We start from the raw sequence: 57,671 nt of genomic DNA on the forward strand, positions 1-57,671 counted from the left end.
TGGAAAAAACATCCTTTCCCGGTGATCTTTTAGCAACCTCTTATCTTTTGACTGGCCCCTTTTGCAGCGGAATCACTGGTCCCTTTTGTAGCGGAATCACTGGTATACTATGGAGCGGAATATCCAGTATATGTTCCTTTTTTGAAATAGTCTTTCCAGGTAGCTAATCTTATGGTCACGATAATCGTAAATAATAGGTGATACTTCTGATCGTTGTACCCTGCCAATATATTGAATGAGTTTACCCTCAAAAGCAAATGGGTAAACCAAAAATAAACACGCTATATTTTGAATATCTGTTCCTTCGCCAAAATACTGGCCTGTTGTGATCAATACCTGAAAATCACCTTTATTTATAGCTACCCATTTAGATTTTTTACTTAAGTCGGAATCCTCACCACTTAACGCAATGGTGTCATAATGTTGTTTTAAATATTGTTGTAGCGAGATGATATGCTCTTTCCGCTCTGTGATGATAACAGCTTTCTTACCAGTATTTAGCTGTGAAACTACATCATTTAAAATGAGTTGATTCCGGGCTGAATCGTGGATTAAAATCTTAAAAAGTGTTTCGAACTTATCCGTTTTGGTATTGAAAGGAACAAATAGGTCGGTATCCCTAATAATGATTTGTGTACCTGTTTGAGTTTGTACGTCTGGTGCTTTAACCTCATGGATGATTTCGCCCAAGTGAATAAATATCAATTTGCCATCGTTGTATTTCCTAAATGGCGTTGCAGTAAGTCCATACATGTAGAAACTATTCAGTTTACCAATAACCCGCTGATAGGTTTCTGCCGGTATATGATGGCACTCGTCAATTATAACAGTACCAAAAGCATTAATTAGTTCCGGGGATTCTGTTGCTTCCAATGCTTTTTCCATGCTTTGGATCATGGCAACGGTAATGTGCTTACCAGATTTGTTCTTTCCCTGACCAATACGTCCAATATCTTTTTTCGGAATACCCAGAAACGATTCTATACGTTCAATCCATTGATCGGCCAACTGTTTACGATGAACTAAAATGAGTGCCGGTTGTTGCTTATCTTTTATGATAGCTAAACTCAAAACTGTTTTACCAGAGCCAGGAGGTGCAACTATAACACCAAAATCCTTTTTAGTGGCTGCTTGTTGTGCCGGTAATTGATACTCCCTTAATGCTATACAGCCTTTGAAACTGACAGGCTCTCCCTTTTTTCTTTGATCTTCAAGTATATACTCAATTTTTTGTTCTTTACAAAAACGTAACAACCTGCCAATAAAACCTCTTGGAACTGAAATCGATTCTGATGTTTCGTTAAGCAGTTTAAAATAACGCTTTACACCGAATGTGTTTTTGTTGATGTTCTTTTTTACCTGGTACTCATTGTTGGCAAAGTTTAACTCTTCTTTTAGAAAAGCAACAAGCGAAACAGGTAAACCTATACGACTGAGATGAATTTCGTTACGTAACACAATTGCCAACTTTCCTGTAATGGGCTGTTCCTTTTGAAATAAGCCTGTAGAAAGTTCGTTCTGATTGGTTTGCTCTTTATAGATGTAATTGAGTTGGCTTATAGTGATCCTGTTGATTGTTTTTAAAAATGCCCACTGGTCATCAATGGGCTGTAAGGTTTCAGGGTCAATAAAGCAACTATTGCCATTACTCAAACTCGTTTTGTTTAAAGGCAAAGCAATGAGGTTACCTAAGCCTTTTTTTGAATGGTAATCCTGGTTGGGAAAAAGCCTGTCAAAACTTGAATTTTTATCGAAAACAGAAATCAAACCTGCTTTTTGTAGCAGGGACATCATTATCTTTCTGCTTCTGAATGCCTCATAGGGTGCTTCAAAAAATATCCATACGTGGCCGCCTTTGCCGGAACGGGAGCGTTCTAAATAGGCTGGTATATCATGCTCTTCACAGATTTTAATAAACCCTTTACATTCTTCAATCCAATTGGCCTCGTCAAAGTCAGCAGCAATGAACCATGAGGTGTTATTCTGTAGCAAAGGATAAAGCCCAACAACCTGTTCGCCCTTAAGATGCTTAATAAGCTGATCGTCTGTTAACGACAGAAAGGTTTTATCGGTAAAAGTTTGAAATGTTCCGCCCTTAATCTGATGTTGTCTATACCGATGTGGGTCAAAGCTATAAGCTGGCATATAGCTACTTTTCCCGCCTTTCTCCCATCTTAATGCAAATACATCCTCTCTACCTTTAAATAGGGATTTATACAGATTTAAGCGGTCATCTTTCATTTAAGGTAGAAACTTTAGCCTGTTTCAAATTTAGGAAACAAACTATCCCTTTTATAATTGATTTAATTTGCCATGACTTGGTTAGTATCCAGCTTTCTTTATTACAGCCTCTATTTTTGTACTTTTGCGATTGAACCATAATTCTTTCTACAATGCTCATTAACCAATCTGTCATAGCTGATATTCAAGCCATTATTCATGATGCTAAAGACAAGGCGATTAGGTTGGTTGACCATGAGCGTACATTAATGTATTGGCAAATAGGGCAACGCATTTTCGAGGAGGAACAACAAGGGAAAGACCGGGCGGATTATGGCAATTACCTCACTAAATTTATTGCTGATCAATTAGAGCCGGAGTATGGCAGTGGGTTTTCAAAACGTCAAATAGAATTATTTCGTCAGTTTTATCGCACATTCCCAATTGCGAACGCACTGCGTTCGCAATTGGGCTGGACACATTACAAGATATTACTGCGTGTTGATAGTCAAGATAAAATCGACTTCTATATAGCGGAGTCGATAAAAAACAACTGGACAACTCGCCAATTAGAACGTCAAATTCATAGTAGTTTATGGGAGAGGTTATTAATGAGCAATGACAAAGACAGCGTATTGGCTGTAGCTCGAAATGAAAAGCAACCGTCCGATGCGAAAGAGATTATTAAAGATCCTATGTACTTGGAGTTTTTAGGATTACACCGTGAAGCATCCTATTATGAAAAAGATTTTGAACAAGCAATCATTACACATTTGCATGATTTCTTGTTAGAAATGGGCAACGGTTTTGCTTTTGTGGCAAGGCAAAAGAGATTGCATATTGAAGGCGATGAGTTTTTTATTGATCTTGTTTTTTATAATAGGCTATTGCAGTGCTTTGTAATTATAGAGATAAAAACCACAAAGTTTACCCATCAGGATATTGGTCAACTACAGATGTACGTAAATTATTACGACAGGTACGAAAAGAAAGACTTTGAAAATCCAACCATTGGCATTTTGCTATGTGCGGAAAAGAACAATGCTGTTGTTAAAATATCTCTCCCAGAAGATAATAAAACCATTTTTGCAAGTGAGTATAAATTGTATTTGCCAACTGAGCAACAATTAATAGAAGAAGTTAAAAAGGAAATTGAAAAGAGAGATAACGAGCAAGATAAGATGCGATAAAGCATAAAAGAAATGGCCGAAATAAATGGATTTTTAGTGGAGAATAGATGAAAAAAATGGTTGAAAATTACTAAAAAGTCAGTATTTTTATAGAAGGCAATTTTGAAAAAAGTTTAAAAACCGCGTTTTCGGTATCTTAAATAAAGATTTCAGTAATAATTTCCGGTCAAAAACTCTGTCAAAACTCTGCCAAAAACACCCTAAAAGCTGCAAAATGAAAAATCAAAAACCGCTCTCAGAGCATCAAAAACGCAGTTTGAGTAATGCAATAACGGCGCTCTCTTCTCCGATATCTACCACATGTATTTATAAGTGCTTGTTTTACAGGCAATTATAAAATATAATTGGTGATTTTTTACAAACTCTGCCAGTAGATTGTATATTTTTCTTAACTATCTGAATATCATATTAATACGTCTGTAAAATTGCGAATCTGTATTCTCCACGATCTGTTAATTTTATGTCAATTCCTTAGAAATTTCCGTGGCAGAGTTTTGTTCAGTGATCTTGTAATGCATTACGTATCAGTGTGAAAATACAATGGGTATTGTTTTTAGTCTATCCTAAAAGGGATAATCAATTAAACAATTAAGGCTACAAACGATTGAAATGTTGGCCTTTTTAATTATTGGTAACAATAACAATGTGATGTTAGATTTAAAAACCAAGATCAATTAATTTGTTTTATTGGACGATGTTTCAACTTTTTGAAAACAGCCAGACCGCTGGCTTCTCAAAACTATCAGGTAACGCGGAAATAGGTAATTAGCAGTTATAGAAGAAGTTCAATGGTACTCATTCGGGATCATTGAAGTCTGATAGGAAGAATCCAGAGACCTACTAATGTTAATTTAAAAGATGATCCCGGAATTTATTTGGGGAAACGCCGGCTTCTTTTTTAAATAAACGCGAAAAGTATGTCGGATTTTCAAATCCGAGTGAAAACGATATTTCAGAAATGTTCAATTCTCCCTCCATGAGTAGATTCTTTGCTTCCGAAATTAAATACAAGTGAATAAGTTCTAATGCCGTTTTACCGGTTTCCTGTTTAAGCAGGTCGCTTAAATAGCGAGAAGAAATGTTTAATTTTTCAGCCATGTTCGTTACTGTAGGGAGCCCCGAATCTTTTGTTTTTCGCTCTTCAAAGTAGGAAGCGAGCATGGCATTGAACCTGGTAGTTATTGCTCCTGTTAACACTGTACGGTTAATGAACTGTCTTTTATAAAACCGCTGTGCATATTTAAATAGGGTTTCCAGGTGACTAAGCATGATGGCCTTGCTATAATCGTCCGTGTTATTATGATATTCCCTGTCCAATGTATAAACCAGGTTCCAAATTATTTCTTCTTCACTTGGCGAAAGGTGCAAGGCCTCGCTAACCTCATAATCAAAATAGCCGTACTTCTTTATTTCCTGGTGCAGGCTACTTCCTGATAAAAAGTCTTCATGCACAAGTAATATAAATCCCTTTTCCTGTAGCTGGACATTTTTAAAGGTAATGATCTGATGGGGTTTCGTAAACGACATTGACCCGAGGTCATGGTCATATTTTGTTTTACCGTAAAGCACACTTCCCGATCTCAGCTTTCTAAAACCAATGATAAAAAAGTCTGCGGTAAATTCGAGTTCGTTGCCACCACAGTTGTTTTGGTCGCCATGTAAAATGCTGAATAAGGGATGCTCAGGAGGCTTAACCCCAAGTGCCTCATGCAAGTCGCTTATCTTATCGAAATGATTCATCGTTGCGGTTTAATAGCAGAATCCGTTTAATCGGATCCTGCTAATTTAAGTTTTTATTTTCCGTGTGCTGCTACAGAAACATCCTGCCATTCTTCCCAGGTTTTCACGCGTTCGTCATAAGTGTGTTTGAACCACGGAAAACCAACTTTACCCAAAATTAGTCTTAAAGGAGGGTTTTCCGCATCAACCAGTTTAAGCACGGCATCGGCAGTAGCTTCCGGTACACCCGAGTCTTCGGGTTTGATTGACGCGTAAAGCGCATTTCTAACGTCATCATACGCTGCTATCGGCTTGCTCTGTGCAAGGGAAGCCGAGCTAAAATCAGTAGAAAAGCCATTGGGTTCCAGGATTGTTACTTTAATTCCAAATCCGCTCACTTCAGCAGCTAATGTTTCACCAATGCTCTCAACCGCAAATTTTGAGGCGCTGTAAATACCCATCGTTGGTATCGTAATTACCCCTAAAGCGCTTGAAAGCTGTATAATGTGACCGGACTTCTGTTCGCGCATAATTGGTAGTACAGCCTGGGTGACCCATAGTAAACCAAATACATTCGTTTCTATCTGCGCCCTGATCTCTTCTTCATTCAATTCTTCAATTGCACCCATGTGTCCGTAGCCCGCATTATTGATCAGTGCGTCAATTGCGCCGAAATGAGTTTTTGCCTTTGCTACTGCATCGAAACACGCGTTTCTATCGGTCACATCTAATTTTAAGACCAACATGCTTGCAGGGTATTCCTTTGCCAGTCGATCTAACGAATCCGGGTTCCTTACGGCAGTCACCACTTGATCACCACGTTTTAAAAAGGCTTCGGTCCAAATCCTGCCTAATCCGCGGGAGGCACCTGTTATAAAAATTGTCTTTGCCATTGTCATATATTTTTTGTTGTTATTACAATGCAAAGTTCAGCCAATTTTCAGTCGATGTTATGATACAAAAGTCGGTAATAATGAAACACTTTTACGGAAGTGGGTGCTTTTTATAACTAATAAACTCGTCTTGGATTGGTTAAGCAACAAATACGGTTGAGGATATGCTCTACAGGGGGCTGATTAAAAACTATCAAATATCCAAACGGCTGTAGTTAATGCGTCCTTCAATTACGGGTAACAATTATCAGTATGATGTCAGATTTTAAAATAAAGTTCAATGAATTTGTTTTATTGAACAGTGTTCAATACATTTGCAATGGAATAAAATTAATCAAACATAATCATGAAAAAAAGTATTGATCACAGGAGCAAGCGGAGGCATCGGGCTGGAAACAGCCAAACGGATGGCTTCTCAAAACTACCAGGTAACGCTGGTGGCCCGCAACGAGGAAAAATTAAATAAGGCTGTAAAAAATTTGAGTGGTGCAGGCCATACCGTTTTGGTTGCTGACCTGACCAATAAAGATGACCTGCAAAAACTGGTAAACCATTTAGAAACTGAGGAATATGATGTCCTGATCAACAATGCAGGTGCCGGTATTTACGGGAAATTTATAGAGATCCCATTAGCGGATCAATTGGCAGGCATGCAGCTCAACATGGATGCGTTGGTAACTCTATCTTACGGCTTTTTACAAAATGCCAAATCGGGAGATGCACTGATCAATATAGCGTCGCTGCTTGCTCATTCTTCCCTGCCGGGAGGATCTGTTTATGCAGCTACCAAAAGCTTTGTGGCCAATTTCTCAGAATCCTTGTGGTACGAGTTTAGGCAGAAAGGTATCTTTGTCATGGGTTTTAACCCCGGTGCTACAGCTTCAGACTTTCATGCAAACGCAGGTGGACATGTCAGTGATTTCCCCAAATTTGTGATGTCTTCCGTTGAAGATGTTGCTAAGGAACTAGTTAAAGCTTTGGAAAAGAGGCAAAAACCAAGAGTGGTGCAAGGCTGGAAGAACCGGTTCATGCTTTTCGGTTTTCGCTGGTTAAACAGAAAGTCGGCTGTGACTATTATGGGTCAAATCAGTCCTGGGATGGGTAAATAGGTTAACAAATAGCAACGCAAATTGGTATACAAGCAGCGCTTGCATATTTGTAACTTTGAATAATTAAAAAATGAGTATAGCAGAACGAAAATTGGAAGAGAAGCAGGAAATGCATGAACGTATCCTGAATGGTGCGCGTAAGATATTCCTGGAAAAAGGGTATGCACAAACCAGTATGCGTAATATTGCAAGCGAAATAAATTATAGTCCGGGCTCTCTCTATTTTTATTTTAAAGATAAAAGTGAGATCTTTCAGGAGTTGCATAAGGAAGGGTTCCGGCTGCTGCTGCGTCAGCTGAGGGTCTTGGAGAAAGTAGCTGATCCTTTTGAACGTTTAAAAGCCATGGGCCGCATCTTTATTCAATTTGCACAGGAGAACAAAGATTATTATAACCTGATGTTTCTTGTTGAAGAACCGGAAAAAATGCCTCAAGACGGTGGTTTTCAGATAGCACAGGAGGCGATCGATAGCCTGTCTTCTGTGATCAAAGAGTGTCAAGAGAAAGGTAAATTCAAAGATATGGATACGGAGGATTTCACCTTTATGGTACTTTCAATGGTTCACGGAATATGTGCGCTGTTCTGTAAAGACCGCACGGCAAGTTTTATCGGCAAAACGAATGAAGAATTGATGGAGCGTGGCTACGAGTGCTTTGTTGCGCTGCTCGAAAAGAGTTAGCCTTTTTTTTTGACTATATACTGAACAGTGTTTAAATTTATAACGATGATTAAAAATGAATTTTCAAATTAAAAAAAACAGCCATCTTTTATTGATCGCAACAGCCTTGTTGGCTGCCCCGTCAGTAAAAGCTCAAAGCAAGCTGGATGATTACATCCGCGAAGGGCTTACATCCAGCCAGAGTATCAAACAGCAGAATTTTGTGCTCGAAAAAAGTGTCTATGCGTTAAAGGAAGCGAAAAGCATGTTTGGGCCTGACGTAACCTTTTCAACCACCTACACCAAAGCCGACGGCGGGCGTACGATAGATTTCCCGACCGGCGACCTGTTTAACGGGGTTTACTCCACGCTGAACAAATTGACCGGCAGCAATGCGTTTCCGCAGTTGCAAAACCAACGCATCCAGCTTAACCCGGATAATTTTTATGATGCCAAGATCCGTACCAGCCTTCCTATTTTGAATGCAGAGCTGATCTATAATAAGCGGATCAAAATGCAACAGGTAGACCTGCAAAAAACAGAGGTGTTACTTTATAAACGCGAACTGGTTAAAGAAATCAAAACGGCCTATTACAATTATTCGAAAGCTGTTTATGCTACGGGGATCTATGAGTCTTCACTCAAACTGGTTGAAGAAGGCCAAAGAATTAATACCAAGCTATATGATAACAGCAAAGTAAACCGCACCGTTGTGCTGAGAAGCCAGAACGAAGTGTCCCGGATCAATGCTTCCCTCATCGGCGCAAAGAAAACGGCAGAATCGGCCCAATACTATTTTAACTTCCTGATCAATCGCCCGCTGACAGATAGCATCTTATTAGATGACATAAAGGAACTACCCGGCAGGGAACAATTGCTGGGAACTAATATCAGCGGCAGGGAAGAATTATCCAAGCTGCGGATCGCCAAAGACATTAACGGCAACCTGACGGGGATGGCCAAATCTTATCTTATCCCAAAGATAGGCACCTTTCTTGATCTGGGCTCGCAGGCGTTCGACTGGAAGGTTAATAACCAAAGCCGTTACTATTTATTTGGCGTATCGCTGGAATGGAACCTCTTCTCCTCCGGGAAAAACAATTACCGGGTAAAGCAGACGATCGCTGATCGCGAAGCCCTGGCATCACAAACCGATTATGTGCAGCAGCAACTGCTTACCGAACTGAAGGTTCGCCAGGCCGGTATGCAAAGCGCAATCGCGCAATATGAGGCTACACAATCCCAATTAAAAACCAGCCAGACTTATTACGGTGATATGCTGAAATTATACAAACAGGGATTGGCTATTTACATCGAACTGCTGGATGCCCAAAACCAGTGGATAAATGCACAGCTTAACACCAATATCGCCCTTTACGACACCTGGATCGCCTATACGGCCATCGAACGTGCTAACGCCAGTTTCACTATTCAATAACAAAAAAAATCATGAAAAAAATTCAATTACTCAGCATTGCCATAGCAACAATCACCGTAACGCTGCTGGCAGCCTGCAAAGGAAAACACAACGAGCAAAATGCCATGGGTGAGCCGGATATCATCCCCGTTAAAACAGCATCGGTTTCCGTATTAGGCGTACCCGACCAGATCAGTGCTACCGGCTTGGTAAGTACAGAAGATGAAGCCAAATATTCCTTCAAGATAGGCGGTGTGATCAGCCGCATCTTAGTACAGGAAGGCCAGTTCTTTAAAAAAGGCCAATTGCTGGCCACGCTCAACTCAACCGAAATTTCGGCCGGCCTGGCGCAATCAAGCCTGGCTGTCGAAAAAGCACAGCGCGATTACAGCCGTGCAATGAATCTCTACAAAGACAGTGTTTACACGTTAGAGCAATTGCAGAATACTAAAACCGCTTTAGATGTTGCTAAAAAATCTACGGAAGCGGTAGCTTTTAATGATCGCTATTCTAAAATATACGCCGCGTCTGATGGCTTTGTAAGTAAGAAGATCGCAAACGAAGGCGAAGTGATCGCCGAGGGCATGCCCGTGTTATTGATCAATTCTACCGAGCAGCATAACAGTTACCTATTGAAGGTTGGTGTAACGGACCGCCAATGGGCCATCATCAAGCCTGGGCAGACCGCCAAAGTAACGTTGGACGGTTATGCCGGTCAACAGTTTGATGCCACCGTATTTCGCAAGTCGCAGGCGGCAGACCGTGAACTTGGCTCTTTCCAGATAGAGTTAAAGCTGAATTTAAATGGCGTAAAACCCGCAGTAGGCATGTTTGGTAAAGCAGAAATAGCTACCCACCAGGACGAAAGCGTGATGGTGATCCCATACGGATCATTGGTAGAAGCGGACGGGAATAAAGGTTTTGTATTTACCACCATCAGTGCAACCAAAGTAAAAAGAGTACCGGTGACCATCCTGAAGTTCGATAACGAAAATGTATATCTCAAGGATAAACTGGAAGGCATAGATCAGATCGTGATCTCGAATAGCGCCTATCTCAACGAACAGTCCACTATTAAAATCATCAAGTAAGGCCATAGTCATGAAAATCACAAATTTTGCCGTTAAAAACTATCAGTTCACGCTGATCATATTCCTTCTGGTTGCCGTGGTTGGCGTATTGACGCTATTGACCATGCCCCGTTCGGAAGACCCGACAACCCATCCACCGCAGTATATCATTACGGTTATTTATCCGGGCACCAGTCCTAAGGATATGGAAGAGCAGGTGGTAAAGCCTATCGAAAACAAGATCTATGGACTGGAAAATATTGAAAAGATCCTCACCACGGTGGAGGATGGTGTAGCAGTTATCCAACCAAAGTTTAAATATGGGGTGGATGTAGACAACAAATACCAGGAAATATCCACGGAGATCAACGCTTTAAAGAACAGTGAGCTTCCCAAGGATATCTACCTGATCAAAACAGAAAAGGTTTCTTCTTCGGATGTAAAAGTATTGCAGGTTGCCCTTGTCTCGGACAACGCTTCCGGTAAATTACTCCGCGATCAGGCGGACATCCTGAAAACGCGCTTAGAAAAGATCACCAACCTGAAAGAGGTGAAATACTTCGGCATGCCCGAGCAGGAGATCCGTATTGATATGCAACTGGATAAACTGGCTCAGTTAAAAATACCACTTAACATAGTGATAGGCAGTTTGCAAAGCGAAGCCGCGGATATTCCCGGTGGCAGCATTAACCTGGACAGCAAGATCTTTAACGTAAAAACCAGCGGCAAGTTCAAGAACGTGGACGATGTGGCCAATACAGTTATCTATAATGCGAACGGCAAGATCGTCTATTTGAAAGATGTAGCTAATGTGAGCTATAAAGATGCTATAGTTAATCACATCACCCGACTTAATGGGCATCGCAGTGTTTTAGTTACTGCCGCCATGAAAGACAATGTGAACATTGCCAGCGTACAAAAAGAGTTTTTACCCGTATTGGAAGAATTTGGCAAAACCCTGCCGGAAAATATTCGCATGGTCAAAAACTTCGACCAAGCCAATATGGTATCTGAGCGTTTAGGCCACCTTGGTTTCGACTTTGGGTTAGCCATACTATTGGTGGTGGTTACCCTTTTACCATTGGGCTTCCGGGCCTCATTGATCGTGATGATTTCGATCCCGCTCTCTTTAGCGCTGGGTCTGATCGCTATGAATTTATTAGGCTACTCCTTAAATCAACTCAGCATTGTCGGACTGGTGGTAGCATTAGGGCTATTGGTGGATGATAGTATAGTTGTAGTAGAGAATATCGAGCGTTGGCTCAGGGAAGGCCATTCCCGTAAGGATGCGATCCTGAAGGGAACTAAACAGATCGGCGCGGCGGTTGTAGGTTGTACAGCAACATTAGTTATTGCCTTTTTGCCACTTGCCTTTTTACCTGATATGGCCGGTGAATTTATCCGCAGCCTGCCAATGGCCGTCATGACCAGTGTACTGGCTTCTATGGTCGTTGCTTTAACGCTTGTCCCTTTTCTGGGTAGCCGTATGCTTAAAACGCATACCCATGGCGAGGGCAATTTCTTCTTAAAGCACCTGCAACGGTTTCTGACCGTATCTTATGCCCGCGTGATGCCACTTGCCTTAAAATGGCCTAAAGCTACAATCGGGATATCATTAGCCCTAAGCGTACTGGCATTTTTCCTGTTTACATTAGCCGGATTCAAACTTTTCCCCACTTCTGAAAAGCCGATGTTCCTGATCAATATTAAACTACCACTACAGGCCGATATCCCGGAGAGTGACCGGGTGACCAAACTGGTAGAAGGTGAGTTGAAGAAACACAAAGAGATCGTTTACTATACCTCGAACGTAGGCAAAGGCAACCCGCAGATCTACTATAATGTGCACCAGCAGGATATAAAGCCGGATTTCGCACAGGTATTTGTACAGTTGCACGAGGATGCTAAACCCGCGGAAAAAACAGAGCTGATCAAAAAATTGAGAAAGAAGTTTAATGATATGCCCTATGCCAGGATCGAAGTGAAAGACTTTGAACAGGGAACGCCGATCGAAGCCAATATTGTCGTGAGGGTATTTGGAGATGACCAGGATAAGATCCGGGAGCTTTCCTTTAAAGTGGAAGAGATCCTGAAGAAGAATCCGGGAACGTTTTACGTCAATAACGAGCTGAATAGCTACAAATCGGATGTCAAGATAAAAATTGATAAAGAGAAGGCACGTACCCTGGGGGTGCTGACCAGCGACATCGATAAAGTGGTACGTATGGCCGTGGCAGGCTTAAACGTTGGCGATTATATTGACGACCGGGGCGATGCGCGTAATGTGGTGATCACATTGCCGAGAGATAAGTTCTCCAACCTGGATGCTTTAAAAAACCTATATGTAAATAACGTAAAAGGCACCCCGGTACTGGTTGATCAGATCGCTACCATTTCTTTTGAAACCTCGCCTACAGCGATCAATCATTTTAATAAATCACGCTTCGCGAAAGTAACATCCCTTACTAAAGAAGGTGTGTTAGCCAATGATGTCTTGAAAGAGATCGTTCCCGAACTGAATAAATTGAAAATGCCGCCGGGCTATTATTACAAATTATCGGGCGAAGCAGAATCTGAAGGTGATGCATTAGGCGGTAACTTCCTGTCGGTGATCATACTGAGTACCTTCCTTTTCATCGGTGTTCTGCTGTTGCAATTCAAAACGTTTAAAGGGATCATTATCGTGCTATCCATCATACCCCTGGGTATATTGGGCGGTGTAGTATTGTTACTCATGACAGGCAACCCGATGTCACTCGTTTCTATCATCGGCTTCATTGGCTTGTCAGGAATTCAGGTAAAAAACTCGCTGCTACTGGTTGATTTTACTAACCAACTGCGAGCCGAGGGACATAGTATAGACGAAGCGATCAACATGGCTGGCGAAACCCGCTTTCTGCCTGTAGTATTGACCTCGATCACGGCGATCTGCGGTTTGCTCCCGATCGCATTGAACCCCAATCCACTGATCGCGCCATTAGCTATCGTATTGATCGGTGGACTGATCAGTTCAACCGTATTATCCAGGATCGTAACACCTGTTATGTACAAGCTAATTCCGCCAAGCATTGAAAATAACTAAGAACATGAAAAAATATAATGTCAAATAAAAACGAATATCAACATGACACAATATCTCGATAAATTAGAAGAAGAAAGAAAGTTGTTGCTGGAACGGACGAAAGATCTTACAGTGGATCAGTATAATATTATTTCGCCCGGCTTTAACAACAATATTATTTGGAATATGGGCCATATTCTCGTAGTAAGTGAAAGCCTGCTTTATGAAAATTCTCCTTATCAGCGCCCAGAGCATGAATTCTTGACATCGAACTTTCAAAGAGGTTCGAGACCTGATGACATCATAAAGGAAGATGAGATTTTACTTATCAGGCATTCGTTGCAGCAAACGGCTCAATTTTATAAAAAGTGTACCGGAATGAACAGACCAGAAGATGAAATCGCTTCAGTCAGTAATGAAGTTATGCAATTCCTGCTTTTTCACGAGAATATGCATTACCGCACAATTGCGAGATTGTCAGAGATAGTGCGGAAGATAAAAGATTAATAACACATTGTACTAAAAATCATGGAAAATCAATATGATATCATCGTGATCGGTTCCGGCCCTGGTGGGTATACCGGAGCCATCCGCGCAGCGCAACTTGGTTACAAGGTAGCCATCGTTGAAAAATATAACAGCTTAGGTGGCACGTGCACCAATGTTGGCTGTATTCCGGCAAAAGCGTTACTGGACAGCACGGAACACTTCCACAAAGCCAAAGAGGACTTTCAAATTCACGGTATTGAACTCAACAATGGCTTGAGCCTGAATTTTGAGCAATTCATCAAACGTAAAGAGGGTGTTGTCAAATCAAATACATCAGGATTGAGTTATCTGATGAAGAAAAACAAGATCGATGTGCACACGGGCCTTGGAAGTTTTGTTGATAAGAACCGTATAAAGGTTACCAATGAAGGCAAAGAGACCGTATTGACCGGTAAATATTTCATCATCGCTACTGGGTCTAAACCCTCATCTATTCCTGGTGTAACTATTGATAAAACAAGGATCATCACCTCGACCGAAGCGTTGACATTACCGGCACAACCCAAATCAATGGTCATTATTGGCGGTGGCGTGATCGGCGTGGAAATGGCTTCTGTTTTCGCACGGATCGGCACGGAGGTCACCATTATCGAATATACAGATACGTTGATCCCGACCATGGACCGCGAGCTTGGAAAGGCGCTGTTAAAAACGCTGTCAAAGCTGGGTATAAACTCTTTACTCAGCAGCAAGGTAAAGTCTGCCACTAATGCCGGGGACCATGCGACCATAAAGTTTGAAGATGCCCAGGGAAAAGAGCAGGAAATTGACGCCGAGTATTGTCTGGTCGCGGTAGGCAGGCGTGCTTACACAGATGGCTTAGATCTTCAGGCGGTCGGTATTGATACGGAAAAAAACGGCAAGGTGAAGGTCAATGAACGATTGCAGACGAATGTCGATCATATTTTCGCTATCGGAGATGTAATTGCAGGCCCTATGCTGGCTCATAAAGCTGAAGATGAGGGCGTATTTGTAGCCGAGATCATTAATGGACAAAAACCACATATAAATTATAAGCTCATCCCCAGCGTGGTTTACACCTGGCCTGAAGTTGCTTCAGTTGGTGCAACGGAAGAGGAACTTCAGGCAAAAGGCATTGAATTCAAGTCCGGAAGTTTTCCCTATTCGGCCAGCGGCCGTGCCAGGGCCGCAATGGATACCGACGGATTTGTGAAAGTGCTTGTTTCACCGAAATATGGGGAAGTACTTGGTGTGCATATCATTGGCCCAAGAGCGGCTGACGTAATTGCACAATCCGTTGTAGGAATGGAATATGAGGTAACGGCTGAAGATATGTACCGGATCAGCTATGCTCACCCGACTTATTCCGAAGCCTTAAAAGATGCCTATTTGATCGCGGCAGGTCAGGGAGCCATCAATATATAACTAATAATGCGTTGCTTGATGGATGTAATAAAGCGTAAAAGAATAGACAAAAATAATTGGATTTTTAGTGGAGAATAGATGAAAAAAATGTCTGAAAATTACTAAAAAGTCAGTATTTTTATAAAAGGCAATTTTGAAAAAAGTTTAAAAAACCGCGTTTTCGGTATCTTAAATAAAGATTTCAGTAATAATTTTCGGTCAAAAACCATGTCAAAACTCTGCCAAAAACACCCTAAAAACTGCAAAATGAAAAAACAAAAACCGCTCTCAGAGCATCAAAAACGCAGTTTGAGTAATGCAATAACGGCGCTCTCTTCTCCGATATTCTCCACAGATTTATTATCAGGCTTTTAGATTAATTTCTAAAAGCCTTTTTTTTGCCCGTAAACATAGCTATATCCTCTTCTGTTTAGGTCGCCTGTTACAGATATTATTTGGAGAGCTAAAAAAGAAGAATTGCGAAAAGTTTCATCTTGGGCAGTTGCAGCAAGCGCATATACTGCCAGTAGTTTTAAATTATTACCGTGTTCATCGACACAAACAGCCTGTTCGCCGACACATTAACACAAAATGGCTTGGTATAGGTTGCTCCCTATATTAAATACTTAAAACTATGAAAAAGCTATTTTTAATTGCAGCAACCCTGAGCCTTGCTTTATTCTCTTGTAAAAAAGACAGCAGCTCCAACACCGGCACCGCGCACGTTACGGTAAAAATGACCGACGCTCCGGGTGCTTTTGATGCCGTGATACTTAATATTAAAAGTGTTGTTATTGTCACAGATAAAGGCGAACAAACATTAGACGTTAACGGGGGACTGGTAGATATCCTCCGCTTTAGAGCCGGCCGTGACACCATTTTAGCCGATCGGGACATTCCTGCCGGAACCATTCAGCAGGTTCGGCTGGTGCTTAATGATAGCGGGAATAGAGTGATTGTTGGTGGGGTTTCATTTAACCTGACTACGCCGAGTGGCCAAAGTTCAGGCGTTAAATTGAGCGTTCATGATAATCTTACCGCAGGTATTGCCTATACCATGAGGCTCGATTTTGATGCAGCCCAGTCGATTACATTAACCGGAAACGGGAAATACATTTTGAAACCGGTAATCCGTGCTATTGCTACCGCCGCATCAGGCGCGCTAACCGGCGTGGTGAGCCCGATTGTGTCGTCACCAAAAGTATTAGCTATCATGGGTACAGACACAGTAGGGGCAGTAGCTGATGGCACAGGCAAATTTTATTTTCCGGGTTTAACGGCAGGAAACTATCAGATTAACTTTGTGCCGGTAACGCCTTTCGCAACCAAGACGGTAACAAACGTATCGGTAACCAATGGTTCGGTAACTGATATGGGAACCGTAACCATATCCCAATAACCCGTTTCCTACCCGTATAAGCAGGACTTAATCGGCGGCGTATCACCATGTGATACGCCGCTCTTGTTTAGAAATCCGTTGATGGATTTTGATGGACTATGGATTCGTTATGTTTAACTTTAAAAGAAGGCCTTGCCGAAAGGCCCGGAATTTTTTGTTGCTATTGGTGCCGCTTTCTATTACAGTTAGGCGCTAAAACGCCAGGGATTGGGGGTTAACAATTCTGAGAACCTTTTCTACTATGTGTTCAATATCAAAGGGCTTGCTGATATAGTCGTTGGCCTGGCATTCGCTGGCGATCAGTTCAATGTCATTGGCTGTAGAAAGGATGATAACCGGGATATGCTTCAGGCTTTCTACCTGCTTTATCTTCAGGCACAGGCGATGCCCCGGCCGGCTGTTGATAAATTCGTCGAGCAGGATGGCATCGGGTTTAAAAGTGGTGATCTCCTGCAAGTCTTGCGGCTCCGGCGTGCTTAGCGTTTCAAACCCCTGTTCTTCTAAAATAAATTCCACGATATGCCTTATATCCTGGTCATTTTCAATAATCAACACTTTTTTCTTCACCACGCCATTTTTTTGGAAAGATACGCAACTTTATTAACTATTTTGCAATTAGCATAACCCGGGATTAGGTGGATGAAACAATCTAAAGAAGGCTCGTTCATATCTTATACCGTGTCCAATAAGCCGTCGTAGCACCTGATATTTTAACCAAAACCTAAACTAATAATTTATAATAGATATACAATTAAGCAACTTTCATTGCGCTTAGTCGTATAACTATCACCCGCCTAAATGGTTCGGGAGATTCGCTTACTGTATTTATATGGCTGTTTATTACACCTCAAAGGATAGTTTTTGGTATCCAACACGGAGGCTTTCGCTGTTGCTGAATTTGGTTTTACAAGCCTGTAAAAAAAATATGCCCGTGTTCTGCTCAAAATGCAGGTTAATAATGATTTACCGGAGTTCGTTAAATATTTGTGAGGAAGCCGTTAGCTTATGAAAAATTACCGCTATGCACTCATTCTGATTCTTTTATATATTATATGCCTGCCTTGCTTTGCCCAGAACGGTTCTCCAAAATTTACCCGGCTTGGTACCAGTAATGGCCTTTCGCAAGGCCACGTAAGTGCTATCCTTAAAGATAAAAGAGGCTTTATGTGGTTTGCCACCGACGAAGGGATCAACAAATATGATGGATATACCTTCACCATCTATAAGCATAACCCCGAAAAACCCTTCAGCATTAGTAATAATTTTGTTTTTGATGTACAGGAGGATAGGGCCGGGAATCTATGGGTCGGCACGGCGGGTGGACTGGATAAATTTGACCGGGAACGGGATGTATTTATACATTACACCGTCCCCGGGGCGAACGTTTTTACCGTAAAAACCATTTATCAGGATAGTAAAGGCCGGATATGGGTGGGCACTTTAAACGGGCTGTATTTGTTTAATGCCGCAAAAGGCACCTTTATTGGTTACCGGCATAAAACGACAGGGAATAGTATTAGTAACGACGTTATTTACCGAATAACGGAAGACAATAATGGCAAGTTATGGATAGCGACAAAGGATGGATTAAACTCGCTGAACCCGGAAACAGGGCTTTTTTCCTCCTATCATAATGAACCCGGAAACAGGAAAAGTATTGGCGGCGATTGGATAAAGTCGGTATATAAAGATAGGAAAGGGAATATTTGGGCGGGCACCCAGGGAAATGGAGCTGCCATTTTTAACCCAAAGGATGGCACTTTTACAAATTTTAAACACAGTAGTGCAGATAACAAGAGTATTAGCTATAACGATATTTTAAGTTTTGCTGAAGATAACGCCGGAAACCTTTGGATAGGTACCGAAAACGGCGGGATAAGTGTATTTGACTACGCCACACAAACATTTAAACAATACCAGTTTGACATTGATGATAATACCAGCCTGAGCAACAACTCGGTTTATTGCATTTACAAGGATAATATTAACAATTTGTGGGTGGGGACCTGGTCTGGCGGGATCAACTTTTTGCCTTTCAACGGCGATAAGTTTAAGCTGTACAAAAAGGTACCCAACAACCCCAACAGTTTGAGTAATAACATTATTTTGTCGATTGCGAGCGATAGCAAAGGTTTTTTGTGGATCGGTACTGACGGAGGGGGGCTAAACCGCTTTGATAAAAGAACACAAACCTTTAGTAGTTACCGTCACGATGACAAAAATAAGAATAGCGTAAGCACCGACTTCGTGCTTGCTGTAACTGAAGTTGAGCCCGGGATACTCGGAATTGGCTATCAGCGCGGGGGCTTTGATCTGTTTAATGTAAAAACGGGTACCGCTACCCACTATCTGCCCGATCCGAATAATGCAAACAGCCTTTCTACGCTAACCGTAAACGTTGTTTTTCAGGACCGAACGGGTCTGCTGTGGCTTGGAACCTGGGGCGGGGGGGTAGATGTATTTAACCGGAAAACAAATTCTTTTGTACACTATAAAAATAATCTTGCCGATAACAGTTCGGTAAACAGCAATTTTATCAGGGCAATTCATGAAGATAGCGATGGTAATGTGTGGGTGGCCAGCGATTTAGGGTTGAATTTATTTAACCGAAAAACAAATAAATTTACGCACTATGCTAATGATCGGCGCAATAAACGAAGCATAAGTCACAACCTGGTGGAATCGATGATGACGGATAGGGCCGGTAAAACGTGGATAGCAACAGGTGGTGGTTTAAATTTGTTTGACAAGCAGACAAACAGCTTTAAGGCTTACACAGAGAAAAACGGCCTTTCAAACAACATGATCCATAGTATCCTGGAAGACAACAGTGGTAACCTATGGGTAAGCTCAAATCAGGGGATTTCTAAATTTAATCCCGGGAATAATACGGTTCGCAATTACGGTATATCTGATGGGCTTCAGGGGAACGAATTTAAATCGCGGTGCGCATATAAAGCACCGGATGGGCAGCTGTTTTTTGGAGGGGCAAATGGCTTAAATGCTTTTTATCCTGATAGTATTAAAGACAATGATTTTATCCCTCCTGTATATATCACCGGCTTTCAAATTTTTAACAAACCGGTTTTTGCTGGCGATGGGAACAAACTGTTAACCAAGCAGATTAACGAAGTAAAAGAGATCACACTTTCGCACAAACAATCGGTTTTTACACTTGACTTTTCTGCGCTGAATTATACCCTGCCAAATAAGAACAAGTATGCTTATAAGCTGGAAGGTTTTGATAAGGACTGGAACTACGTTGGCGATAAAAGAACAGCTACTTATACCAACCTTGATGCCAACGAGTATATTTTTAGGGTAATTGGGTCCAACAACGATGGCGTTTGGAATAAAACGGGCGTATCAATAAAAATAGTTGTGACACCCCCGTTTTGGCAAACCTGGTGGTTTAGGCTGGTTGTAATTGGCAGCACGGTATTAGGCATATATGCTTTTTATCGTTACCGGGTTGCCAATATTGAAAAGCAAAAAGCGAACCTTGAAAAACAAGTTAAGCAACGCACGGTAGAGGTGATACAAAAGGTGAAAGAACTGCGGGCACAGTCTGCACATTTAGAGGAGCTGAACGAAGAGCTTGAAAAGAAAAAAGAACAGGAACATTTAGCCCGCGAAGAGGCAGAAAAGGCCAACCAGGCCAAGGGTGTATTTTTAGCCACCATGAGCCACGAGATAAGGACGCCCATGAATGGCGTGATCGGTATGGCCTCTTTACTGCGCGAAACAGAACAGACCGACGAGCAAAGAGAATATACCGATACCATTATTACCTGCGGCGACAACCTGGTATCCGTTATAAATGATATCCTGGATTTTTCGAAGATCGAATCGGGCAAGATGGATATTGAGCAGGAAGACTTTGATCTGCGGCACAGTATTGAAGATGTGATGGACCTGTTTTCGCAAAAAGCGGCGGGGCAGGGCATTGATCTTATTTATCATATAGATTTTAATTTGCCAAAGCAAATTGTTAGCGATAGCCTGCGTTTAAAACAGGTACTGATCAACCTAATTAATAATGCCCTTAAGTTTACCCATAAAGGCGAGGTTTTTATAAACGTTAGTCATTCAAAACAATTGGAAGATGATGGGGTGGAAATTATGTTTAGTGTTAAAGATACAGGCATAGGGATCCCTGCAGATAAACTTTCATCCTTATTTAAGGCTTTCTCGCAGGTTGATTCATCAACTACCCGCAAGTACGGCGGCACCGGTTTAGGGTTAGTGATCAGCGAGCGGCTGGTAACCTTAATGGGCGGCACAATTTGGGCAGAAAGCCAATTCGGCGAGGGTACTTCATTCAACTTTACAATTAAAACACGGGTTGGCACCAAACAGCTCGAAGAACCCAACGAACCCAATGATATAAGCGAACTGGAAGGTAAAAGAGTGTTGATTGTTGACGACAACCAAACCAACCTTACCATTCTGAAGATCCAGCTGAGCCGTTGGGGAATTGAGTCTGTTATGGCATTGTCCGCTATGGAGGCTTTAGAAATTTTATCGAAAGACGATACTTTCCATTTGGTAATTACCGATATGGTAATGCCCGATATGGATGGCGTAGGTTTGGCACGAACTATAAAAAGCAATAACAACCCTATCCCCCTCATTATGTTGAGCTCGATAGGTGATGAAACCAAAAAGAAATTTCCGGGGCTGTTTTCATCTGTACTCACCAAGCCGGTTAAACAGCACCTGCTTTGGAGAAGCATCAGCGGCGTACTTAAAAACCAAAAAGAAGCATTGCCGCCGGCAGAAAAAAACGCCAGGTTACTGAATGAAGAGTTTGCACAGGAGTTCCCGCTAAGCATATTGGTGGCCGAAGATAATGCCATCAATCAGAAGTTAATTGAGCGTATTTTGAATAAATTAGGCTATAAGATCGGTATTGCAGAAAATGGAATTGAAGTATTGAGGATGTTGATTGGGAATCAGTATAACCTGATTTTGATGGACGTGCAGATGCCCGAAATGGGCGGCTTTGAGGCAACGGGGAAAATCCGTTTGCAAAATATCCCGCAGCCCTATATTATAGCAATGACAGCAAACGCCATGGCCGAAGACAGGGATATATGCATCAATGCCGGCATGGACGATTACCTGGCCAAGCCAATGAAGCTGGAAAGTTTGATGGCTTTGTTAAAACAGTCATCTGCCACATTAAGTGAACGGAATAGTACGGTTTAGAGGCTGTGTACAACGGCCGACACAAATAAGGAAACCGGCTTTAGATCTCCTCTAAAGCCGGTCTCTTTGTAAGATAACTTTTTTACAAATTACTTAACCGGTACTATATCAATAATAACGGTACGGTTGTAAAAACGCTCTTCGGGGGTATTGTTGTCAAACGGAGCATTACCGGTATCCTCGCCAAAGCCTAATGTTTCAAATTTTACATTGGTTTTGCCCGCGGCAGTTAACGCGCGTTCTAAAGTTGCCTTTACATCGCTTGCACGGGCTTTTGATAATTGCATGTTATGCACATCATCACCAATAATATCGGTATGCCCGTGTATAATTACGGTAGATCCATCGGCTATGGACGCTGCAACAACATCCGTCAGAAACTTATCATAAACAGTGGTAGAATTTGAACTATCAAAATCGTACAAAATGCTGTAACGCAAACCCTTGGTTGGTGCTTCGTCCTGGCGCACTAAATGTAGTGTGCTTTCTTTCCTTATTGGCAAGCCTTTGCGGGTTTCTCCGGTCATCACCAGTTTGTAATCGCCGGTGGTATTGCTGCCTAAAATGCTGGCTGCCGGGATGCTTTCCTGGTCGCGGGTGTACGGGCCGTAATGCTGTGCCGTGCCTTTATCGTCTGTAACATCTACCGACCATGATTTAAGCAGCTGTTGCGCGCTATCAATATTCAACACCACCTGGCTATCCAATGGGTTTATCTGCGTAGTGTTTATCTGTATAGGCTTCATCATGCCTCCGCCAACTTCCATAAGCAGTTGCGGCGAAGTGCTGGTGATATCAACCCGGCGATCACCGGCGCGTAAAAGTACCAGTTCTTTGGTACCGCCCGGTTGTTCTGATGGGAGAACCGGTTTAGTGCGGCCTGCGGTTGTTATCCTGGTGTCGCCTATACCAAACGTGGTAACTAAGTATTGCTTCACATTTTCGGCAAGTGTTTTACCTTCTGCAGGGCCCGCGCCGGATGCACCCGTGAGAGTGATGGTAGCATCGGGATTGGCACGCAGCCTGTCGCCCAATATATTGAGGATGTTATGGTAAACAGTTAATTGCCTTGCAGAGCGCCCCGTCATATCAACCTGCTGCTCGTTCTGTAGCTGGCTTTCCTTAAAGTTGGCTGCCTGGCTGCTTGTTAAGGTGATATACCTCGGTGAAAGCAGGGTAGATCCTTCATCAAAAAACACCGAACTGCGCAATGGCAGAGTTTCGCTCACCTGGCGTTTTAACGGTGCGGCCAATGGTGCCCGTACGTTAAACGCAAAATCGTGAATAGGGGCTGGGGTGATAGTAACTTCGGCAGGTGCAAGTTTGCTTGCCTTGCCAAACTTTAGCGCTATACCAGCGCGAACGGTGCTGATGTTCCAGCTTTCTATACTGCGTGGATCTTGCCCGAAGTATGGGTGGAAGGAAACAAAAGGTGAAATGCTCACTTTGGTAGTGCTGGCTGCTGATGAGGTCATGATATCATAACCAAGGCCAACTTGGCCAGATACAAGTGATTTGCGCATGGCGCTAAATTCGCCGTTGGTATTGGGTTGTTTAAGCTGCGTGTAGGCAAAACCGCTGTTTACGTTAAACGCGATGCGCGGGCCTGCAAAAAAATACAAACCCGATGAAGGGATGCCCAAACGGATGCTGGGTTCTATAGCTACATAGCTTGCGCTGGTGCCCAGGGTAGCGGGGCAGTTGCAGGGTGCAACCACATCTTTAAACTTACCGCCGCGGCCGTCGTAAGCCACGTTGAGCATCAGGCCTAAAACACTCTTGGGGCGGTACTCCATCAATATGGAACCGTATGGGCGCACGCCGTTACCTTTATGGAAGGCTGTAGGCGCTGTTAGGGAATTGGTTAGATGCTGGGTAGTGCCATTGTAAATGTTAAAGTTGGCCGCGCCCGATACGCCAAACCACCAGGTAGGTTGTGTGGTTTGTGCTTTAACCGTTGTGCCGGCCATTATAACCATCAGTAAACAAATGATGGCTTTTGGGATGATTTTATTTATGGGTAACATATAATCTCTTTTTAAAATGTGTTATTTAATACGGTTTGGTAGTGCCCCCGAAAGGGGGCTTGTACCTGTTGATGTTTGGATATTATTGCGGAACGTTGATGGTGGTGTTTACCATGGTAACCGAGGCTACCAATGATATTGCCCGGCCATTGAGTACCGTTTGTACCGCATTTCCTGCCGTAGAAAAAGTAACACCTGCCGATGCGATGATGGTCCCCGTCATGATGCCGCCGCCTGCGCCGTTAATGGTAGCTGCAGTACCAACGTACCAGAACACGTTTTTGGCCTGGCCGCCGTTGATGAGCGTAACGCTGCGGGCACCCGCAGGGCCTGCAACACCTACGGTAAGTCCTGCTGCTGTCTGGAATATCCAGGTTGCGTTGGGGTCGCCTTTAGCATCCAGTACAAGGTTGCCATTGGTTATTTTAAAAGTGCCGCTGGCAGATTTGTAAATGCCAGGGGCTAAAGTTAAGCCGCCCAGTTCCCCTGCGCCCGGATCGATACCGCCCGGTTTGGAGGCCGGGGAAATGCTGTTGTAAGCAACGTTAGCATCTAAAAGCGCTTGTGTAGCCGTTGCAAAAGAAGTAGCATTACCCGGTGCCGGCGGTGCAGTAAATATGCCGCCGGTTGAATTACCCACATTTAAAGGTGTTTCGGTGTAAATGTCGCCATTGGTACCGTCATGGAAACCGGTTATTAAAGTAGATGCGGCGGTAGTACCTATACCTCCATTATTAATGATGGTATTCAGGCCCTGGTTGGTTACGCCTGCATTACCACCAAACGCGCCAAACGGTGCTGCCGCGCCAAGGGCTGGCGGTATGGTAACAACTATTTGTGTAAAGTTTGCCGTGATGTTTTTATTGGCGTTCATGTTAACTGTAAGCGGATTGTTTGATCCTGATGCGTCGCCACTCCAAGAGGTGAAGCTGTAACCCGGATTTGCCGTTGCGGTTACCGATACATTGGTGCCGGAGCTGTATGCGCCCGAACCGGTGGTTGAACCGCCTGCTGCCGGGCTTGAGTTTAATACCAGTGCAAATTGGGATGCTGGTATAGCGGCAAAGTGTGCAACCAGGTTGCGATTGGCTGTTAATATGAATTGATAGCTTGGGCTTGTCGATGCTATATTGCCGTTATCCGTCCAGTTTACAAAGGTGTAGCCGGTGTTTGGGCTGGCGTTAACAGTTACCGTGCTGCCGGCGTTGAACGCGCCTGAGCCATTGGTAGTACCGCCCGCTACAGGTAAGGATGATAACACTACGGCAAACTGTGAAGCCGGGGTGAGTTTAAAGTTGGCAATTAATGCCCTGTTGCCGGCCATAACAAACTGGTAGCTTGAGCTTGTGGAAACCACGTTGCCGTTTTCGGTAAAGTTGATAAATGTATAACCTGCACTTGGCGTAGCGGTAACGGTTACTGTTGAGCCCTGCGCAAATGCGCCGCTACCGGTAGTTGTGCCGCCCAAAGCCGGGGCAAATGATAGGGTTACCTGCGGGATAGTAGTAAAGCTCCACACGTAATCGGCTACCATGGCGGTGCGCAGCGTATCGGTAGCACCGGTTGTAATGGTGCCCGTATAAACTGCAAAAGGCGAAAGCGGCTGTGCAGGGGTAAAGGTATACACCTTAGTATCTGCTGTTGCGGCAATAGTACCGGCAACTGTAGTAGCGCCTTGTTTAATCAAAAACGTTTTATCGGTTATGGTTGATTTGGCCATGCCAGTATTAAACGTCACCGTTATTACTTTAGCAAGCGCAACATCTACAGCCTTATCGGCAGGGTCGGTACTCACTACCACGGGGCAGTCGCCAACTATTTCGCCTTTGTAATCGTCCTTTTTACAGGCTGAAAAAAAAGTAACGGCTAAGGCCAGCATACAAATTGCTTTGAAGATGCCGGAGAAGTTTTTGCGCTGAGGCATTAAATTGCCACCAGCGTGGAAAGTAGATTTTTTGTTCATGTAATATTTTTAGTAGGAATGAGTGCCACGAAATTTTTTGACAAAACTTCGGACGCTACAAACCTACACCCGGTATAGGGGCCGGCTGTTACACAACTTTTTTAATAAGTTCTATAATTCACACATTTCGGGGTGTAAACTGCTGTTGCAGCCCATGTGTTTAAAGTGGGAGGGTGTTATACCGGTGATCTTCTTAAACTGGGTAGATAGGTGGGCAACGCTGCTGTAATGCATTTTCCATGATATTTCTGTCATGTTGAGTTCGTTATAACAGATCAGCTGTTTTACCCGCTGTATTTTTTTGAGGATGATGAACTGTTCTATGGTTGTACCCTTTGTTTCAGAAAATATATTGGCCAGGTAGGTATAATCGTGGTTTAGCTTTTCGCTCAGGTGGTGAGAAAAATTTGTTTTGAGCTCGTCATGGGCATAGTCTATCATCTCCGTTATGGCGTATACTATCTTTTCTACCAGTATATTTTTCTTATTATCCATCAATTCCAGCCCCGCGCGGATAAGCGCCAGTTTAAGAATCAGGATCTGATCGGCAGAAACAGGTTCAAATATTTCTACTTTTCCGGGCTCAACCGTGTGCAGGTTTAAGCCCAGTTTTTCCAACTCGTACTTTACCACCATTTGGCAGCTTATACATACCATGTTTTTTATGTAGAATATCATTCGGGAAAGGGTGTGCAAAACAAATGCCCCGATTGGTGCTGCGGCAGTCCGGCACGTCGGGCTTTTTCGGCATATATTAATAACACCCCTTGTGGTGCAGTGGGGCAAGTATTCTAATCAGGAATACCAGGAAAGGCGAAGAATTGGAGGGTTTAATTATTATGCCGGGCTAATTACGCCATTGCAATATATTTAAGTTCAAGTTAATTATGGGCACTATTTAGGACTTTATTAGGTATTTAACGAATATACTCAACAGCGATAGCGGACATCATCTTCCAATAAAAATCCCTATTTTTAACCTATCCAATACAGCCCTATGTTAAAACAGTTCCTCGCGGCAATTACGTTTATAGTTGCCCTGCTTATATGCTCCCCGGCGCATGCCCAAAAAGCTACGCCCGATACCGTAGTTACCGGTATTTACATCACCAGCATCCACGATATCAACTTTAAGGATAAGGAATACAACGTTAACCTATGGCTTTGGCTAAAGTATAAGAACAAAAAGTTCGACTTTTTGCATAACCTGGAAGTACCGCAGGCAAAATCGTACACCACATCATTCTCTACCATTGATACTACCGGCGGCAAGGTTTATCTGCTGATGAAGCTGCAATGCGTAATGAAGGATTCCTGGGCCATTGATAATTTCCCTTTCGATAAGCAAAAGCTGCGTTTCTCTATTGAAAATTCGCAGTTCGATTCTCACTCGCTGGTGTTTAAGGTAGATACGCTTGGTGAGCATTTCGATCCGCGTTTTACCCTGCGGGGCTGGCGTGTTGACAGCCTGGACGTAAAAACCGGGGTAAAAAAATACGAAACCGGTTTTGGCGATGAGAGCCTCGCTAAACCCCATACCGAGTACAGTAATTTCCGTGTGCGCATGCAGATAGATCGGGATGCCATGGGCCTGTTCTGGAAGATGTTTTTGGGCATGTATGTGGCTTTCCTTATCTCTTACATGTGCTTTTATATCCACACCGATAGTATTGATTCGCGCTTCGGGCTAAGTGTGGGTGCCTTGTTCGCCGTTATTGGTAACAAGTATATTATTGACTCCACCCTGCCCGAATCCACCACCTTTACGCTGGTAGATAGCCTGCACGGGGTTACCTTGATGTTTATCCTTACGGTTATTATTTGCACAGCCTACTCGCTCCGGCTGGTTAAGCAGGAGAAAATAGCGCAAGCCAAAAAGTTCGACTTTTTGTGCGCGCAGGCTTTACTGCTGGTGTACGTGCTTATTAATGCCTGGCTAATTTATGGAGCCAACCATGTGCCCGTGCTGGCGGCAACCGCATAGGGAGGGCTTGCAATTTAAATCGTTTTCTCAAAAACTTCGTATATTAACTGTTGAACAAGTGATCTTTTATGCCCACCGATAACAGCGAGTTTTATGCCCAGTTACCCATTAACCGGATGCCCCTTGGCGATCTGCTGATGAACGATGCCCTTTTTGCCGATGTGCCGGAAGACTGGCACGTGGTGATCACCGATATAAAAAATTCTACCCGGGCGGTGATGGGTGGCGCGCATGAAAATGTTAACCTTATCGCTACCGGCAGCATCGTATCGGCGCTCAACATCGCGTTTAGCATGGGGGTTACAGTACCTTTCTTTTTTGGCGGTGATGGGGCAACTTTTATTGTTCCGCCCACTATTATTGATAAGGTGATGCAGGCATTGGCGGCATACAAGGTGAGCACACAGCAAAATTTCAACCTCGAACTGCGCACCGGTACTGTACCGGTACAAGAAATATATGCCGAGGGCTACCAACTGCGCATTGCCAAATACAGCAGTTCGCAGGTGTTTTTTATCCCGGTGGTACTGGGCAACGGCATCAACTACGCCGAGCAAATTATAAAAGGTGACGATTATATGCTGGCGCCCAATGCCGGCGAAGACGAAGAACCCGACCTAACCGGCATGCAATGCCGCTGGGACCGCATAGCCCCGCCCGAGAACAAGGAAGAGGTGGTGAGCCTGCTGGTTGTTGCCCGCGATGGTAACCGCCAGTCGGTAGTGTTTAAGGATGTGATGAACGCTATGGACGAGATTTATGGCCTGCCACAAAAAAGGCAGCCCATATCTGTTGCCAAGCTGCAATTTAACAGCACCTTCTCCAAACTAAGTAACGAGATGATGGTAACGCTGGGCAAAATAAAATGGATGCAGCTGCTGAAAACGTGGATGCTCGGTTTATACGGCTACGTGTATTTCCATACAAAAAATGGAAAGCATTACCTGCAAAGCCTGGTAGAAATGGCCGATACGCTGGTGATTGATGGTAAAATAAACACCGTAATATCGGGCACTGCCAAACAACGCCTGGCCCTGCAAAGGGTGTTGGATAAGCTGGAGGCGGAAGGCAAGCTCATCTACGGGCTGCACATCAGCCGCGCCTCGGTCATGTCGTGCTACGTGCGCGACCTTAAGGACGATCATATCCACTTTGTAGATGGCTCCGAAGGTGGCTACACCCATGCAGCACGCATGCTGAAGGGGAAGATAAAGAGGTAAACCGACGGGTGCTTGTTCAATTGTCGGGTAACCGTCATAAACATTTTTATGTACGCGGCGTCAACACCATATATCTATAGGATTGTATATTTGTTTCAGCCAATCGGCAACCCAACAAATCTCACTTACAAAAATTTATTTACCATGATTGAAACTAAAGCTTATGCGGCACAGGACGAAAAAACACCTTTGGCGCCGTGGACCTTTGAGCGCCGCGAAGTAGGCCCCCACGATGTACAATTTGATATACTTTTCTGCGGTGTTTGCCACTCAGACCTGCACCAGATAAAAAACGATTGGTTCCCGGGGATCTTCCCGATGGTGCCCGGTCACGAAATTGTAGGCCGTGTAGTAAAAGTGGGCGCCCACGTAAAAAACTTTAAAGTAGGAGACCTTGCCGCTACCGGCTGTATGGTTGATAGTTGCCAGGTGTGCGAAAATTGCAAGCAGGACCTGGAGCAATACTGCCTGGAAGGCAGCACCCAAACATACAACAGTATGGAGCGCGATAAATCAATGCCTACTTACGGCGGATACTCTAATACCATTGTAGTGCGCGAAGAGTTTGTATTGCAACTGAAAGAAGGTGTTGACCTGGCTGCCGTAGCGCCATTACTTTGCGCCGGTATTACTACGTATTCGCCCCTGAAACATTGGAAAGTTGGCAAAGGCCATAAACTGGCCGTATTGGGCCTGGGTGGTTTGGGTCACATGGGCGTTAAATTTGGTGTTGCCTTTGGTGCGGAAGTTACCGTGTTAAGCACATCTGCCAGTAAAGAAGAAGACGCCAAAAAATTGGGCGCGCACCATTTTATAGTAACCAAAGATGCCGAGCAGGTAAAAGCCGCCATGGGCACTTTCGATTTTATATTAGATACCGTTTCTGCCCCGCACGATTTTAATATGTACCTATCCTTATTACGTACCAATGGTACCATGATATGCGTTGGCGTACCGTCTGAACCTGCTTCTGTTGCGGCGTTTAGCCTGTTGGGCGGCCGTAAGAGCCTTGCCGGATCGGGCATCGGCGGGATCAAAGAAACGCAGGAAATGCTGGATTACTGCGCAGATAACAACATCGTATCTGATATTGAACTGATAGACATTAAAGACATCCAAACCGCTTACGAGCGTATGGAAAAAGGCAATGTACGCTACCGGTTTGTTATCGATATGGCAACATTGTAGATGAAGCTATTGCTTGCAACTGGCTAAAGCTGGAAGCTTTGGCCATGCCCACCACGAGATATGCTATCGCTAATCTCGCGATAGCTAAATATTTAATAAAACGGTCATCAGCTAAAACTGGTGGCCATTTTATTTTGGTGATATATCAGCGCAAAACGGCACATCTGTATAAGTTCAAACTATATGACGAACGAGGATATCATACACCAGGTTTATACCGCCTTCAACAACCGCGACATTGATGGCGTATTCAAATTTTTCCTCCCGGATGTGGAATGGCCAAACGGCTGGGAAGGCGGCTACGTGCATGGGCACCAGGAAGTGCGCGATTACTGGACAAGGCAATGGGCCGAGCTGAACCCCATAGTTACACCCGAAACTATCAAACCTTTACAAGACGGGCGCTTGCTTGTTGAAGTAAGGCAAGTAGTAAAAGATCTGGAGGGCAATATGGTATTCGACGGCCCGGTAAAGCACGTTTATGAATTTGAGGGCGGACTTATTAAAAAGATGGTTATTGAGGCCTAAGCAGCCGCGGGCTTAACGATTAAAAATCTATCTGCTACCTTTAGGCTGTTGCCTTAACCGCTTAGCATGGAAAATTACAGCATCGTTATCTTCATTCTTGCCATTATGATTGGGCTATCGGCCATTGCCGATAAGGTGAAGCTGCCGTACCCGGTGCTGCTGATAACCGCCGGGGTAGCCATTGGCTTTATCCCAACCCTGCCGGATGTGGAGCTGAACCCGGAGATCGTTTTCCTGATATTTTTGCCGCCCTTACTTTACGATGCCGCTTTCAATATCAATTACAAAACCTTTAAAACCAATATCAATACCATTGGTACCCTGGCTATTTCGCTGGTGTTCATCACCGCATCGGGCATAGCGGTGGTAACACATTACATGATCCCGGGAATGACGTGGCCCTTATCCTTTGTGCTGGGAGCGATACTATCCGCTACGGACGCTGTAGCTGCCATGAGCATTACCAAAGGCCTTGGCCTCTCGCATAAAACAAACACCATATTGGAGGGCGAAAGCCTGGTGAATGACGCCTCGGCACTGGTGGCTTACCGTTTTGCCGTTGCCGCGGTTACCGGTACAGCGTTTGTTTGGTGGATGGCAACCCTGCAGTTTGCTTTGCTCATAGGCGGCGGAATGCTGGTAGGTATGGCAATGACCATGATCCTTTCGTTCATTATTAAACACATTCATCAAAATAGCCTGGCCACTATTAGCTTTATGCTGCTGATGCCCTTTGTAACTTATTTAATTGCGGAGGAGGTGCATGTTTCCGGCGTAATAGCCGCAGTTATTTTAGGCCTGGGGATAGCGCGTTTCAGCAACAAGATCTTCCCCGATAAATTAAAGAACCAGTCGAAATCCTTTTGGGATATCATCATCTTTTTGCTCAACGGATTGATATTTATTCTCATCGGCCTGCAGTTTCCGTATGTGATCAGGCACATAGATAGCGCGCAGGTATGGCTTTACGTGGGCTATGGTCTTATTATTACCATCGTAGCTTTGCTGCTGCGCATGGCGCGTGTTTTTACCCAAAAACTCAACCTGCAACAGGCCTTCAAAAAAGGGAAGCACAAAATAACCGAAGATGCCCTGCTTGATTTTAAGAATAGCCTCATCATTAGCTGGTCGGGTATGCGGGGGATAGTATCGCTGGCCATTGCCATAGGCTTGCCAACTAAACTGGCCGACGGCACCCGCTTCCCGCTCCGCAACGAGATCATCTTTATTTCCGTAGTGGTGGTGCTGTTCACGCTGATAGGGCAGGGGCTTAGCCTGCCGTGGCTCGTGAAAAAACTCACCAGGCATGAAGACGGGAAAAAGGCCCCGGCATTAAATGATATTGTTTAGCCGCCGTAAAATTACTTTTTCACAAACTTGGTTATATCCTTTATCGCAAGTATTATTTGCTGGCTGTTATCCAGTTGGTAGGCATTCAGCAGCATGGTCTTAGGGCCGATGGTTTGGAAACTCCACTTGATCTCGTAATCCTTCAGCTCTTTATGCTGCGGTAGTATGCGCTCCAGCACCTCACGCAGTGCCGGGATATCCCATTGTTTGTTACCCAGGTCGTACAGGTATTGGCCTTCTGTTTCGCGCTCGTTTACCATAAAGGTTTTATAAAAACCCTGCGTGGCGCGCAATACTTTAAGGTCTTTATCCAATATCAGCAGCGGGTCGCGGATGGTGTTGATGATGGCTTCAGAGTATAGGCGGGCGTTGTTTAGCTGCTCGTTACGGTCAAGCAGTTCGTTATTAATAACAATTATCTCCTCGTTGGTGCTTTGCAGTTCTTCTTTTGATGTTTCCAGTTCTTCGTTCAAACTCTGCAGTTCCTCGCTGCCAGATAACAGCTCTTCGTTGGCGCTTTGCAATTCCTCGTTGGCCAGCTCCTGTTCCTCGCTCACCACGCGCATATCCGCGCGCGATTGGATCAGCTCGCGTTCCAGGTGCTCTATACGCAGCTCGGAGGCGTTGTAATTGGCGTTGGAATGCGATAGGCCACCCTCAAACATTCCGGGCTCAATGCCGGTGGATGATGCCTGCTGGAAAACGATCAGGAAATGTTGCTCGTCCTGGTCGCGCAGGGGTACTATCTCAATATTCAGAAAGTGCTGTAGATCGTTATGCTGGTAAAATATGCCGTACTTGCGCGATGGCTGGTTGCTTTTTTTGGCCTGCTGCAGCAGGTTTCGCAGCTCAAATGCCAGGCCGTTGCGGGCCAGTTTCAATACATTAAAACTGGGTTTGCCCTGCGGCTGCCCCAGCCAGTTATCGGTAGCACCACGAAATTGGATGATATCAAACTTATCGTTCACCAATAAACCCGGCGGCACAAATTTCTCCAGCATGGTTTCGTCGGCCATTTTATAAATGTCCTTGGCTTCGCCGCGTTGCTCGCCATGGTCTATATTCCTAAAGTTTTGCTCGGACGTTTTGGACGCTACGTTCATAAACCTGCCGGGTGGCCCTTTGCGCAGATAGATCTTTTCGGCCGACCGGAAAGCGCCGTAAATATCGGTATGAGTACCAATACTTTCCGATTTGCCCAGCATCAGGTAGCCGCTCTCGTTAAGCGCGTAGTGAAAGGTGGTAAGCGCGCGTTTTTGCAGCACGGGCTCCAGGTAAATGAGTACGTTGCGGCAGCTGATGAGGTCTATTTTGGAGAAGGGCGGGTCCTTCAATAAGTTATGGTACGCAAATACGCACATATCGCGAATGGATTTGGTAACCTGGTAGTGCCCATCCATCTTGGTGAAAAATTGCTGGATGCGCGAGCTGCTTAAGCCTTCCAGTTCGTTTAGGCGGTACAGCCCGTTACGTGCCTTGGCTATGGCCGTTTCAGATATGTCGGTGGCAAATATCTGCAGTTTCATGGTGGCGGCCTTATCGCCCATATATTCCTGCAGGCAAATGGCCATGCTATAGGCCTCCTCTCCGGTGGCGCATCCGGCTATCCAGATCCTTAGGGGTTCGTTTAGTGCTAATTTTTGGCCCACCAGCGCCGGGAAGATATCGCTGCATAAGGCCTCGAAACTTTGGGGATCGCGGAAGAAATGCGTTACCGATATCAGCATATCGTTATAAAGCGCGTCCTGCTCGCTTTTGCTTTCGCGCAGGCGGTATAGGTAATCGGCCGGTTTCTCTATTTTATTAAGCGCCATGCGGCGGATAATTCGACGCTTTAACGTGCTCGATTTATAATATTGAAAATCTACCCCCCGGCGTACGCGCAGTACCGTAAGTATCTGTTTAAAAACATCGTGGTCCTCCTGCTTCGCGTCGGGTTCTGTACCTGCCAAAAAGTTGAGGTTGAAGGGGTGATTGATGTTGACGAGGTGTTTGGCTATTTCGGCAGGAGGTAAAATAAAATCTACCACGCCGCTTTGCACCGCGCTTTTGGGCATACTCTCAAAAGCCGCCGATTCCTCATCCTGCGCAAAGGTGATGCCCCCGTATGATTTGATCACCTGCATCCCCACAGTGCCATCATTAAGCGAGCCCGACAGGATAATGCCTATCGCGTAACTTTGATGCACCGAACCCAGCGAACTGAAAAGGGTATCTATAGTGTTTAACTTTTTATTCTTCGCCCCTATGGGTTCCAGTTTTAATACGCCATCCGCCATTTTTACAAATGCGTTTTCTGGGCAGATGTAAAAATGGTCCTGCTTCAGGGTAATGCCATCCGTTATGGCTATTACGGGTATAGGCGATACCCTTTCCAATATCTCGGGCAGAATGCTGATATGGGTGGGGCTAAGGTGCTGTACAAACACAAAGGCCATCCCAGTTTTTTGGGGCAGAGCCTGCAGAAATAATTTTATAGCATCTAATCCGCCTGCCGAAGCGCCGATGCCCACGACCGGGAACTGGGGTATTGATGATTCGGTGGGCGCAATTTTCGATTTACTCATCCAGGGCAGATTTTAAAATTTAAAGGTAATTTTATTTCCCATTAAATAATGCCCGCGACTGTCTTTAAAGTTAAGCCCATAAAAAAACCCGGCCAAAACCGGGTTTTTGTTCATAGGTAGAAGGTAAGAATTAATAGTAGTAAACGTTGGTTTGGATCTTAGCACCCAGTTTTTTAGCATCCGGAACGCCTGCAGCTGCAAGGCCCTGCAACCATACGGTATACAACGACCCATTGTTTAAAGGAACGTCTGTTAACGTAGCCAGTACGGTAGTTGTACCTGCCTGGCGGATCTCCAGTGTGTATTTAGTAGCGGTAACTGGCACAAATCCCGAAAAGCCCTTGTAGCTTTTGTTGGCTACTACGGTGGCGCCATTTTTTATAACCAGGTCTGCAGCCGGTGCATCCGGGCTTAGGTTAATAAACCTGATAGCCGCTTTGGTATCTGCCGGTTTGTTAATGGTATCGCTAAGCACAACAAACTCTTCGTGCCCGGCGGTATTGGCCAAAAAAAGCGAATAATACCTGTTTTGGTTAAGCGTAAGAGTATCGGCCTTATAAGCCGTTTTGGTGCCTGCAATGGTAAACGTTGCGTTGCGTTTGCCGGTGTAAGCGCTTAAGTAATCCAAGCCGTTGCCAAAGCCAAAAGGATAAGCGTTAGCCTTGTTATCATTTAAGTAAAAGTCAAGCGCGGGTGCATCGGGCGATGCGTTGATAACCGATAGCAGCGCTATTGGGGGCTGTACGTTAGTAGAGCTGTTTTTTAAACATGAACTGAGCGATACGGCCAGCAAACACATCATCCCGACCATGCCTGCCCACCTCCTTGAATTTTGTTGAACGTTTTTCATCATAACATTTTTAGTAAGTGTAATAACTGCATTACGCAGCTATTTTTAAAAATGATACAACAAGGCAAGCTATTTTTAAAGATAGGGCGATTTTTGCCTCCGGCGAAGGGGCAAAACAGAAGATGAGAAATTGGTGTTTAACTGCTGCGAGATAGATAGCCGCAAAAAAACAATGGCAGCCGGCCACTGCAGAAGCAAAAAACTACTGTACAGGTAACTGCGCTAAAATATCGTGCAGGTGGTCAACCGTTAGGGGTTTTACAATAAAACGGGTTACTACATCAAAGGCCCTTGCCCGCGCGTAATCTTCCTCGTCTATAGAGGAGCTTACGATAAACACGGTTATTTTTTTGCCCATGGTTGGCACCAGCTTTACATATTCATCTAAAAACTGCCAGCCATCAAGTACGGGCATGTTAATATCCAAAAGGATGAGGTCGGGCAGTTCGTCCTGTTTTTGGGCGTTTGCTACGAAAAAATCGAGGGCGACCCGCCCGTTATGAAAGAAAATGGTTTTTTCAGCAATTTCAGACCGGGCTATAATGCGTGTAACCGTGTACGTATATATCTCGTCATCGTCTACAACGCAAGCAATTTTTACTTTATTCATTAAAAAGTTATTTTAAACGTGGCACCATTTCCTGGTGTACTTTGTACTTCTATTTGTCCTCCTTGCGATTCTACCTGCGTTTTCACCAAAAATAAACCCACACCGTGCGCGTCTTTGCGATCGTGGAAGGTTTTATACAGGCCAAATAGCTTGTGCCCGTGTAGTTTCAGGTCAATGCCTAAACCGTTATCACTACACTCTAAAACGGTGCGTAAGTCGTTGTTAATATACGTTTTTAAATCTATTTTCAGATTGCGCTCCGGGCTTCTGTATTTAATGGCGTTTGATAGTAGGTTAATGAGGATACTTTCGAGGTAGATATGCGGGAAAACCACTTGTTTAACGTCAAAATTTGTCTCCAGTTTCGCGTTATTCACCCTTAGGTCCGATTCGAAGATCTGTAGCAGTTCGTCCGTTACTTCTTCAAAATTCAGGTTGGTGGATTTCATCACGCTTTCTTTTATTTTAATGGCCTGTGAAAGGTCTTCCAGCGTATTGTTCAACGCGCGCGATACATTGTTTAATTTTTCAAACAATTCGGCATTGTCATGATCCAGCTTATCGGTATTCACCAAACTCGCCACCAGCGCCATATTACTGGCATGGTTGCGGATATTATGCGATAGGATGTGGGTGAAACTTTTTAGTTGATGGTTATGCTTCGTAGTTAATTCCAGCGAACGGTTCAGGGCTACCTCGTTTAGGGTGAGCTTATCTTCTACCATGCGGCGTTTTTCTATTTCGGCCTCCAGTTCGGCAACTGTGCGCAGGTTAAATACCAGGGGTAGCACTTTGTATAATGCATACACCGTAAAAATAGAGACTACCGCAGTAATAAAGCGCAGCAACGCGCTTAGCCGGTAAGCCGGCCACCAAAATATAGCGGCATCAACGAGGTGGGTAAGCCCGCATAATAAAATAAAGGCAACAAAAAGGAAAATTATTTTGTGAAAAGGGATGTCCTGCTTTTTCCTGAGCATAATGATGAGCAGTACAGGGATGGCAAAGTACGACGCCCAAATGCCGATATCGGAAATAATATACAGCCACCCGTGGAAATCACTCCAGCTGCCGCAATGCCATCGCGCCGGCCAATCGGCGGTATCGAAAATGTTGCCAAAAAAATCGGCAGCCTGGTTGCCAAGCGAAGTTTTTACAACTGGTTTTACAGGTGCGCACACGGGGCCGCACAATTTGGTGGTTTGGGTTAGGCTATCAATAAGTTTCAAAACGCGGGAGTTTGCAATAAATATAATTAATAATGTGATGCTTAATAAATTATCGAAATAATTTAATTAAAGCTGTAGATTATTTAAAGCTGTCGTTAATCGCATTAATTGATACTTAATTGCAAGTGCTTTGTGCTTCTCGCGATACCCGCCCAAAGCTCTTTTAAAACAAAAAAACTCCTGCCTGTTAAAAGCAGAAGTTTTTTAGCGAGTGTGAAAAAAAGATCGTTATAAAGTTTCGGTGTAGCCGCCTTTTGGTTGCGATGCCGTTACTACCTGCTCTACTTTTTCTTCGGCGAATTTCTTTGCCTTATCAAACCACTCCGGTGCATCGTCGGTAATATCATCAAGGATAGAGCGGCCATCCGGGCCTTTTTTAGTAATATAGTTTATTCCGTAACCAATGGCCGCGCCAACTGCTATAAATTTTAATAAGCCCATGACTTTTTATTTTTAATGGTAAATGTTTTATGTGTTAAAGCATTTACAAGGATAGTGCCAGTTTGATGTGCAGATGATGTAAACAATGTGTCATTATAATCTTAGCGCAAAAAAATCGTGTCAATCGTTTAATCCTGCAGTCGTGTTTAAAACCAAAATGCCTCCACAGAGTTTATATGCTGTTTTAAACATAAATAGCCCTTATGGAAAATTTTACAATGCTGCAGTTTTTTGAATGGTACTATCCCGGCGATGGCAGCTTATATGAACATTTGAAGAACGATGCCGAAAGGCTGAAAAATATAGGTATAGATGCTGTTTGGCTGCCGCCTGCCTACAAAGGCGAGGCCGGCGGGTACTCTGTAGGTTACGATGTATACGATATTTACGACCTGGGCGAGTTTGACCAAAAAGGTACAGTGCGTACAAAATACGGTACAAAACAGCAATTGGTAGATGCCGTGCAAACCGCCAAAAGCAAGGGACTGGCCGTGTACATGGATGTTGTATTGAACCACATGGGCGGTGCCGATGAAAAGGAAACCGTCACCGTACGTAAAGTAAATCCCGATAATCGCAACGAATTTACCAGCGAACCCTACGAGATAGAAGCCTTTACTAAATTTACTTTCCCGGGCAGGCATGGCGAATACTCGCAGTTTGTATGGGACTGGCAATGCTTTAGTGGTGTTGATTATGATGCAGCGAGTAACGAATCGGCCATTTACAGTATCCAGAACCAGTACGGCGAAGCCTGGGAAGATGTGGTTGGCGATGAGAACGGCAATTTTGATTACCTGATGCTGGACGATATTGATACACGCAACCCCGCCGTGCGCGATGAGCTGAAACGCTGGGGCAAATGGTTCCACGATACCGTACAGTTCGATGGTATGCGCCTTGATGCCATTAAACATATCTCCTACGAGTTTTATAACGACTGGCTGGATACCATGCGCGGGCAAACCGGGCAGGAGCTGTTTACCGTTGGCGAATACTGGAGCTACGAGGTAAGCCTGCTACAGGAATACATTACGGCAACGGAAGGCCGCATGTCGCTTTTTGATGCGCCACTGCACGAGAACCTGCACAATGCATCCACTTATGGCCGCGATTACGACCTTACCCGCATATTTGAAAATACGCTGGTTGCCGCCAACCCATCACGCGCGGTTACGCTGGTAGAGAACCATGATACGCAGCCTCTGCAATCGCTGGCGTTGCCGGTTGAGCAATGGTTTAAACCATTAGCCTATGCACTGATATTGCTGCGCGAGTATGGCTACCCCTGCGTATTCTACTCCGACCTGTATGGTTCAAAATATACAGACAAGGGCGATGACGGTAACGACCATGAAGTAGAGCTACCCGCCCTCGGCGAAATGGAAAGCCTGCTATATGCCCGCAAGCACATTGCCTACGGCGCACAGCGCGATTATTTTGATAATCCCAACTGCATAGGTTGGACGCGCGAAGGCGATGGCGAGCATGAAAACTCGGGTTGCGCCGTATTGCTAACCAATGGCGACGAAAGCAGCAAAAGCATGGAAATTGGCCGGGCACACGCCGGTAAAGTTTTTGTAGATTACCTGAATAAGCACGATGCCGAGATAACTATAAACGAAGATGGCTGGGGCGAGTTTTTTGTGTGTGCAGGGTCGGTTTCGGTATGGGCAGTTAAAAAATAAGTTTCGGTGTTATCTGCTAAATTTTGCGGGTCGAGATGTAAACCCCGGCCCGCAATCATTTTCGCCGATTTTGCCTGACAGATACATGGCTTATCGGCAAATAAAAAATAAAATATTACATTAGAGGCAAGATCTGTTATCTCACCCGGGTCTTAACCCTGCCATGTTAAGGATACGCCTGTTATTCTGCTTCGCCGCGCTGTTGCTGGTTTACCATCACTGTTCTTCACAACCATTAAAACCAAAGTTTAAGGTTATTGCACTTTACGAACACGGAGGGCACCATGCAGGGTATTCCAAAGTGGGCAAAGTATGGCTAAATAAACTCGCTTCCGACAGCGGTTTTACTATTGATTATATACAGAATACCGATAATATCGATAGCGCTTTCCTCTCCAAATATAACCTCTTCATTCAGCTGGATTACGTACCATATGGCTGGAAACCAAAAGCGGCGGCTGCATTTCAGGACTACATTACCCGGGGCAAGGGCGGCTGGATAGGCTTCCACCACGCTACGCTACTGGGCGAGTTCGATGGATTCCCTATGTGGCAATGGTTCTCGGGTTTTATGGGTGGTATTACCTACGAAAATTATATCCCTGGCTTTGCTGCCGGGCTGGTAAATGTGGAGGATAAAATACATCCCGTGATGCAGGGCGTTCCCGCATCCTTTCTCATCAAAAAAGAAGAATGGTATAGTTACGATAAAAGCCCCCGCCCAAATGTACAGGTACTGGCCAGCGTAGATGAGAAAACGTACAGCCCCGAGTCTGATGTAAAAATGGGAGACCACCCGGTGATTTGGACAAACCCGAATGTAAAAGCCCGCAACGTCTATATTTTTATGGGCCATTCACCGCTTTTGTTTAACGATGCCACCTACTGTAAAATTGTTACCAACGCCATTTTTTGGGCGGTAAAAAAATAATTTTGCGAAACCGGTTTTTTAGAAAAAACCGAATGTGAAAACTGCAAAAAAACCGCAAAAAAGTGTGAAAACGCGGAAGTTTTCCACAGTGTTCTCGCCAAAAATCACTAATATGAAGAAACTATACATCAGCTTAATTTTCCTGTTTTTGATGGCCCCAGCATTCGCCACCCCGGTGATCTACCTCAACCACATCGCCTTTGATAGCAACAGCCCCAAAGTGGGCGTAGTGCAATTTGATAATAAATTGACTAAGGCCTTTAGCTTTAATCTGGTGAATGTAAACAGCGGCAAGGTTGCTTATACGGGCATGCTAACCCAGCCGGAAACTATTACGGATTGGGCACCGGGCAAGCTGTTTTTTCAGGCCAATTTTTCGGAGTTTAGGGCGGCGGGAAAATACTGGTTGCGCATTAAATATGGGGGGCTTGTGTATACTTCATACCTCTTCGAAATTGGGGAGAACATGGTGGCCAAACGTACGCTTTCTGCTATCATACACTACTATAACAAGCAGCGCGCCAACACCCCCGGCGAACTGGCTGCCGATGCCAAAATGCAGCTTTTCGGCAGCGACCAAAAGGTAGATCTGCGTGGTGGCTGGTGCGATGCCTCGGGCGATGTAAGCAAATATTTTTCGCATCTGGCGTATGCCAATTACTTTTCGCCGCAGCAAACTCCGCTGGTTACCTGGAGTATGGTGGGCGCCTCTGAAGCTATCCCGGGTTTGCTAAATAAATGGAACCTGAAAGATTCGCTTGATAATGAGGCGATTTATGGGGCCGATTATATGATGCGTGCCCTCAGCAAGGATGATTATTTTTATATGATCGTGTTCAGCTATTTTAATAAGGACCCCAGCGCCCGCCGTGTGGTTGGCTTGCTGGCTAATAGTGTTACAACTAACCAGTACCAATGCGCTTTCCGCGAGGGTGGGGGCATGGCCATTGCAGCGCTTGCCCGCATCTCGCAATGGAAAAAGAACGGCGAATTTACGTCCACCCAATATTTAGACGGCGCTAAACGTGCCTTTGCGCATCTGCTGATAAACAATACCAAATACGATGATGACGGTAAGGAAAACATCATCGATGATTACTGTGCGCTGATGGCCGCTACCGAATTATGGATGGCCACGGGCGAAGATCAATACCGCGATGAGGCCCGCAAGCGCGCTAAGAACCTCAATGGGAGGATGACCACCGCCGGGTATTTTATCTCCAACGATGCAGATCGCCCATATTTCCATGCCTCGGATGCGGGTTTGCCAGTGGTAGCGCTATCAAGGTGTCTGGATAAAGAAAAGGATGAGGCTTACCGCGCACCTGCTTTAAAAACAATTAAACAAGCGCTGGACTATAACGTTGCCGTAACCAATAAAATAAGTAACCCCTTCGGTTATGCCCGCCAAAGCTTTTTGTTTAAAGGCAAGGTGAAGGATGGCTTTTTTATCCCGCACGAAAATGAGACCGGCTGGTGGTGGCAGGGCGAGAATGCCCGCCTTGGTTCACTGGCTACGGCCGCCGTTGTAGGTGGCAGGTTAGTTTATCCTGCTGAGGGGAATTGGGGAATAAAAGCAACGCTTGCGAATTATGCGGAACGGCAACTATCGTGGATAATGGGCTGCAACCCTTATAGCATGAGTTTTATTTACGGTTTCGGAAAAAATAATGTGCCGTATATGGCCTCTAATTATGGCCATGGAAGCGAGCGCGGAGGTATTTCTAACGGCATTACCGGCAAAGATGGCTGTCGGGATGGTTCGGGCATTGATTTTAAGAGAGAAGCCAAAGGCGACGAGTGGCGCTGGACAGAGCAGTGGATACCTCACGCGGCCTGGTTTTTGCAGGCAGTAGCCGTAATGGCACAACCCGCCGGTGTAAGTAATTGATGATTTTAACACCCGGCTAACAACTTTTTTAGGATATTTGAGAAGGTGAACGTGCGAGGACACCCAATAGCGGAAACTAAACCATACTACATATAATATGATAACATCATTGGTAACCGGCGGTGCCGGTTTTATAGGCTCACACGTAGCCAGGCATTGCCTTAACCTTGGGCACAAAGTAATTGTTTTAGACGATCTGAGCGGCGGTTTTGAAGACCACGTACCTACGGGCGTTGAGTTTATTATAGGTTCTATCAACGATTATGAATTGCTGGAGAAACTGTTTGAGGAGCATAAGTTTGATTATGTATATCACTTAGCCGCCTATGCTGCCGAAGGCCTTTCGCACTTTATCCGCAGGTTTAATTACAATAATAATCTTATCGGTTCGGTTAACCTTATCAATCTTTCGGTATTGCATAAAGTGAAATGCTTTGTGTTCACTTCATCTATTGCGGTATACGGCGCGGGCCAATTGCCCATGCGCGAGGAACTGGTGCCACAACCGGAAGACCCGTACGGTGTTGCCAAATATGCTGTGGAGATGGATCTGAAAGCGGCTCATCACATGTTTGGTTTAAACTATGTAGTGTTTCGCCCGCATAATGTGTACGGCGAGAACCAAAACATCGGCGATAAGTACCGTAACGTTATCGGTATTTTTATGAACCAAATTATGCAGGAAAAGCCAATGACCATTTTTGGTGATGGCGAGCAAACCCGCGCGTTTAGCTATATTGATGATGTTGCCCCGCATATTGCCAACAGCCCTAACGTGCCTGCCGCGTACAACGAAGTATTTAACGTAGGTGCCGATAAACCTTACACGGTGAACGAACTGGTGCAGGTAGTGGCCGATGAGCTTGGTGTAGAGCCCAAAGTAACCCACCTGGAAGCACGTAAGGAAGTGATGCACGCCCACAGCGACCACTCAAAAGCTGCTGGTGTTTTTGGCGAAAGCGCTAACGTAAGCTTAAAGGAAGGCATCAGCAAAATGGCTGCCTGGGCTAAGGTAGTAGGCTCGCGGGCAAGCGCCGAGTTTGAGAATATTGAGATAGAAGAAAACCTGCCGCAGGGATGGAACAAAAAAGCGGTAAAAGCATAAAAAGGTTATCGGTTTTTCGGTAAACATTTATATTTTTGTGGCGAATAAAAAACAACAGGATTATGCAATCAATGGAAAATGCCAATAAAGAAGGCCACTATAAATTTTTAATTCTTACTATCGCTGTAGGTTTATTGGGTTGCTACCTGCGTTTTGCCGAATTTCCACATGCTACGTTAGTATCAAACATCATTTTGCTGTTCGGTGCTATCATCGCCCTAAGAGCGGTTTTCAAAATTTTAGACTAAGTTTTACTTTAGATATTTATGAAAGCGTTGCCGGTTCGGCGACGCTTTTTTTTTGCCGTGCTCTCGGGGTGTCATTTCGAACGAGCGATAGCGAGGAGAAATCTTATACAGTTTGATATTACCGACTTGCATATGCGCTATGCAAGATCGCCTTCATGGTTCAGATGCCGTGGAGTACAAGATCTCTCCTCACGCCCGCTCTGCCCCGCGCCAGTTCGTTCGAGATGACATGATGGATAATGGATAGTGGTCTTACGGGTTCTTCGGCCTGTACTTGGCTTCGTTCAGGATCTTTTGGGCATCGGTATCCGCCATTAATTGCTGTAAGGTAACATCCGGGTGTTTGTCCATGTAAGCACGTACAATTTGCCAGCCGGTCCATACGGCAAGTTTTGGGGCCGATTCATTGTCCTGGCCAAGCCCTGGGGTAAACGGCGCTTCGTTTAAGTACTTCTGTATTTTTTGGTAATCACTTTCGTAAAGCAGGTTCTCTTCTAAAAAATAGCTCCATATATCGCCCTTGTAATCATCGCACCATTTGGTTTGTTTGGCGCTGTAGCCAATTTTGGTAGAATCGGGTACGTCGGGTAGTATCTGGTCCATATAGTACATGATCTTGCCGTTGTAAACCATTTTAGCGAGCAGCGACTTATCGCGTTCATCCTCCGGGAACATATCCTCACGTGCCATACCTTCCACAACACGGGGGGTAATATTATCGGGTGTAAACCTGCGGCTTACATACCGCGGAAAGGCGTTTACAAGCGATGGGTAAAATTTAGAATCGGCACCCAAAAATAAGTCGAGACCGATACCAAAGTAGCCATCGCCAATAGCTGTTTGCGCCTCGAAGCCCGAGAAATATGCATACAGCTTTGGCAGGGCCTTTTTAGGATAATAGTATTTAATGTGTTTAAAGGCATCGGTTAGCTCTTCCGTCTGCTTATCCAGGTTGGGGTAGGCGGCATCCACATCATGCTTCAGGTCGACATAGGCTTTATCGGCAAAAATAGCCCGTAGGCGGTTAAAATAAATGGTGTCGCGTGCGCTGCCGGCTTTCATCACGCGCTCGATATAGTCGGTATAAAACGCGCCGTATTTTTTGTAAAGTATACCCGCCTGCTCGTCCATCGGCTTTACACGCAGCGAGTCGAAATCCCGGTCAAAACGTTCAATTTTTACATCAACCTGTATGTCGCTAACGTCAATTTTTTTATGTTTGTTACAGGCGCTAAATACCAGGGTGATAAAGCTTAAATAAAAAAGCCTCGTTTTTAGAGAATAGAAGTTCATTTCTGTCGTTTTAGCAAAAATAATTTTTTTATTTGCATTACAGCGTAAGCAATACTACCATACACCATGAAGATCGCATTAGCCCAGCTTAATTACCACGTAGGCAACTTCGAATCGAACACAAACAAGATCATTCAGCACATCCGCGAAGCCAAACAAAATGGTGCCGACCTGGTGGTATTTGCCGAATTATGTGTTTGCGGCTACCCCGCACGCGATTTTTTGGAGTTTAACGAGTTTATCACCCTTTGCGATGAAGCCGCTAAAACAATCGCGGCCGAATGCCATGATATTGCCTGCATCATCGGGCTGCCAACACCAAATAATAACCCCGAAGGCAAGGATTTGAATAACTCCGCTTATTTTATAGAGAACGGCGCGGTAAAGGCGGTAGTGAACAAAGCCCTGCTGCCCAATTACGATATTTTTGATGAGTACCGCTACTTTGAACCATCTACCCAGTTTAGCTGTATAGATTTTAAAGGCAAGCGGATAGCGCTCACTATTTGCGAAGACCTGTGGAACACCATAGAAAACCCGCTGTACATTACCCGCCCAATGGATACGCTGATCAAGCAAAAACCGGATGTGATGATCAACATCGCGGCATCGCCATTTGCGTATAACCATGACGAGGAACGGATCGAGATATTGAAGGATAATGCCATCCGCTACAACCTGCCGCTTTTTTACGTGAACCACGTTGGCGCGCAAACCGAACTAATATTTGATGGCGGCTCGCTGATATTTGATAACACCGGCGCTTTGCTGGATGAGTTGCCGTATTTTAAAGAGGCGCTTACTTATTACACGCTGAACGATGATGCCAGCATTAGTTTTGAGCACGCACCCACTATTAAGGCCGCCCATCAGAGCGATATAGAGCAGATCCACCAGGGATTGATATTGGGGATAAAAGATTATTTTATTAAATCGGGTTTTAAGCAGGCCATATTGGGCTTATCCGGCGGGATTGATTCTGCCGTGGTGTGTGCCTTGGCTGCTGAAGCTTTAGGCCCCGAAAATGTGATGGCCGTGCTGCTTCCTTCGCGTTTCTCCAGCGACCATTCTATAAAAGATGCCGAGGACCTGGTGAAAAACCTGGGCTGCAAAAGTGAAACGGTGGCTATAGCTAAAATCACGGAATCGTTTGAGAGCGCCCTGTCGCCGCAGTTTAAAAATCTGCCTTTTAATATTGCCGAGGAGAACCTCCAATCGCGCAGCAGGGCGGTGGTGCTGATGGCCATGTGTAATAAGTTTGGTTACATCTTGCTCAATACTTCCAACAAAAGCGAAGCCGCCGTTGGCTACGGAACCCTGTATGGCGATATGTGCGGTGGTATCTCGGTAATTGGTGATGTTTTTAAAACACAGGTTTTTGAACTGGCCCGCGAGATCAATAAAAACAGGGAGATCATCCCCGAAAACACAATTGTAAAACCACCATCTGCCGAGTTGAGGCCCGATCAAAAGGATACCGACTCCCTGCCCGAGTATGATATTTTGGATGCGATACTGTATGAATATATCCTCAACAGGCGCTCTTCTGCCGAAATTATAAAACTTGGGTTTGAGGAAGCCGTGGTGCGCAAGGTATTGAGGCTGGTGAATATTTCCGAGCACAAACGCTACCAAACCCCGCCGATCCTGCGTGTATCGCCCAAAGCATTTGGCATGGGCCGGAGGATGCCGATAGTGGGGAAATACCTTTCCTGATTTCGGATTTGGGATTTTCGATTTCGGATTTAAGCGTTTCGGGGTTTTTAAGCGGGGTTAGTGTAAGCTCATGAAATCCCTAAATCATGCGAATCAAGGTTCAGAAAAAGCGTTAGCGATAGCAGTGGAAACCCCGGAATGGAGTCCCCACTTCTATCAGTGGGGACGGAATGAGGAGTTGGAACGGATAGCGCGGGCCGCAGGCAACGCCATAAGTTTTTTACCCGACAGGCATCTTTTTACGGAATAAGGAGGGTTAACATAACTTAACACAATTCAGTAATTCTATTTTTAAGATATTGTTAATCAATGTATTGTAATTTCACAGGGTTAACATAAAATGCGCTTTTTTATCTCATTACCCGTCGGTAGGTAACCTTAACACCTGCAGGCAATACCTGGATGTCAAAAAAAAAGTTTTCACTCCGTTAAACCTTTGCCTGTTGCCTTGTCTAAGACGTATAAATAAAAGGTGTTGCTATGAAAAAATATATTTATCTAATGCTGGCGGTAACGTTTGTTTCGGTACTGTCGGCCTGCAGCAGTTACAACTATTATACAGCCGCAGCAAACAAAACCAACTTAAGCAGTTACCGCACCTTTGCCTGGGCACCCATGAAAAGGGATTCGGGCAAGCAATGGCGCCCCCTTACCGAAATTGGCAACGGTAAGCTACAGGAATCTGCTAAAACCGCCTTGCTGCAAAAGGGCTTAACCTTAAACGAGCAAAACCCCGATCTGCTGGTGGGTTATGCCACCGTTACCGGGCGTGGCTCTAAAATTACTTACTATTATTCGCCTATGTACGGCGGCTATTATGGCGGCTTTGGTTACGGCTGGTACCGCCCGTTTGGCTATGGCTATTACGGCTATGGGTTCCCCAATTACGGAGGTTCTTACGCCGCAAGGGTACCATATAAAGAAGGAACGATTATTATTGACCTGATAGACCCAAGAACAAATACGCTGGTATGGCGCGGTTACGGCGTTGGCGAACTGCACGACCCAAAAACCACCCTGCGCGAAATACCTAAGGTGGTAGAGGGTATTGTTAAACAACTTAATCTTAACCCGCCGGTTAAATTAATAAAGTCATAAGTTTATAAGAAATACAAAAGGCCCTTTCTGATTATCAGAAAGGGCCTCGTTGCTTTTATATTATCTGCTTTTTTGCTTACGCAGAAAGGCTTTTTTGTTTTTTGTGGAGCGTGTAACCAGTATACACTAATGCAATAATTACCAATACATATACCCAGGTGTCGAGTGGAACAGGGCAATCGTCGTCCTGGTCGCTACCATCGCATGGGTTTACTATTTGCGCAAAGCAAATAGAATTTACGCTTAGCAGGAATAACACCGCCCAAAACTTTTTCATACGCACAAATAGTTTTCTCATCAAAGTTTTACAAATTTACTAATTCCAATTTTTCTTTTAGTGGTATTATTAATTATCTCTACAAAATAGCTCCCTGGTATCAGATCGCTTACATTCCCTTGCCAATTAGGCTCTGCCGATAGGAATGTTTTAACCACTGTTCCATTAATGTTTGTTATTTTAATACTGTACCGGGCAGTAGCTCCATCTTTATCCGGAGATGTAATAGCAATGTTTAAGGTGCTGGCTGTAGGATTTGGAAAAATAGTAAAATCTCTTGTCGTAATATTATCCGCCTTATCAGTATACATAAAGTCCACAACTTTTGAATAACTTATGGTGCCGTTGATGTCATCCTGTTTTAGGCGATATTTGTTTAGGCCTACAATCGGTTTTATATCCACAAGGGAGTATTTGCTATCCCCATTGGATTGTTTCCCGCCTACCACCTCATAAGTTTTACCGCCGTCGATGCTTTTTTCTACAGTAAATCGGGTATAATTGCTCTCATTCTCTGTAACCCAATTTAATTTAACACCTTCGGTGACTTTTATGCCACCAAAGTCGAGCAGCTTTAATTTTAACGCTGGGTTTTGGCGTATCACCAAACTAAACCTTGCATTGCCAAAAGTGCCGGCATTGTTTTTATCAATGTTAAAGTTATAGGCGTTATTTACTCTCATATCTAACGAATCCTTTTTAAAGGCATCCATCAACCAAACAGAATAAATGGCGGGCAGGTCTTTTAACTCGTCGAGCTTTAAAGTATATATCCCTGTTGTATTGCCATCTACAGCCAGGGGGGCTATTTGAGGCGCTAACTTCGGAAGAGGCAACCTGTCGATACTTAGTGCTACATTATCAGCTGAAAAAACCGACATGCTGGTTAACGCGCCATTACCGCCAAGATCTACTGCATCCTCATCATCCCTATATTTAGCGTCATTAGTATTGTTTAATACAAAAGCAACAGCATCGGTGTTAATACTATCCTTAATTAACTTTAAACGAATAAACGCATCGGGCTCTCTTTCGGTATTAACAGGTAGGCCCATAAGTTTAATAAGATCTGCACTGGCGGGTTGCGTGGATGTTTTGGCCGTTTCTCTGAAAGTTAAAGTTTGGCCCGAAGCATTAGCTACAATGAAGAAACCCTGGCCATTGGAAATGATGTTGCTTACTACGCCATCGCTGGAAGTGCCGGGTCTTATAGTGGTGGTAGTATCGGCAATGGAGCTAATTGTCACCTTTTGCTGATAACTTGCATACTGCTTACTAATGACATTGAATTGGTATATAGTTGATGGAAGGCTACCGCTTCCATATATAGATGAATTTGTACCATTACGATTGTATTTTTCCCAGTTGATGGCTGATGGGTAGGGGTTGCCTACTAAATTATATCCTCTTATATTATTAGGTGCTACGTTATTGGCTATGTTGTTGGTGTAACTAAGACTTGTAGTCCCGAGAATCCAAAGTGTTACGGGTATAGCGCCGGTATTTAGCGTACCTGTTTGCACAAAGGTTGTATTTTCGGGATAATTAAAAGGAGATGTTGTTTTGGTACCTGCTGTTGTGCCATTAGATAATGTAGAATTTCCTCTGAAAAAGAATAGTACGCCGTTCCCTACAGGTAAATAGGTTGATGCATCGCTGGTGTTTGTTAAAGTGTTTTTTGCGTTAATTCCAAATTGATACGATGGAGTGTTGTTAAGCTTGGCAATACCCTTAAAATTGCCCGCCGCGAAAGAAAGGTTGTTAGGTACAATATCTTCCCTGAACAGGTAAATGCTGGCATTGCCTGCGCCGGTGAAGCCGTTAGTAGTACCACCTACACCTAACACTATAGAATAGGTTTTTAAGAAATTCAGATCAAACACCTTATAGCCGGCAAACGTACCTGCATAAACAGGAGAGGATAATAACCGGTATCCGCGTTTACTAAGATCAGATGCGCTGCCTCCTACATAACGCTCAACGCTTACAAGCCCGGTTATACTATAGCCGGCCGGGATTGCCGATACCGATGCCGTTAATGCAGCTGTGCTTTTTAAAGTAAGAGTTGTAGTACCGGATACCACAATATTGCCTTTAGTTATATCTATTTGGTTGTATACATTTACCGGGCCGCCGCTAAAGGTTACCGTACCGCCGGCAGAATTATTTATTGTTAAGTTACCAACAGATGCTGTATTGGAAGTTAAAGCAGCTGTGTAGGTTTGCGTAGCAGCCGAACCGTTAAATGTAAGGTTGGATGCATTACTGCCATAGGCGATAGTACCGTTATTTACAATGTTGCAAGCAACATTTAAAGTTTGGCCGCTGTTTACTGTAAGGGTATTGCCGCTGTTAACCGTTACCCCATAAACGCTATTTGTTGCACTTATTGCTGCAGAGGAAGCAAACACAAAGCTTTCCTTCCCATTAAACGACGGCGTGGTAGTTACGCCGGCTACATTGGGCGTGTAACTGCTGCCGCTATAAGTATAAATAACACCACCGGGAATGGTAAGTACATTGGTAGCATCGGTAGTTGTGGTACCTTCGATAGTAAAACTCGCCGGATCTTTCTGGTTGTTGTATTCGGCTTTTACCCAATTTGCGCTTAAGTTGGTGTTGATCACACGCGATTCGTCCAGGTAGCCGTTGTAGTACTCGCCCGCACCTGTGTTATAACTACCAAAAACAATGTTGGTAGGTGTGCCGGCCTGTGGCGATGTTGTGCTTGATGAGGTTAATGCACCGTCTATATATAAGCTGCTGCTATTGCTGCCATTAAACGTGTAAACAAAATAATGCCAGTTATTTATAGCCGGGGTACTGGCGCTAACAACTATAATGCCGTTGCCTGATGAATTTATCCCGACAGGAGAACCTGCGGTGTTTCTGAATACCATTTGTGTATAACCACTATTTCCCTGTAGTACCATTACATTTGCCGTACCTGATGGGTAGGTGGTATAATACACCCAGGCAGACATGGTTATGGGTGTATTATTTATTGCTACCAGGTTGCTTACAGAAGCTTTGGAAACGGTTGAATTACTAAGCAATAGGCCGTTTGATATTAAAGAAGATGTGGATTGCGTTACCGTACCTGTAGCGGTAAGGGCATTGCCCGACCCGCTTGCATCGGTTAGCGCAGCGCTGCTGGTAGATGGTGTTTCGTTAAAATGCCATACACCCTTATAGTCAGTTGAAGTACTATTTACGGTTTTCCATGTGTTTTGGTACCAGGCGGTGGTGTGGGTTGACGGTGAAGTGGCATTACCGTAATAAAAATCAAGTGTATTGTTAACCGCACTATATAGGGTAGGTACTTGCACCCAAACCAATAACGTACCCGTTGTTTGATCGTAAGATTCTACCTGGTAGGGCAATTCGGTACTTGGTGCGCTTGGGTCTGTAAAAGCAAAATCATATGCCGTGCCATTAGGGAATTGTACCCTGTTTGTACAGGCACCTGCGGTGTAAATTAAACCCGCATCCACAATTTTTAAAAGCACCGGGAATTTGGTAAGGTTGGCTGAGATACCCAGGCCGGTGGTATTCAACGTAAGTGGTAAGCGGTAAGCATAGCCAGTTATAAATGGTGCCGTAATAGTGATATTTACAACTGTGCTGCTGTTGCCATAAGCGTTGTAAGCGGTGATAGTATAGTTTGTGGCGGCAGTTATAACTGTCGGTGTGCCGCTTATTTGCCCGTTTGTGTTATTAAAACTTAACCCCGTAGGCAATGGTGTATCTAAAAAATACCCTCCGGTAGGTGTAGATTTTAAAATACTGTTTGTGCCGCTATTAGCGATATACATTATTCCAGAAGGATCGATACTTAAATCTCTGGGTGAACTAAGGCCGCTCAGAACTGTGGTAACTGTGGTTGTTCCAGATGATATTCGTTTAATTGCACTGGCGCCAAAATCGGCAACGAAAATATTTCCTTGAGAGTCCGAAAATAAGTTTCTTGGCCCGCTTAATCCTGTTGTAATATAGCTTGAGGCAGTGGTTGATCCGAAAGGTACTTTAACAATTGTGTTTGCCGTATTTGATGAAATGAATAAATTGCCAGAGGGGTCGGCAGTTATGCCGTAAGGGCTGGTTAGTCCGGTAACGTAGGATGTCCCGGTCGTTGAACCTGACGTGAACCTTATTATTCTTGAATTGCCATTATCAGCTACATAAACGTTATTGGCAGCGTCTATCGCTATTCCGTAGGGGCTTGAAAACCCCGTTATTGTTGCAGATACCGCTCCTGCTGAAGTAAGCTTGTAAACCCTGTTAGCAGAAAAATCGGACACCCATATACTTCCAGTGGATTCTATCGCTACGTTTACAGGGCCGGAAAATCCGGTGGTTAGGGTGCTTCTGACTCCTGCTGAAGTGTATTTGTATAATATACCGTTGGTGTAATCTACAGTATATACATTGCCCGATGGATCTGTTGCTACAGTGTAAGGTGTACCCGATAAAGACCCAAATGTTGTTGGCGTTGCATAGGCGTAAGTAGCTACTGCTCCGCCCGTATTTGACGGGCTTAAAGTAGAAATTGCGGTGTTTACAGGGTAAGATTGCGGTGTTAAATAACTTATAATGGGGGGACCATTCACCGTAATATTGATGGTTGCAGAGCCATTTCCGGCTGCATTGGTGGCGGTAACAGTGTAATTTGTCGCAACGCTGGATGTAGTGGGCGTTCCCGTAATTTGCCCGTTGGATGTATTTAAACTTAACCCGGGAGGCAAACCTGTAGTGGAATAGCTGGTAGGGCTGTTGGTTGTAGTAGGCGTTAAAGTAGTGATTGCCGTACCTACCGTGTAAGTTTGCGGGCTGGGATAGGATATGGTTGGCGGCCCATTCACAAATGTTATAGTATTATTGCCCGTAGCGGCATTGTTGGTATAACCGCCCACGGGAGCGAGTTGATAATCGGCAGTGGTTACTTGAGCCGGGCCGGTAAATACGTAGGTGGTGTAAGGCGCCGGGTTACCATAATTAATAGACGAAAGGACATCAACAACCAAAAAATAATCGGACACTCTGGTTAAAGAGCCGTCTGTATTACCCGAAGTATAGTACGGGTCTCCGCCAGTTATGGTACCGCTTTGAAGCGGCGTACTATTTGGCGAAAAAGAAGCGATAGTTGTATTGTCGCCGGTAGTGGTAAAGGAGTCGTCTATCGATTTCACTATCTTTCCGTTCGTAAAAAAAGCATTGGGATTGGTGCCTAAAGAGTTGGTGTAACCTATGTTAATGCTGTTAATGCTGTAAGTGCCCCTTATGCTCACCTGCATACCGAACAAGGCCGCATTGGTTTGATTAGGGTAAAACGATGGCTGTGTTATCCCAACACCAGCCGAATTAAGCCCGGTAAAGGATATTTTCCGCGTATAAATTTTGATGTTATCCCAGTAAAAATTATTACCGGCAGTTCTTAAGTCGGTAGTGGCAAGCATACTGTAAACATAATTGTTAAACGCACTCTGATCATTCTGTCCCTGATAGGTAACCGCTTCACTATTCGTCGAAACGGGGTTTGCCCATACTATCCACCGGCCTGTAGATAGCCTTTGCACTTTTACGGTCCATAAAACATTATTGGTTATTGCAAATGTAATAAGCGACTGAATATCATTGGAGTTATTCCTGTACCTCAGGATCATGTTTGTTCCCACCTGCGTCATGTAAAAACCTTGCACAGTTGAAGAAGCTTGGTCGTTTGTATTTGCTGTCAGCCAGTATTGCCATGAACCCTGCCCCGAAGATGGCCCTGCGTTTAAGTTATTGTCATATGGTTCCACCGGAGATGTGGACGAATTGTTTTTGTATTGGAAGGTCCACTCAAAATCATTATTATTCAGGTTTCTGTCCGCAGTCGCAATAATTTGCCCGTAAATATTATTTCTGGAATTCACCGTGGGGACAGACGTCAGCGCTACGGTATTGTTAAAACTTGTTGATGTTGTACTTGCAGTAACAATGGTTTTATTGGTTGTACCCTGTATGTAATTGTTCAGTACGCCCAGGTTGCTATCGTCAAACGGGTTATAGTAAAACTGGTTGGTAGAGGTATAAGTTACCTGCTGTGCACTGACTTTAAGTACAGGTAAATAAAAAACAATTAGTAAAACAGCGGCGCTATGTAGTAATAGTTTTTTCAAAGCTTTGGGGATATTATTTCTCTATTTAAGCAAAAATAAGCAAAAATGGTGCAAATCAGGCTAATATGCTTAATATTTCCCATTTATTATCTATACGTAGTTAACTGTCTAATAGTTTGCTCGTTTATAGTTATTTTTCCAAATTTAACGGTCGTATTTGTGTGTAAGTTTTACCCTTAAAGCAGGTGAAAAATACCCACGAAACAGGCAAGGTAGTATGCCACACATTTAGCTGTGCATACCACGTAGCCGCTATAAACAGGCGAGAAGAAGTTGTTGAGCAAAAAATACAATAATTGGCTTTTTTATCCGCTACTAAATACGGAAACTTGTAAATACATCTACTTTTATTTTAATGGGGAAATTTTGCGCCGCTTTTTACTTAAGCATTTTATCGCTGTGTTGCATTTCTCCCGCGTTTGCGCAAAAACCGTTGGTGGATGCTGCTAAAAAACAGGAACTCAACCGCATCTCCATACAAGCCAATCAGGCGTTCATCACCGGGCAGCAAAAGGCTGTTTCGCTGGCCAAAGTGCGCGGCTGGTCTATCCGCAGTAAAACAAAAACAGGCAATCTTAAAACGCTGCAGGGGGTAAACAGTCTTGGGTTCCCGGTTTACCTGGTTACGCATAACAATACCATTTCCGCCGCCACGATAGGTACCAATGCCGTACAGCCGGGCGGTGCCTTAGGGCTCAACTTATCGGGCAACAGCACTTTTCTCAATAACAAGCTGGCCATTTGGGATGGCGGCTCTGTATACGGTTCGCACGTGGAATTTTCGGGCAAAACTATTACTTCCAAGGATGCCGCCAGTGTGCTCGATCATTCTACCCACGTAGCGGGTACCATGATAGCTAAAGGGGTTTACGGCCCTGCAAGGGGTATGGCATTCAATACCCCGGTGCTCTCTTCCTGGGATTTTGATAACGATGTATCTGAAATGGGCGCGGCCGCGTCGGGCCTGCTGCTCTCCAATCACTCTTACGGTGATGTGGCCGGTTGGGAATACAACGGCAGCGCGGGCCACTGGGAATGGTACGGCCTCCCGGGCGATACCGAAGATTATAATTTTGGTTTTTACGATGCCCGGGTACAATCCTGGGACAGGATAGCCTATAATGCACCTTATTACCTTATTATAGAGTCGGCAGGTAACAGCCGGGGTAGTAATGGCCCTGCCGTTGGAGAAACCTATTATGGCTATGCTACTAAAACGAATTCCTCTATCATCAGCAAAGGCCCAAGGCCGGCAAACATCAGCAGTAACGATGGGTACGATATCATCAGCACTACGGGTACAGCCAAAAATATACTCACGGTAGGCTCGGTAGGAGCCCTGCCAAATGGCCCTGTTAACCGCACCGATGTAGCCGTTTCCTACTTTAGCAGCTGGGGACCAACGGATGATGGCCGTATTAAGCCCGATATTGTGGCCGATGGCGAGAACGTGCTATCTACCGGTGTAAGCAGCCCAAATTCATACCTTACTTTGTCGGGCACCTCCATGTCGGCACCCAGTGTAACCGGCTCGCTTTATCTGTTACAGGAGTATTACGCGCAAAAAAACGCAGGTGCTTTTATGCGCGCCGCTACGCTTAAAGGGCTGGCCTGCCACACTGCCTTTGACGCCGGTAACATCGGCCCCGATTATATCTACGGATGGGGGCTGCTCAATATGCGCACCGCGGCGCAGGCCATTACCGATAATGGCAGCAAGAGCCTCATCAACGAAAATACTTTAACACAGGGCCAGAGTAAAACTTTCACTGTTACCGCGTCGGGCAGCGGGCCACTGGCGGTTTCTATCTCCTGGACCGACCCTCAGGGTATACCCAACGCCGAAGGCACCATCAACAGCCGGGTACCCAAACTGGTGAACGACCTGGATATCCGCATAAGCGATGGCGCTGCCACTTTTAACCCTTACGTGCTAACCCCCGATAACCCATCGGCGGTGGCTACCACCGGTGATAACATCCGCGATAACATAGAGCAGGTGTATATTGCCAATGCTACGCCGGGTAAAACGTATACCATCACCGTATCGCATAAAGGTACACTATCATCGGGCAGCCAGGCGTATTCGCTTATTGCTACCGGTATTGGCGGGGCGGCTTACTGTGCATCGGCCCCATCCTCAACCGCCGACTCGCGGGTGAATAATTTTACGCTCTCCAATATCAACAATACGCCCGCCGCTGGCTGCACCGGTTATTCTGATTATACCAACCTTACCCTGCAGTTAGAACAGGCAAAAACCTATCCTTTCAGCATCACCCTGGGTACCTGCGGCAGTAATTTTAACAAAGCAGCCAAAATTTTTGTGGATTGGAACGGCGACGGCATATTTGAGGCCGATGAACTGGCCGCTACAACCAATGTAGTAACTGGCACCGCTACTTATACAGGCAACATTACGGTGCCGCTATCGGTGATCCCCGGTAACTTCGGCCTGTTGCGTGTGGTACTTACCGAAACCGCTGATGCATCAACTATAAACGCCTGTGGTACCTATGCCAAAGGCGAAACGCAGGATTACAGGGTTCAGTTTTTAAAACCTGTGGCCGATGCCGGGGCAACGGCCATTGTGAACGCAGAGGATGGTACTTCCTGCGCCGTTGCTACAGCAGTGATCGTTCGGCTAAAGAACTATGGAAGCGCGGCGATCAGCAATGTGCCGGTTACGGTAACGGTTACATCGCCAAGCAACACGGCTGTTACGTTTAACGAGGTTTATACCGGTACCATCAGCCCGCTGGATGAGGTTGATTTTGCCCTTACCGGTAAGTTTAATACCGTAGCGGGCGCCAACTACACCATTACCGCCGAAACTCATTTAGCCGGAGACCCTATCACCGCTAATGATAAAACTACCGGCATGGTAAGCATAAGCCTGCCACCCGCCTTGGGCACTTTAAGCGCCTACCTGTGTAATAACAATAACTCGTACCTGCTCAACGGCACCGGCGACGGACAATTGCTTTGGTATACTTCGCCTACGGCTGCTTTACCAATAGCTTTCGGGCCTATTGCATCAACCACCACAGCACCGGTGAATAATATTTTTTATGCCGGTTTGAACGATTTTAGCGGCAACGTTGGCCCGGTTGCAAAAACAGCGTTCCCGGGTGGGGGATACAACCAGTTTGGGCCATCGGTAACGGTATTTACCAATGTGCCTGTAGTATTGGAGACGGCCAAAATGTACTTTGGCAACTCCGGGAAATTAACCCTCACAGTAACTAATGCCAATGGCGAAACGGTTTCGTCGACCACCATAAACGCTACGGCTACCCGCACCACACCTGGTGATGGCGCACAAACCGATGACACTGCCGACCAGGGTACGGTGGTTGCCCTTAACCTAACACTGCCCACTGCGGGCACCTACACCATTACGCCATCGTATGATAATACGGTAACCGTGTTCCGTAACAATAGC

General features: G+C 44.7%; 38 protein-coding genes (1 of these 38 running past the window's edge). 23 read left to right on the plus strand and 15 right to left on the minus strand.

Going from position 1 to position 57,671, the window contains the following annotated elements:
- Positions 1-96: 96 nt before the first annotated feature.
- A complete protein-coding gene (locus ABIX36_RS18105) occupies positions 97-2,241 on the minus strand; it encodes a DEAD/DEAH box helicase family protein (protein WP_348083577.1) in 2,145 nt (714 codons plus the stop codon).
- Between the two features lie 152 nt (positions 2,242-2,393).
- On the opposite strand from ABIX36_RS18105, the gene ABIX36_RS18110 reads away from it, so the two are divergent.
- Complete coding sequence (locus ABIX36_RS18110) at positions 2,394-3,410, plus strand: PDDEXK nuclease domain-containing protein (RefSeq protein ID WP_348083578.1); 1,017 nt, start codon at positions 2,394-2,396, stop codon at positions 3,408-3,410.
- An 846-nt stretch (positions 3,411-4,256) separates the two neighbouring features.
- On the opposite strand, the gene ABIX36_RS18115 is transcribed toward ABIX36_RS18110, so the two are convergent.
- Positions 4,257-5,150, minus strand: coding sequence for a helix-turn-helix transcriptional regulator (locus ABIX36_RS18115; RefSeq protein WP_348083579.1), 894 nt, complete (start codon positions 5,148-5,150; stop codon positions 4,257-4,259).
- A 53-nt stretch (positions 5,151-5,203) separates the two neighbouring features.
- Entirely contained in the window at positions 5,204-6,022 is an 819-nt protein-coding gene (locus ABIX36_RS18120; RefSeq protein ID WP_348083580.1) for an SDR family NAD(P)-dependent oxidoreductase, read from the minus strand.
- 359 nt (positions 6,023-6,381) lie between these two features.
- Here ABIX36_RS18120 and ABIX36_RS18125 point away from each other — a divergent pair, with 359 nt between their 5' ends.
- The 8 genes from ABIX36_RS18125 (at position 6,382) to ABIX36_RS18160 (ending at position 16,650) form a co-directional block, all read left to right on the plus strand.
- On the plus strand, positions 6,382-7,131 hold the full coding sequence (locus ABIX36_RS18125) for an SDR family NAD(P)-dependent oxidoreductase (protein WP_348083581.1): 750 nt from the start codon (positions 6,382-6,384) through the stop codon (positions 7,129-7,131).
- A 70-nt stretch (positions 7,132-7,201) separates the two neighbouring features.
- Positions 7,202-7,810: a TetR/AcrR family transcriptional regulator gene (locus ABIX36_RS18130; protein WP_348083582.1), complete on the plus strand. Its 609-nt coding sequence runs from the start codon at positions 7,202-7,204 to the stop codon at positions 7,808-7,810.
- A 55-nt stretch (positions 7,811-7,865) separates the two neighbouring features.
- The gene (locus tag ABIX36_RS18135) at positions 7,866-9,227 is read left to right on the plus strand and encodes a TolC family protein (protein ID WP_348083583.1); all 1,362 of its coding nucleotides are present in this window, start codon (positions 7,866-7,868) and stop codon (positions 9,225-9,227) included.
- Positions 9,228-9,238: 11 nt separating this feature from the next.
- Positions 9,239-10,297 (plus strand): efflux RND transporter periplasmic adaptor subunit, encoded by a 1,059-nt coding sequence (locus tag ABIX36_RS18140; RefSeq protein WP_348083584.1) that lies wholly within the window; start codon positions 9,239-9,241, stop codon positions 10,295-10,297.
- A 10-nt stretch (positions 10,298-10,307) separates the two neighbouring features.
- Positions 10,308-13,358 (plus strand): efflux RND transporter permease subunit, encoded by a 3,051-nt coding sequence (locus ABIX36_RS18145; RefSeq protein ID WP_348083585.1) that lies wholly within the window; start codon positions 10,308-10,310, stop codon positions 13,356-13,358.
- 42 nt (positions 13,359-13,400) lie between these two features.
- Entirely contained in the window at positions 13,401-13,844 is a 444-nt protein-coding gene (locus tag ABIX36_RS18150) for a DinB family protein (protein WP_348083586.1), read from the plus strand.
- Between the two features lie 21 nt (positions 13,845-13,865).
- The gene (lpdA, locus tag ABIX36_RS18155) at positions 13,866-15,272 is read left to right on the plus strand and encodes a dihydrolipoyl dehydrogenase (RefSeq protein WP_348083587.1); all 1,407 of its coding nucleotides are present in this window, start codon (positions 13,866-13,868) and stop codon (positions 15,270-15,272) included.
- A gap of 613 nt (positions 15,273-15,885) precedes the next feature.
- Positions 15,886-16,650, plus strand: a complete 765-nt coding sequence (locus ABIX36_RS18160) for a DUF4382 domain-containing protein (RefSeq protein WP_348083588.1) — start codon at positions 15,886-15,888, stop codon at positions 16,648-16,650.
- A 192-nt stretch (positions 16,651-16,842) separates the two neighbouring features.
- Here the strand turns inward: ABIX36_RS18160 and ABIX36_RS18165 are convergent, their stop codons facing one another.
- Positions 16,843-17,220 (minus strand): response regulator, encoded by a 378-nt coding sequence (locus ABIX36_RS18165; protein ID WP_348083589.1) that lies wholly within the window; start codon positions 17,218-17,220, stop codon positions 16,843-16,845.
- Between the two features lie 435 nt (positions 17,221-17,655).
- Between ABIX36_RS18165 and ABIX36_RS18170 the strand changes: the two genes are divergently transcribed.
- Positions 17,656-21,861 carry a two-component regulator propeller domain-containing protein gene (locus ABIX36_RS18170; protein WP_348083590.1) on the plus strand — a complete coding sequence of 1,402 codons (4,206 nt, stop codon included), beginning with the start codon at positions 17,656-17,658 and terminating at the stop codon, positions 21,859-21,861.
- An 89-nt stretch (positions 21,862-21,950) separates the two neighbouring features.
- Here ABIX36_RS18170 and ABIX36_RS18175 read toward each other — a convergent pair whose 3' ends face one another.
- From ABIX36_RS18175 to ABIX36_RS18185, 3 genes are all read right to left on the minus strand, one after another.
- Entirely contained in the window at positions 21,951-23,888 is a 1,938-nt protein-coding gene (locus ABIX36_RS18175; RefSeq protein ID WP_348083591.1) for an OmpA family protein, read from the minus strand.
- 82 nt (positions 23,889-23,970) lie between these two features.
- Complete coding sequence (locus ABIX36_RS18180; protein WP_348083592.1) at positions 23,971-25,851, minus strand: ice-binding family protein; 1,881 nt, start codon at positions 25,849-25,851, stop codon at positions 23,971-23,973.
- A gap of 111 nt (positions 25,852-25,962) precedes the next feature.
- A complete protein-coding gene (locus ABIX36_RS18185) occupies positions 25,963-26,529 on the minus strand; it encodes a helix-turn-helix transcriptional regulator (RefSeq protein ID WP_348083593.1) in 567 nt (188 codons plus the stop codon).
- Between the two features lie 319 nt (positions 26,530-26,848).
- Here ABIX36_RS18185 and ABIX36_RS18190 point away from each other — a divergent pair, with 319 nt between their 5' ends.
- From ABIX36_RS18190 to ABIX36_RS18210, 5 genes are all read left to right on the plus strand, one after another.
- Positions 26,849-27,835 (plus strand): hypothetical protein, encoded by a 987-nt coding sequence (locus tag ABIX36_RS18190; protein ID WP_348083594.1) that lies wholly within the window; start codon positions 26,849-26,851, stop codon positions 27,833-27,835.
- Between the two features lie 68 nt (positions 27,836-27,903).
- Positions 27,904-29,055 (plus strand): DUF3095 domain-containing protein, encoded by a 1,152-nt coding sequence (locus tag ABIX36_RS18195; RefSeq protein ID WP_348083595.1) that lies wholly within the window; start codon positions 27,904-27,906, stop codon positions 29,053-29,055.
- A gap of 144 nt (positions 29,056-29,199) precedes the next feature.
- A complete protein-coding gene (locus ABIX36_RS18200) occupies positions 29,200-30,243 on the plus strand; it encodes an NAD(P)-dependent alcohol dehydrogenase (RefSeq protein WP_348083596.1) in 1,044 nt (347 codons plus the stop codon).
- A 183-nt stretch (positions 30,244-30,426) separates the two neighbouring features.
- On the plus strand, positions 30,427-30,771 hold the full coding sequence (locus ABIX36_RS18205) for a nuclear transport factor 2 family protein (RefSeq protein ID WP_348083597.1): 345 nt from the start codon (positions 30,427-30,429) through the stop codon (positions 30,769-30,771).
- A gap of 66 nt (positions 30,772-30,837) precedes the next feature.
- Positions 30,838-32,121, plus strand: coding sequence for a Na+/H+ antiporter (locus tag ABIX36_RS18210; protein WP_348083598.1), 1,284 nt, complete (start codon positions 30,838-30,840; stop codon positions 32,119-32,121).
- 11 nt (positions 32,122-32,132) lie between these two features.
- Here the strand turns inward: ABIX36_RS18210 and ABIX36_RS18215 are convergent, their stop codons facing one another.
- The 5 genes from ABIX36_RS18215 to ABIX36_RS18235 all read right to left on the minus strand — a co-directional run bounded on the left by ABIX36_RS18215 (position 32,133) and on the right by ABIX36_RS18235 (position 37,818).
- Entirely contained in the window at positions 32,133-34,688 is a 2,556-nt protein-coding gene (locus ABIX36_RS18215; RefSeq protein WP_348083599.1) for a CheR family methyltransferase, read from the minus strand.
- Between the two features lie 130 nt (positions 34,689-34,818).
- A complete protein-coding gene (locus tag ABIX36_RS18220; protein WP_348083600.1) occupies positions 34,819-35,541 on the minus strand; it encodes a DUF4397 domain-containing protein in 723 nt (240 codons plus the stop codon).
- Between the two features lie 199 nt (positions 35,542-35,740).
- On the minus strand, positions 35,741-36,148 hold the full coding sequence (locus ABIX36_RS18225) for a response regulator (protein ID WP_348083601.1): 408 nt from the start codon (positions 36,146-36,148) through the stop codon (positions 35,741-35,743).
- Positions 36,148-37,377, minus strand: coding sequence for a HAMP domain-containing sensor histidine kinase (locus ABIX36_RS18230; protein WP_348083602.1), 1,230 nt, complete (start codon positions 37,375-37,377; stop codon positions 36,148-36,150). Before ABIX36_RS18230 ends, ABIX36_RS18225 begins: the two co-directional genes overlap by 1 nt.
- Positions 37,378-37,605: 228 nt before the next feature.
- A complete protein-coding gene (locus ABIX36_RS18235; RefSeq protein WP_348083603.1) occupies positions 37,606-37,818 on the minus strand; it encodes a YtxH domain-containing protein in 213 nt (70 codons plus the stop codon).
- Positions 37,819-38,021: 203 nt separating this feature from the next.
- On the opposite strand from ABIX36_RS18235, the gene ABIX36_RS18240 reads away from it, so the two are divergent.
- The 5 genes from ABIX36_RS18240 to ABIX36_RS18260 all read left to right on the plus strand — a co-directional run bounded on the left by ABIX36_RS18240 (position 38,022) and on the right by ABIX36_RS18260 (position 43,681).
- On the plus strand, positions 38,022-39,506 hold the full coding sequence (locus ABIX36_RS18240) for an alpha-amylase (RefSeq protein WP_348083604.1): 1,485 nt from the start codon (positions 38,022-38,024) through the stop codon (positions 39,504-39,506).
- Positions 39,507-39,669: 163 nt separating this feature from the next.
- The gene (locus ABIX36_RS18245) at positions 39,670-40,437 is read left to right on the plus strand and encodes a ThuA domain-containing protein (protein WP_348083605.1); all 768 of its coding nucleotides are present in this window, start codon (positions 39,670-39,672) and stop codon (positions 40,435-40,437) included.
- A gap of 112 nt (positions 40,438-40,549) precedes the next feature.
- Positions 40,550-42,328, plus strand: a complete 1,779-nt coding sequence (locus tag ABIX36_RS18250) for a glycoside hydrolase family 9 protein (protein ID WP_348083606.1) — start codon at positions 40,550-40,552, stop codon at positions 42,326-42,328.
- Between the two features lie 97 nt (positions 42,329-42,425).
- Positions 42,426-43,433 (plus strand): NAD-dependent epimerase/dehydratase family protein, encoded by a 1,008-nt coding sequence (locus ABIX36_RS18255; protein ID WP_348083607.1) that lies wholly within the window; start codon positions 42,426-42,428, stop codon positions 43,431-43,433.
- A gap of 62 nt (positions 43,434-43,495) precedes the next feature.
- Positions 43,496-43,681 (plus strand): hypothetical protein, encoded by a 186-nt coding sequence (locus ABIX36_RS18260; protein ID WP_348083608.1) that lies wholly within the window; start codon positions 43,496-43,498, stop codon positions 43,679-43,681.
- A gap of 252 nt (positions 43,682-43,933) precedes the next feature.
- Here ABIX36_RS18260 and gldB read toward each other — a convergent pair whose 3' ends face one another.
- A complete protein-coding gene (gldB, locus tag ABIX36_RS18265; protein ID WP_348083609.1) occupies positions 43,934-44,974 on the minus strand; it encodes a gliding motility lipoprotein GldB in 1,041 nt (346 codons plus the stop codon).
- Positions 44,975-45,040: 66 nt separating this feature from the next.
- On the opposite strand from gldB, the gene ABIX36_RS18270 reads away from it, so the two are divergent.
- Positions 45,041-46,690, plus strand: a complete 1,650-nt coding sequence (locus tag ABIX36_RS18270) for an NAD+ synthase (protein ID WP_348083610.1) — start codon at positions 45,041-45,043, stop codon at positions 46,688-46,690.
- A gap of 480 nt (positions 46,691-47,170) precedes the next feature.
- Entirely contained in the window at positions 47,171-47,788 is a 618-nt protein-coding gene (locus ABIX36_RS18275) for a DUF4136 domain-containing protein (protein ID WP_348083611.1), read from the plus strand.
- 76 nt (positions 47,789-47,864) lie between these two features.
- Here ABIX36_RS18275 and ABIX36_RS18280 read toward each other — a convergent pair whose 3' ends face one another.
- A complete protein-coding gene (locus ABIX36_RS18280) occupies positions 47,865-48,086 on the minus strand; it encodes a hypothetical protein (protein WP_348083612.1) in 222 nt (73 codons plus the stop codon).
- A complete protein-coding gene (locus ABIX36_RS18285) occupies positions 48,086-54,226 on the minus strand; it encodes a DUF2341 domain-containing protein (protein ID WP_348083613.1) in 6,141 nt (2,046 codons plus the stop codon). The genes ABIX36_RS18280 and ABIX36_RS18285 overlap by 1 nt, the downstream gene beginning before the upstream one ends.
- 355 nt (positions 54,227-54,581) lie before the next feature.
- Between ABIX36_RS18285 and ABIX36_RS18290 the strand changes: the two genes are divergently transcribed.
- Positions 54,582-57,671 carry the 5' portion of a S8 family serine peptidase gene (locus tag ABIX36_RS18290; protein ID WP_348083614.1) on the plus strand. Its footprint extends 657 nt past the window's final position, so 3,090 of the gene's 3,747 nt are visible here — the first part of the coding sequence; the start codon lies at positions 54,582-54,584; its stop codon lies off the right edge, out of view.

This window comes from Mucilaginibacter sp. (assembly GCF_039925265.1).
Lineage (GTDB): Bacteria > Bacteroidota > Bacteroidia > Sphingobacteriales > Sphingobacteriaceae > Mucilaginibacter.

What these genes read in the sequence shown, in the direction of transcription:
- ABIX36_RS18250 (WP_348083606.1), top strand. Translation starts at nt 40,550, where the DNA reads ATGAAGAAACTATACATCAGCTTAATTTTCCTGTTTTTGATGGCCCCA.
- ABIX36_RS18245 (WP_348083605.1), top strand. Translation starts at nt 39,670, where the DNA reads ATGTTAAGGATACGCCTGTTATTCTGCTTCGCCGCGCTGTTGCTGGTT.
- lpdA (WP_348083587.1), top strand. Translation starts at nt 13,866, where the DNA reads ATGGAAAATCAATATGATATCATCGTGATCGGTTCCGGCCCTGGTGGG.
- ABIX36_RS18115 (WP_348083579.1), bottom strand. Translation starts at nt 5,150, where the DNA reads ATGAATCATTTCGATAAGATAAGCGACTTGCATGAGGCACTTGGGGTT.
- ABIX36_RS18145 (WP_348083585.1), top strand. Translation starts at nt 10,308, where the DNA reads ATGAAAATCACAAATTTTGCCGTTAAAAACTATCAGTTCACGCTGATC.
- ABIX36_RS18220 (WP_348083600.1), bottom strand. Translation starts at nt 35,541, where the DNA reads ATGATGAAAAACGTTCAACAAAATTCAAGGAGGTGGGCAGGCATGGTC.
- ABIX36_RS18160 (WP_348083588.1), top strand. Translation starts at nt 15,886, where the DNA reads ATGAAAAAGCTATTTTTAATTGCAGCAACCCTGAGCCTTGCTTTATTC.
- ABIX36_RS18130 (WP_348083582.1), top strand. Translation starts at nt 7,202, where the DNA reads ATGAGTATAGCAGAACGAAAATTGGAAGAGAAGCAGGAAATGCATGAA.
- ABIX36_RS18200 (WP_348083596.1), top strand. Translation starts at nt 29,200, where the DNA reads ATGATTGAAACTAAAGCTTATGCGGCACAGGACGAAAAAACACCTTTG.
- ABIX36_RS18240 (WP_348083604.1), top strand. Translation starts at nt 38,022, where the DNA reads ATGGAAAATTTTACAATGCTGCAGTTTTTTGAATGGTACTATCCCGGC.
- ABIX36_RS18140 (WP_348083584.1), top strand. Translation starts at nt 9,239, where the DNA reads ATGAAAAAAATTCAATTACTCAGCATTGCCATAGCAACAATCACCGTA.
- ABIX36_RS18105 (WP_348083577.1), bottom strand. Translation starts at nt 2,241, where the DNA reads ATGAAAGATGACCGCTTAAATCTGTATAAATCCCTATTTAAAGGTAGA.
- ABIX36_RS18110 (WP_348083578.1), top strand. Translation starts at nt 2,394, where the DNA reads ATGCTCATTAACCAATCTGTCATAGCTGATATTCAAGCCATTATTCAT.
- ABIX36_RS18150 (WP_348083586.1), top strand. Translation starts at nt 13,401, where the DNA reads ATGACACAATATCTCGATAAATTAGAAGAAGAAAGAAAGTTGTTGCTG.
- ABIX36_RS18210 (WP_348083598.1), top strand. Translation starts at nt 30,838, where the DNA reads ATGGAAAATTACAGCATCGTTATCTTCATTCTTGCCATTATGATTGGG.
- ABIX36_RS18270 (WP_348083610.1), top strand. Translation starts at nt 45,041, where the DNA reads ATGAAGATCGCATTAGCCCAGCTTAATTACCACGTAGGCAACTTCGAA.
- ABIX36_RS18255 (WP_348083607.1), top strand. Translation starts at nt 42,426, where the DNA reads ATGATAACATCATTGGTAACCGGCGGTGCCGGTTTTATAGGCTCACAC.
- ABIX36_RS18190 (WP_348083594.1), top strand. Translation starts at nt 26,849, where the DNA reads ATGTTAAAACAGTTCCTCGCGGCAATTACGTTTATAGTTGCCCTGCTT.
- ABIX36_RS18135 (WP_348083583.1), top strand. Translation starts at nt 7,866, where the DNA reads ATGAATTTTCAAATTAAAAAAAACAGCCATCTTTTATTGATCGCAACA.
- ABIX36_RS18205 (WP_348083597.1), top strand. Translation starts at nt 30,427, where the DNA reads ATGACGAACGAGGATATCATACACCAGGTTTATACCGCCTTCAACAAC.
- ABIX36_RS18170 (WP_348083590.1), top strand. Translation starts at nt 17,656, where the DNA reads ATGAAAAATTACCGCTATGCACTCATTCTGATTCTTTTATATATTATA.
- ABIX36_RS18120 (WP_348083580.1), bottom strand. Translation starts at nt 6,022, where the DNA reads ATGGCAAAGACAATTTTTATAACAGGTGCCTCCCGCGGATTAGGCAGG.
- ABIX36_RS18180 (WP_348083592.1), bottom strand. Translation starts at nt 25,851, where the DNA reads ATGAACAAAAAATCTACTTTCCACGCTGGTGGCAATTTAATGCCTCAG.
- ABIX36_RS18235 (WP_348083603.1), bottom strand. Translation starts at nt 37,818, where the DNA reads ATGGGCTTATTAAAATTTATAGCAGTTGGCGCGGCCATTGGTTACGGA.
- ABIX36_RS18260 (WP_348083608.1), top strand. Translation starts at nt 43,496, where the DNA reads ATGCAATCAATGGAAAATGCCAATAAAGAAGGCCACTATAAATTTTTA.
- ABIX36_RS18195 (WP_348083595.1), top strand. Translation starts at nt 27,904, where the DNA reads ATGCCCACCGATAACAGCGAGTTTTATGCCCAGTTACCCATTAACCGG.
- ABIX36_RS18185 (WP_348083593.1), bottom strand. Translation starts at nt 26,529, where the DNA reads ATGATATTCTACATAAAAAACATGGTATGTATAAGCTGCCAAATGGTG.
- ABIX36_RS18175 (WP_348083591.1), bottom strand. Translation starts at nt 23,888, where the DNA reads ATGTTACCCATAAATAAAATCATCCCAAAAGCCATCATTTGTTTACTG.
- ABIX36_RS18275 (WP_348083611.1), top strand. Translation starts at nt 47,171, where the DNA reads ATGAAAAAATATATTTATCTAATGCTGGCGGTAACGTTTGTTTCGGTA.
- gldB (WP_348083609.1), bottom strand. Translation starts at nt 44,974, where the DNA reads ATGAACTTCTATTCTCTAAAAACGAGGCTTTTTTATTTAAGCTTTATC.
- ABIX36_RS18280 (WP_348083612.1), bottom strand. Translation starts at nt 48,086, where the DNA reads ATGAGAAAACTATTTGTGCGTATGAAAAAGTTTTGGGCGGTGTTATTC.
- ABIX36_RS18225 (WP_348083601.1), bottom strand. Translation starts at nt 36,148, where the DNA reads ATGAATAAAGTAAAAATTGCTTGCGTTGTAGACGATGACGAGATATAT.
- ABIX36_RS18215 (WP_348083599.1), bottom strand. Translation starts at nt 34,688, where the DNA reads ATGAGTAAATCGAAAATTGCGCCCACCGAATCATCAATACCCCAGTTC.